This is a genomic window from Desulfovibrio fairfieldensis (genome assembly GCF_001553605.1).
GTDB classification, from domain to species: Bacteria; Desulfobacterota; Desulfovibrionia; order Desulfovibrionales; family Desulfovibrionaceae; genus Desulfovibrio; species Desulfovibrio fairfieldensis.
Genome location: NZ_CP014229.1, coordinates 2,319,634 through 2,373,157, shown reverse-complemented (window position 1 = coordinate 2,373,157; position 53,524 = coordinate 2,319,634). Strand labels below are relative to the sequence as shown.

At 61.6% G+C, this 53,524-nt stretch carries 63 protein-coding genes and 2 tRNA genes; 45 read left to right on the top strand and 20 right to left on the bottom strand.

What is annotated here, in order from left to right; translation table 11 throughout:
- Positions 1-128: 128 nt before the first annotated feature.
- Together AXF13_RS10145 and AXF13_RS10140 are read right to left on the bottom strand one after the other, a co-directional pair.
- Positions 129-204, bottom strand: a tRNA-Thr gene (locus AXF13_RS10145).
- Positions 205-229: 25 nt separating this feature from the next.
- Entirely contained in the window at positions 230-1,192 is a 963-nt protein-coding gene (locus AXF13_RS10140) for a LysR family transcriptional regulator (RefSeq protein ID WP_062253017.1), read from the bottom strand.
- 103 nt (positions 1,193-1,295) lie between these two features.
- Here AXF13_RS10140 and eamB point away from each other — a divergent pair, with 103 nt between their 5' ends.
- On the top strand, positions 1,296-1,892 hold the full coding sequence (eamB, locus tag AXF13_RS10135) for a cysteine/O-acetylserine transporter (protein WP_062254834.1): 597 nt from the start codon (positions 1,296-1,298) through the stop codon (positions 1,890-1,892).
- Between the two features lie 13 nt (positions 1,893-1,905).
- On the opposite strand, the gene yjgA is transcribed toward eamB, so the two are convergent.
- Genes yjgA through AXF13_RS16110 form a run of 3 tightly spaced genes read right to left on the bottom strand, consistent with a single transcriptional unit; the run spans position 1,906 to position 4,200 of the window.
- Positions 1,906-2,505 (bottom strand): ribosome biogenesis factor YjgA, encoded by a 600-nt coding sequence (gene yjgA, locus AXF13_RS10130; RefSeq protein ID WP_083522065.1) that lies wholly within the window; start codon positions 2,503-2,505, stop codon positions 1,906-1,908.
- A gap of 11 nt (positions 2,506-2,516) precedes the next feature.
- Entirely contained in the window at positions 2,517-3,380 is an 864-nt protein-coding gene (locus AXF13_RS10125) for a 4-hydroxybenzoate octaprenyltransferase (protein WP_062253016.1), read from the bottom strand.
- Positions 3,381-3,384: 4 nt separating this feature from the next.
- On the bottom strand, positions 3,385-4,200 hold the full coding sequence (locus AXF13_RS16110; protein WP_083522064.1) for a MogA/MoaB family molybdenum cofactor biosynthesis protein: 816 nt from the start codon (positions 4,198-4,200) through the stop codon (positions 3,385-3,387).
- Positions 4,201-4,787: 587 nt separating this feature from the next.
- Between AXF13_RS16110 and queF the strand changes: the two genes are divergently transcribed.
- The 5 genes from queF to AXF13_RS10095 are packed head-to-tail and all read left to right on the top strand — an operon-like array spanning position 4,788 to position 10,838.
- A complete protein-coding gene (gene queF, locus AXF13_RS10115; RefSeq protein WP_062253014.1) occupies positions 4,788-5,288 on the top strand; it encodes a preQ(1) synthase in 501 nt (166 codons plus the stop codon).
- 30 nt (positions 5,289-5,318) lie between these two features.
- Entirely contained in the window at positions 5,319-7,040 is a 1,722-nt protein-coding gene (locus AXF13_RS10110) for a lipid II flippase MurJ (protein WP_062253013.1), read from the top strand.
- 42 nt (positions 7,041-7,082) lie between these two features.
- Positions 7,083-8,126 carry a hypothetical protein gene (locus tag AXF13_RS10105; protein WP_062253011.1) on the top strand — a complete coding sequence of 348 codons (1,044 nt, stop codon included), beginning with the start codon at positions 7,083-7,085 and terminating at the stop codon, positions 8,124-8,126.
- A gap of 53 nt (positions 8,127-8,179) precedes the next feature.
- Positions 8,180-9,679: a signal recognition particle-docking protein FtsY gene (ftsY, locus tag AXF13_RS10100; RefSeq protein ID WP_062253010.1), complete on the top strand. Its 1,500-nt coding sequence runs from the start codon at positions 8,180-8,182 to the stop codon at positions 9,677-9,679.
- A gap of 19 nt (positions 9,680-9,698) precedes the next feature.
- Positions 9,699-10,838, top strand: a complete 1,140-nt coding sequence (locus AXF13_RS10095) for a glycosyltransferase family 2 protein (RefSeq protein WP_062253008.1) — start codon at positions 9,699-9,701, stop codon at positions 10,836-10,838.
- Here the strand turns inward: AXF13_RS10095 and AXF13_RS10090 are convergent.
- Positions 10,803-12,170: a sensor domain-containing diguanylate cyclase gene (locus tag AXF13_RS10090; RefSeq protein ID WP_223300014.1), complete on the bottom strand. Its 1,368-nt coding sequence runs from the start codon at positions 12,168-12,170 to the stop codon at positions 10,803-10,805. The two genes, AXF13_RS10095 and AXF13_RS10090, sit on opposite strands and share 36 nt — an antisense overlap.
- Positions 12,080-13,600 (bottom strand): response regulator, encoded by a 1,521-nt coding sequence (locus AXF13_RS10085; protein WP_223299902.1) that lies wholly within the window; start codon positions 13,598-13,600, stop codon positions 12,080-12,082. Before AXF13_RS10085 ends, AXF13_RS10090 begins: the two co-directional genes overlap by 91 nt.
- Before the next feature lie 876 nt (positions 13,601-14,476).
- Between AXF13_RS10085 and rpsJ the strand changes: the two genes are divergently transcribed.
- The 36 genes from rpsJ (at position 14,477) to lon (ending at position 38,309) form a co-directional block, all read left to right on the top strand.
- Positions 14,477-14,794, top strand: coding sequence for a 30S ribosomal protein S10 (rpsJ, locus tag AXF13_RS10080; protein ID WP_006008400.1), 318 nt, complete (start codon positions 14,477-14,479; stop codon positions 14,792-14,794).
- 12 nt (positions 14,795-14,806) lie between these two features.
- Positions 14,807-15,436, top strand: a complete 630-nt coding sequence (rplC, locus tag AXF13_RS10075; RefSeq protein ID WP_062253005.1) for a 50S ribosomal protein L3 — start codon at positions 14,807-14,809, stop codon at positions 15,434-15,436.
- A gap of 10 nt (positions 15,437-15,446) precedes the next feature.
- Positions 15,447-16,079 carry a 50S ribosomal protein L4 gene (gene rplD / locus AXF13_RS10070; RefSeq protein WP_062253003.1) on the top strand — a complete coding sequence of 211 codons (633 nt, stop codon included), beginning with the start codon at positions 15,447-15,449 and terminating at the stop codon, positions 16,077-16,079.
- A gap of 1 nt (position 16,080) precedes the next feature.
- The gene (rplW, locus tag AXF13_RS10065) at positions 16,081-16,371 is read left to right on the top strand and encodes a 50S ribosomal protein L23 (RefSeq protein ID WP_062253002.1); all 291 of its coding nucleotides are present in this window, start codon (positions 16,081-16,083) and stop codon (positions 16,369-16,371) included.
- A 2-nt stretch (positions 16,372-16,373) separates the two neighbouring features.
- Positions 16,374-17,222: a 50S ribosomal protein L2 gene (gene rplB / locus AXF13_RS10060; protein ID WP_062253000.1), complete on the top strand. Its 849-nt coding sequence runs from the start codon at positions 16,374-16,376 to the stop codon at positions 17,220-17,222.
- Positions 17,223-17,231: 9 nt separating this feature from the next.
- The gene (gene rpsS, locus AXF13_RS10055; RefSeq protein ID WP_008685839.1) at positions 17,232-17,516 is read left to right on the top strand and encodes a 30S ribosomal protein S19; all 285 of its coding nucleotides are present in this window, start codon (positions 17,232-17,234) and stop codon (positions 17,514-17,516) included.
- Between the two features lie 9 nt (positions 17,517-17,525).
- The gene (rplV, locus tag AXF13_RS10050; RefSeq protein WP_008685838.1) at positions 17,526-17,864 is read left to right on the top strand and encodes a 50S ribosomal protein L22; all 339 of its coding nucleotides are present in this window, start codon (positions 17,526-17,528) and stop codon (positions 17,862-17,864) included.
- 3 nt (positions 17,865-17,867) lie between these two features.
- Positions 17,868-18,509 (top strand): 30S ribosomal protein S3, encoded by a 642-nt coding sequence (rpsC, locus tag AXF13_RS10045; RefSeq protein ID WP_008685837.1) that lies wholly within the window; start codon positions 17,868-17,870, stop codon positions 18,507-18,509.
- Positions 18,509-18,922 (top strand): 50S ribosomal protein L16, encoded by a 414-nt coding sequence (rplP, locus tag AXF13_RS10040; protein ID WP_008685836.1) that lies wholly within the window; start codon positions 18,509-18,511, stop codon positions 18,920-18,922. The genes rpsC and rplP overlap by 1 nt, the downstream gene beginning before the upstream one ends.
- Positions 18,922-19,152, top strand: coding sequence for a 50S ribosomal protein L29 (gene rpmC / locus AXF13_RS10035; protein WP_062252998.1), 231 nt, complete (start codon positions 18,922-18,924; stop codon positions 19,150-19,152). Before rplP ends, rpmC begins: the two co-directional genes overlap by 1 nt.
- A gap of 2 nt (positions 19,153-19,154) precedes the next feature.
- Positions 19,155-19,418 carry a 30S ribosomal protein S17 gene (gene rpsQ / locus AXF13_RS10030; RefSeq protein WP_008685834.1) on the top strand — a complete coding sequence of 88 codons (264 nt, stop codon included), beginning with the start codon at positions 19,155-19,157 and terminating at the stop codon, positions 19,416-19,418.
- Positions 19,419-19,427: 9 nt separating this feature from the next.
- On the top strand, positions 19,428-19,796 hold the full coding sequence (gene rplN / locus AXF13_RS10025; protein WP_008685833.1) for a 50S ribosomal protein L14: 369 nt from the start codon (positions 19,428-19,430) through the stop codon (positions 19,794-19,796).
- 9 nt (positions 19,797-19,805) lie between these two features.
- Positions 19,806-20,138, top strand: coding sequence for a 50S ribosomal protein L24 (gene rplX / locus AXF13_RS10020; RefSeq protein WP_008685832.1), 333 nt, complete (start codon positions 19,806-19,808; stop codon positions 20,136-20,138).
- A gap of 9 nt (positions 20,139-20,147) precedes the next feature.
- Positions 20,148-20,687 (top strand): 50S ribosomal protein L5, encoded by a 540-nt coding sequence (gene rplE, locus AXF13_RS10015; RefSeq protein WP_008685831.1) that lies wholly within the window; start codon positions 20,148-20,150, stop codon positions 20,685-20,687.
- A gap of 11 nt (positions 20,688-20,698) precedes the next feature.
- Complete coding sequence (locus AXF13_RS10010; protein ID WP_008685830.1) at positions 20,699-20,884, top strand: type Z 30S ribosomal protein S14; 186 nt, start codon at positions 20,699-20,701, stop codon at positions 20,882-20,884.
- A gap of 109 nt (positions 20,885-20,993) precedes the next feature.
- Entirely contained in the window at positions 20,994-21,374 is a 381-nt protein-coding gene (gene rpsH, locus AXF13_RS10005; protein WP_008685829.1) for a 30S ribosomal protein S8, read from the top strand.
- A gap of 10 nt (positions 21,375-21,384) precedes the next feature.
- The gene (gene rplF / locus AXF13_RS10000) at positions 21,385-21,924 is read left to right on the top strand and encodes a 50S ribosomal protein L6 (RefSeq protein ID WP_008685828.1); all 540 of its coding nucleotides are present in this window, start codon (positions 21,385-21,387) and stop codon (positions 21,922-21,924) included.
- 10 nt (positions 21,925-21,934) lie between these two features.
- Positions 21,935-22,294, top strand: coding sequence for a 50S ribosomal protein L18 (gene rplR, locus AXF13_RS09995; RefSeq protein WP_008685827.1), 360 nt, complete (start codon positions 21,935-21,937; stop codon positions 22,292-22,294).
- Between the two features lies 1 nt (position 22,295).
- Positions 22,296-22,817, top strand: coding sequence for a 30S ribosomal protein S5 (gene rpsE, locus AXF13_RS09990; protein ID WP_008685826.1), 522 nt, complete (start codon positions 22,296-22,298; stop codon positions 22,815-22,817).
- A 2-nt stretch (positions 22,818-22,819) separates the two neighbouring features.
- Positions 22,820-22,996: a 50S ribosomal protein L30 gene (gene rpmD / locus AXF13_RS09985; protein WP_009301986.1), complete on the top strand. Its 177-nt coding sequence runs from the start codon at positions 22,820-22,822 to the stop codon at positions 22,994-22,996.
- Between the two features lie 21 nt (positions 22,997-23,017).
- Positions 23,018-23,482, top strand: coding sequence for a 50S ribosomal protein L15 (rplO, locus tag AXF13_RS09980; protein WP_008685824.1), 465 nt, complete (start codon positions 23,018-23,020; stop codon positions 23,480-23,482).
- A 120-nt stretch (positions 23,483-23,602) separates the two neighbouring features.
- On the top strand, positions 23,603-24,916 hold the full coding sequence (gene secY, locus AXF13_RS09975; RefSeq protein WP_008685823.1) for a preprotein translocase subunit SecY: 1,314 nt from the start codon (positions 23,603-23,605) through the stop codon (positions 24,914-24,916).
- Positions 24,917-24,931: 15 nt separating this feature from the next.
- Positions 24,932-25,726 (top strand): type I methionyl aminopeptidase, encoded by a 795-nt coding sequence (gene map, locus AXF13_RS09970; RefSeq protein WP_008685822.1) that lies wholly within the window; start codon positions 24,932-24,934, stop codon positions 25,724-25,726.
- A 106-nt stretch (positions 25,727-25,832) separates the two neighbouring features.
- On the top strand, positions 25,833-25,946 hold the full coding sequence (rpmJ, locus tag AXF13_RS16105; RefSeq protein WP_005027799.1) for a 50S ribosomal protein L36: 114 nt from the start codon (positions 25,833-25,835) through the stop codon (positions 25,944-25,946).
- A 15-nt stretch (positions 25,947-25,961) separates the two neighbouring features.
- On the top strand, positions 25,962-26,330 hold the full coding sequence (gene rpsM / locus AXF13_RS09965) for a 30S ribosomal protein S13 (protein WP_008685808.1): 369 nt from the start codon (positions 25,962-25,964) through the stop codon (positions 26,328-26,330).
- Positions 26,331-26,374: 44 nt separating this feature from the next.
- The gene (gene rpsK / locus AXF13_RS09960; RefSeq protein WP_008685806.1) at positions 26,375-26,764 is read left to right on the top strand and encodes a 30S ribosomal protein S11; all 390 of its coding nucleotides are present in this window, start codon (positions 26,375-26,377) and stop codon (positions 26,762-26,764) included.
- Between the two features lie 46 nt (positions 26,765-26,810).
- Positions 26,811-27,437 carry a 30S ribosomal protein S4 gene (rpsD, locus tag AXF13_RS09955; protein ID WP_008685804.1) on the top strand — a complete coding sequence of 209 codons (627 nt, stop codon included), beginning with the start codon at positions 26,811-26,813 and terminating at the stop codon, positions 27,435-27,437.
- Between the two features lie 11 nt (positions 27,438-27,448).
- A complete protein-coding gene (locus AXF13_RS09950; protein WP_008685803.1) occupies positions 27,449-28,492 on the top strand; it encodes a DNA-directed RNA polymerase subunit alpha in 1,044 nt (347 codons plus the stop codon).
- Positions 28,482-28,994, top strand: a complete 513-nt coding sequence (gene rplQ, locus AXF13_RS09945) for a 50S ribosomal protein L17 (protein WP_062252996.1) — start codon at positions 28,482-28,484, stop codon at positions 28,992-28,994. The genes AXF13_RS09950 and rplQ overlap by 11 nt, the downstream gene beginning before the upstream one ends.
- A gap of 190 nt (positions 28,995-29,184) precedes the next feature.
- Entirely contained in the window at positions 29,185-29,643 is a 459-nt protein-coding gene (gene tnpA, locus AXF13_RS09940) for an IS200/IS605 family transposase (protein ID WP_062251401.1), read from the top strand.
- Positions 29,644-29,971: 328 nt separating this feature from the next.
- Positions 29,972-31,030, top strand: coding sequence for a selenide, water dikinase SelD (selD, locus tag AXF13_RS09935; protein WP_083522063.1), 1,059 nt, complete (start codon positions 29,972-29,974; stop codon positions 31,028-31,030).
- A gap of 103 nt (positions 31,031-31,133) precedes the next feature.
- Positions 31,134-31,217: transfer RNA gene (locus AXF13_RS09930), tRNA-Leu, on the top strand.
- Positions 31,218-32,185: 968 nt separating this feature from the next.
- Positions 32,186-33,550, top strand: a complete 1,365-nt coding sequence (tig, locus tag AXF13_RS09920; RefSeq protein ID WP_062252991.1) for a trigger factor — start codon at positions 32,186-32,188, stop codon at positions 33,548-33,550.
- Positions 33,551-33,761: 211 nt separating this feature from the next.
- Positions 33,762-34,370, top strand: a complete 609-nt coding sequence (locus tag AXF13_RS09915; protein WP_008685796.1) for an ATP-dependent Clp protease proteolytic subunit — start codon at positions 33,762-33,764, stop codon at positions 34,368-34,370.
- A 3-nt stretch (positions 34,371-34,373) separates the two neighbouring features.
- The gene (clpX, locus tag AXF13_RS09910) at positions 34,374-35,663 is read left to right on the top strand and encodes an ATP-dependent Clp protease ATP-binding subunit ClpX (RefSeq protein WP_008685795.1); all 1,290 of its coding nucleotides are present in this window, start codon (positions 34,374-34,376) and stop codon (positions 35,661-35,663) included.
- 201 nt (positions 35,664-35,864) lie between these two features.
- On the top strand, positions 35,865-38,309 hold the full coding sequence (gene lon, locus AXF13_RS09905) for an endopeptidase La (protein ID WP_062252989.1): 2,445 nt from the start codon (positions 35,865-35,867) through the stop codon (positions 38,307-38,309).
- 97 nt (positions 38,310-38,406) lie between these two features.
- Here lon and AXF13_RS09900 read toward each other — a convergent pair whose 3' ends face one another.
- The 12 genes from AXF13_RS09900 to guaB all read right to left on the bottom strand — a co-directional run bounded on the left by AXF13_RS09900 (position 38,407) and on the right by guaB (position 48,632).
- Entirely contained in the window at positions 38,407-39,288 is an 882-nt protein-coding gene (locus AXF13_RS09900; protein ID WP_062252987.1) for a hypothetical protein, read from the bottom strand.
- Positions 39,289-39,451: 163 nt separating this feature from the next.
- Positions 39,452-39,661: a hypothetical protein gene (locus AXF13_RS16780; protein ID WP_150116150.1), complete on the bottom strand. Its 210-nt coding sequence runs from the start codon at positions 39,659-39,661 to the stop codon at positions 39,452-39,454.
- A gap of 32 nt (positions 39,662-39,693) precedes the next feature.
- Positions 39,694-40,032: an SMR family transporter gene (locus AXF13_RS09890; protein ID WP_009302007.1), complete on the bottom strand. Its 339-nt coding sequence runs from the start codon at positions 40,030-40,032 to the stop codon at positions 39,694-39,696.
- Positions 40,032-40,475 (bottom strand): DMT family transporter, encoded by a 444-nt coding sequence (locus AXF13_RS09885; RefSeq protein WP_062252983.1) that lies wholly within the window; start codon positions 40,473-40,475, stop codon positions 40,032-40,034. The genes AXF13_RS09890 and AXF13_RS09885 overlap by 1 nt, the downstream gene beginning before the upstream one ends.
- Positions 40,476-40,734: 259 nt before the next feature.
- Positions 40,735-41,499, bottom strand: coding sequence for a hypothetical protein (locus AXF13_RS09880; protein ID WP_062252981.1), 765 nt, complete (start codon positions 41,497-41,499; stop codon positions 40,735-40,737).
- Between the two features lie 272 nt (positions 41,500-41,771).
- A complete protein-coding gene (hisA, locus tag AXF13_RS09875; protein ID WP_009302009.1) occupies positions 41,772-42,518 on the bottom strand; it encodes a 1-(5-phosphoribosyl)-5-[(5-phosphoribosylamino)methylideneamino]imidazole-4-carboxamide isomerase in 747 nt (248 codons plus the stop codon).
- Positions 42,515-43,171, bottom strand: coding sequence for a hypothetical protein (locus AXF13_RS09870; protein WP_008685705.1), 657 nt, complete (start codon positions 43,169-43,171; stop codon positions 42,515-42,517). Before AXF13_RS09870 ends, hisA begins: the two co-directional genes overlap by 4 nt.
- Positions 43,171-43,773 carry an imidazoleglycerol-phosphate dehydratase HisB gene (gene hisB / locus AXF13_RS09865; RefSeq protein WP_062252979.1) on the bottom strand — a complete coding sequence of 201 codons (603 nt, stop codon included), beginning with the start codon at positions 43,771-43,773 and terminating at the stop codon, positions 43,171-43,173. The genes AXF13_RS09870 and hisB overlap by 1 nt, the downstream gene beginning before the upstream one ends.
- Positions 43,770-44,543 carry a twin-arginine translocase subunit TatC gene (gene tatC, locus AXF13_RS17460; RefSeq protein ID WP_008685703.1) on the bottom strand — a complete coding sequence of 258 codons (774 nt, stop codon included), beginning with the start codon at positions 44,541-44,543 and terminating at the stop codon, positions 43,770-43,772. Before tatC ends, hisB begins: the two co-directional genes overlap by 4 nt.
- A 497-nt stretch (positions 44,544-45,040) precedes the next feature.
- Complete coding sequence (tatB, locus tag AXF13_RS09855) at positions 45,041-45,598, bottom strand: Sec-independent protein translocase protein TatB (protein ID WP_062252977.1); 558 nt, start codon at positions 45,596-45,598, stop codon at positions 45,041-45,043.
- Positions 45,599-45,607: 9 nt separating this feature from the next.
- The gene (guaA, locus tag AXF13_RS09850) at positions 45,608-47,152 is read right to left on the bottom strand and encodes a glutamine-hydrolyzing GMP synthase (RefSeq protein WP_062252976.1); all 1,545 of its coding nucleotides are present in this window, start codon (positions 47,150-47,152) and stop codon (positions 45,608-45,610) included.
- A 22-nt stretch (positions 47,153-47,174) separates the two neighbouring features.
- Positions 47,175-48,632 (bottom strand): IMP dehydrogenase, encoded by a 1,458-nt coding sequence (gene guaB / locus AXF13_RS09845; RefSeq protein ID WP_008685699.1) that lies wholly within the window; start codon positions 48,630-48,632, stop codon positions 47,175-47,177.
- A 575-nt stretch (positions 48,633-49,207) separates the two neighbouring features.
- Here guaB and AXF13_RS09840 point away from each other — a divergent pair.
- On the top strand, positions 49,208-50,758 hold the full coding sequence (locus AXF13_RS09840) for an outer membrane homotrimeric porin (RefSeq protein ID WP_062252974.1): 1,551 nt from the start codon (positions 49,208-49,210) through the stop codon (positions 50,756-50,758).
- 179 nt (positions 50,759-50,937) lie between these two features.
- Here AXF13_RS09840 and AXF13_RS09835 read toward each other — a convergent pair whose 3' ends face one another.
- Positions 50,938-51,282 (bottom strand): TIGR04076 family protein, encoded by a 345-nt coding sequence (locus AXF13_RS09835; RefSeq protein WP_062252972.1) that lies wholly within the window; start codon positions 51,280-51,282, stop codon positions 50,938-50,940.
- 228 nt (positions 51,283-51,510) lie between these two features.
- Between AXF13_RS09835 and ffh the strand changes: the two genes are divergently transcribed.
- Together ffh and rpsP are read left to right on the top strand one after the other, a co-directional pair.
- A complete protein-coding gene (gene ffh / locus AXF13_RS09830) occupies positions 51,511-53,031 on the top strand; it encodes a signal recognition particle protein (RefSeq protein ID WP_062252970.1) in 1,521 nt (506 codons plus the stop codon).
- A gap of 232 nt (positions 53,032-53,263) precedes the next feature.
- Positions 53,264-53,503 carry a 30S ribosomal protein S16 gene (gene rpsP, locus AXF13_RS09825; RefSeq protein ID WP_008685694.1) on the top strand — a complete coding sequence of 80 codons (240 nt, stop codon included), beginning with the start codon at positions 53,264-53,266 and terminating at the stop codon, positions 53,501-53,503.
- The last annotated feature ends 21 nt before the right edge of the window (positions 53,504-53,524 follow it).

Genomic DNA, 53,524 nt, shown 5'->3' with positions numbered 1-53,524 from the left:
ACCGGCTTTTATGCCTCTCCGCCCGATGATTTTACCGCCCCAGGCGGCGCAAAGGCCCGGTTTCCACGAAACCGGGCCTTTGTCATCATAATCTGACGCCTATGCCATATAGACGCGGGTACTTTTTCTGGAGCCCTTGATCAGGATTGAACTGATGACCTCATCCTTACCAAGGATGCACTCTACCGACTGAGCTACAAGGGCGCTGTTAACGAAGATGGCTTCTATCCTATCGGCTGGCCGCCGTCAAGTCTTGCGGCGGAGTTTTTTGCATGCGGTCCGCCAGTCGGCTGTCAGGGCCCGCGCCGCCAGGCAAAACGCCGCCGATACATTCCTCTGCCAGTGTCGTGAAGAGACGCAGGGCCGGGCTCTGGGCCTTATTGACGTGACGGGCGCAGACGGCGTGCAGAGTGTGGGCCGGTTCGACAAAGGGCAGCTCGCGGAGCAGGCCTTCGCGCAATTCCCGCTCCACGCAGAAGCGGGGCAAATAGGAAACCCCCAGATCGGCGGCCACGCAGCTTTTGATGCTTTCAATACTCAGCAGCTCAATGGTTCCGTTCAGGCTGATGTTGCGGCGGCGCAGCGTGTTTTCAAAGAACAGCCGGAACATACACTGGGGTTCGTTGATAATCAGGCTGGTGGGCAACTTCTGGTCCGGGCGGGTGAAATCCATGTCCGCCGACTGCGGCGCGGCTACCAGAGCCAGGGGAAAATCCCCCAGAGATTCCTGCGCCAGCGAGGCGTCCGGTCCCTGGCTGTAAAACACCCCCACGTCCGCCGCGCCGTTGAGCAGCGCATCCCGGATCACGTAACAGTTGAGCGATTGCAGGTGCAGACGCGCTTCCGGGGCGCGGGCCCGGAAACGGCGCAGAACCTCGGGCAGCTTGCAGGCCAGCAGGGTTTCGCCCACAGCCACGCGCAGCAGGCCACGCGGCTCTTCCCGCCGGGCCGCCGCGTGCAGACCGTCCAGGGCTCTGGCCAGTTCGCGCACTTGAGGCATGAGGCCGTGGCCTGCCTCGGTGAGACGCATGCGGCGGCCCACTTTCTCGAACAATTGCAGACCCAGTTCCTGTTCCAGTTGGCGAATCTGGAAGGTGACCGTGGATTGCGCGCAGCAGAGGCGGCGCGCGGCTTTCTCGAAGCTGCCCTCGTCCACCACGGCGTTGAGGGCCTCCAGACGGCGCAGATCCATGCTCGCCTCCTTTTCATCGAATTCATCGAAGAGTAAAAGCAAAAATATTCACTATTCCGATGGAACTATCGACGCTATGCTGGGAAAAAGCAAGGAGAATGTCATGTCTTTCGTCGCCTTCTGTTCCTTCCTGAGCTACGCGCTGATCGCCGCCGTGACGCCGGGCCCCAATAACATTCTGGCTCTGAGCAGCGTCGCGGCGCACGGCCTGCGTCGCAGCGTTCCCCTGCTGGCGGGCATCAGCGCCGGTTTTCTGGCCGTCATGCTGCTCTGCGGGGGCGCGGCGCTCGTTCTGGCGCGCATGCTGCCGGGGCTGGCCGCTTGGCTGGTCTGGCCGGGCGCGCTCTATATTCTCTGGCTGGCTTGGCGGATGGCGGCGGGCGGCGTGGGAGAGGAGGGGGGCAGCGGCGCTACGGGCCGCCCGTTGGGATTCTGGAGCGGGCTTGCGCTGCAATTCGTCAATGTGAAGGTGCTGCTCTGCGGCCTCACGGCCCTGACCAGCTTTGTACTGCCGCATGCGCCGGACGGACCGCATGTACTGGGCTGCGCCCTCGTGTTCGCGGCGCTGGGCGTCGCCTGCAATCTGCTTTGGGCCGGGGCGGGCGGCCTGCTGCGGGAGACGTTCCGGCGGCACGGCCGCGCGCTCAACCTGCTGCTGGCCGGGTTGCTGGCGGCCAGCGTGCTGCAGATGTTTATGTAGATCGCGTCCCGCGTCAGGCTTTGTCCGGGGCTGGGGCCAGTGCGCGGGCCAGGGCCCGGAACAGGGCGCGGGAGGCATGCGGCGCGATTTTTGCCGTTGTTGTCGCCTGGGCGGCGCTGGCCTCCCGCGCTTCCCGGACACAGCGGCGCAGTTCCCCAGGCGCGGGCCGGTCCGCCGGAACGGCGTCAGCGTCCGGCATGGCCCGCAGCAGCGCCTCCAGCAGGCTTTCCACTTCCGTTTCGGGCGCGGCCAGGAAGCGCTCGCGCCATTGCTCCACCTGGTGGAAGCGCGCGGTGTCGGCCGCGGCCGCGTCCCGCCTGGCGTCCAGGGCCGCGCGCAGGGGCCCGGCAGCGGTTTCGCGCATCAGGCGGCCGATATACTGCATTTGTCGGCGGCGGCCCTCATGATCGCGGATGCGGGCATACAGGGTCAGGGCTTCCCTCAGATCCGGCGTCAGGTCAAGATGTCGCAGTTCCGCCGGGGACAGGCGGGTCAGTTCCTCGCCCAATGCCTGGAGGGCCAGGCTTTGGCGTTTTTTGGCCGAACGGCTGGGGGCTTCCGCATTGTCCGCATTGCCGCCAGCCTGCCACTGATAATTTTTTTTACGGGGCATGATGATTCCGGTCAGATGTAAATGCCCAGGATCACGCCGACCAGCACCACCGGCGAGATGATCCCGTTGAGCGTGAAAAAGGCGGTGTTCACATGGCGCAGATCCTGGGGGCGCATCAGCCTGTGTTCCACCAGAAGCAGAACGCCGATGCCCAGGCAAATGGCGTACCAAGGCCAGGAGAGATGGGCCGCCAAGCCTGTCAGCAGCAGGAAAATGGCGGTCATCACATGGGAGAAGGCCGCCAGGGCCAGGGCCGTGTCCGGCCCGTAGACCGAGGGCACGGAACGCAGATCGAAGGCCAGGTCGAAATCCAGGTCCTGAAAGGCGTAATAAATGTCAAAGGCGCCCACCCAGAAGGTCACGGCCAGGAAGAGCAGCACGGGCGAAAGATCCATGCCCGCGGGGTTCACGCTGATCCATCCGGCCAGCGGGGCCAGGCCCAGGGTGGCTCCCAGCCAGAAGTGGCAGAGGGCGGTGAAACGCTTGAGCAGGCTGTAGGCGGCCGCGAACAGCAGGGCCGGTACGGCCAGCCAGAAACAGAGGCTGTTCAGGCAGGCGCAGGCAATGATGAAAATCAGGGCCGTGGCCCCGCAAAAGGCCCAGGTCTGGGCGACGCTGATGTCGCCGGTGACCAGGGGGCGATCCATGGTGCGCGGATTGTCGCGGTCAAAGGGCAGATCCACCAGGCGGTTGAAGGCCATGGCAAAGGAGCGCACGGCCACCATGCCGATGGTCAGAAAAATCAGGCTGCGCAACGGCGGCAGGCCCCGCGCGGCCAGAACGGCCCCGGCCCAGGCATAGGGCAGCGCGAAGACGGAGTGCTCGATCTTGATCATCCGGCAGATGTCGGCAAACTGGCCGAAAGGCGTGCGCATGCTGTTATCCTCCACAGTCGGCGGGGTCGCCGTGCAGTTTGTCAAAGGCATGGGGGAGGGCGGGCAGCACGGCGGCCAGGTTTTCCTGCACGCCCTTGCGGCTGCCCGGCAGATTGATGATGATGCTCTGGCCCAGTACCCCGGCCACGGCGCGGGAAATGGCGGCGTGCGGCGTTTTGTCCAGGCTCGCGGCCAGCATGGCCTGGCTGAAGCCGGGCAGGGGCAGGTCCAACAGGGCCGCCGTGACCTGGGGCGTGATGTCGCGCGGGGAAAGCCCCGTGCCGCCGGTGGTACAGATCAGGTCATAGCCCTGGTTCAGGGCCAGATCCGTAAGCAGGGCACGCAATTGCGAGGCTTCATCCGGCAGCAGGAAACCCTGGCTGTGGCAGAGGGGCAGGTGCGCCGCCGCCAGATCCGCGATGGCCGGGCCGCTCAAGTCCTCGCGCATGCCCTGGGAACCCTTGTCCGAAAGTGTGACCCAGGCCAGGGAACGGCCTTCCTTGCGCACTTCCAGGCGTACGGCGTCGTCCAGATTGGGGAGCGGCGCGATATCCGTGAGGGCGGTAAGTATGGGACAATTGTAGGCGTGCGCATGGCGCAGCCCGGGCGGCGTGGTCAGCCAGATGCGCCCGGTGACGCAGAACAGCGCCGTCCCGTCCTCTGTATACAGGCGGGTTCCTACCCGCATCCGGGTCATGGGCCGGGGAGCGGCTTTCGTCAGGCAGTGGGCGGGCCAGACGTCCGCACCGGGCAGGGGGGCGGGAAAAAGCGGCAGCCCGTCGCCGGTCCGGCAGGGCTGTAATCGCAGGCTGAGATGCATGGGTACTCCGAAAGGGATTGCTTGCCCGGCGCTGTTGCTGAAAAAATTTCTTCGGCGGCCAAGACAGACGCATTTTTTTGCTCCGGCCGCATGCCTCGCGGACGTATGTCCTTCACAAAAAGCGTTTTTTGGGCAGGAAGGACAAAATTTTTTTCAGAGCAAATTAATTTCAGCGTCAACCTGCTCCGGAGGCAGCGCCCCGGGCAGCGCTCGAATAGAATATTGTAGCCGTAAGCGCAATGGGTTACAAGTCCGTTACGCGCCGGAGGCTTCCCGTGTTTTTTCCGGCGGGTTGCCGGAATGATGTGAGTTAGAGCCATTTCACTTTGAAATTGCTTTAACGCCGCACACGGCGCGGCGCGCCGCGAAACGGCGTGGATTCTGGCGAAAAGCACGTTTTTCGCCAGAATGTCAACTTTGAAATTTGTAAAATTTCAAAGTTAATCTGCTCTAGACGGTTGACGCATGAAATGCCTCGACTGCTCTGTAAAAATTTGCGGACAAATCCTTGCCGCGAAATGGGAGCAGGCGGCCTTTGCCGCCGTAACCGCGCATTTCATGTGTTATAATGTTCCAAGGAGTAGCGCATGCCCACCCGCAGTCAGGACCAGACCCAGAATCTGCATATCCTCGGCACGGGCCGTCTTCCGGCCTTTGAGGACGGCCCCGGCGTCGGTCTGCTGGAGTCCTTTCCCAATTGTTACCCGCAGCGGCCCTATGTGATCAGCATCAGTTTCCCCGAATTCACCTCGCTCTGCCCGGTGACCGGCCAGCCGGACTGCGGGACCATCAGTGTGGAATACGTGCCGGACAAGCTCTGCGTGGAATCCAAGAGCTTTAAACTCTATATGTTCGCCTTCCGCAATCACCAGTCCTTCATGGAGACGATCACCAACACCGTGCTGGAAGACCTGCGCGAGCTGCTCGCGCCCTGCTGGTGCCGGGTCAAAGGCCTGTTCGTGCCGCGCGGCGGCACGCGCATCCATGTTTTCGCCGAGGAGTTCAAGGAAATGCCCGAGGAGCAGGACCGGCGCGTGCGCGAGGCCGTGCGGGCCTGGCGGTCGGAGATTGATCCGCACCGGTCCTGAGGGCTCGGCGTCGGAGAAACGGATCTGAGCATGCCGGATCGCGCCTGTCCTCAACCCGCGCGGGCCGCTTCGGGCGGGATGCTGCGCACGGCGGCCCTGTTGGGCGGCTTTACCCTCGGTTCGCGTCTGCTGGGCCTGGCCAGGGATATGGGCATGGCCTGGCTGCTGGGCGGCGGGGCGGCGGCGGACGCCCTGGTGGCGGCCATGCGTCTGCCCCATGTGCTGCGCCGCCTGCTGGGTGAAGGCTCCTTGTCCATGACCCTTACCGCCGGTCTGGTGCGCCGTTCCCACGGCCCGGCGGGCGATGCGGCGGAGGAGCGGGGGCGGGCGCATGCCTTGCGTCCCCTGGCGTCGGCTCTGGCCGTGCGCCTGGGCCTGGTGCTGGTCGTGTTGACCCTGGCTGGCCTGCTGTCGGCGCCCTGGCTGGCCTCGGCGCTGGCTCCCGGCTTTTCCGGCCCGGAAGCGGCGCGGGTGACGGATCTGCTGCGGATCTGCCTGCCCTACCTGCTTACGGCGGGTATGGCCGCCTTGGGCATGGCTCTGCTGCACAGCATGGGGATTTTCTGGCTGCCCGCCCTGTCGCCCGCGCTGTTCAACCTGACCATGTTGCTGTTTACGGCCGCCGCAGCCCTTGGCGGCTGGCCGCCCGCGTCCACCCTGGCTCTGGGCATGTTCTGCGGCGGGCTGGTCCAATGGCTGGCGCAGTGGCTGGCCCTGCGCCGCCTGCTGCCGGACAAGGCGTTGCCGGAGCCGGTGCGCCCAGATCGGCCTGATCGTCCTGATTGGCCTGGCCGTCCGGATTACGACATCCGGGCGCAAGCGACGCGTGAAAATCCGGGCCGGGTTGCCTGGCGCTGCCTGGCGCAGCTGCCCGCCGGCCTGCTGGGGGCCGCCGCGCCGCAGTTGGCCATGCTGGCGGCCATGAGCCTGGCGTCGGGCCTGGGCCAGGGGCAGGTGGCGGCGCTGTATTACGCCGAGCGCCTGCTGGAACTGCCGCTGGGCCTGGTGGGCGTCTGTCTGGGCATGGCCAGCCTGCCCACCTTGAGCCGCCTTGCGGCGGAACGGAATTTTTCGGCCTTTGCCGGGCAACTGGGCACGGCCCTGCGCTGGACCCTGCTGTTCAGCCTGCCCGCCGCCGCCGGTCTCTGGGCCGTGGGTCCGGACCTGGTGGACGCCCTGCTGCGGCACGGAGCTTTTGACGACCGGGCCGCGTATGAAACCGGGCTGGCGCTCTGGGCCTATCTGCCGGGCCTGCCCGCTTTTGCGCTCAACCGCAGTTTGCTGGCGGGCTGCAACGCTCTGGCCGAAACGCGGCGCACCGCCGTCAGCGCGGGCTGGGCCGTGGCGGCGACACTTGCGGCCGGGACCGTGCTGGGCCATAGTCTTCCCGCGCTTTGGTCGTCCATGGCCCCGGCCTTGGCCGTGAGCTTGGGACTCTGGCTCCAGACCTGCCTGCTCTGGCGCGGGCTGCGCCTGGCCTTGCGACGTTGCGGGCAGGCCGCTCCGGCAGTGCCTCGGCGGGTGCTGGCGCAGCAGGCGGCGGCGGCTCTGGCCGCCGGAACTGCCGCTGCCCTGGCCGTTTGGGCGGCATCGGCCGCGCGGACGGCCGGTTGCTGGTGGGGCGGGCAGTGGAGCGCACTGGCCCTGGCTATTGCCGCCGGGCTGGCGGGATGGCTGCTCTGTCTGGCCGTCTTGGGCAATGAGGATCTGGCCGCTCTGGCGGGCCGCCTGCGCGAGCTGCGCGCAAAATGAGAAGGAGGGCGTAAGGCCGCCGGCTTTGCGCACACGAAATATATGCCCTACATTACACACGGCACGCGCCGCTGGCTGGCTTTGGCCGCCTGGGCGGCGGGACTTCTGCTTTTTCTGCTGCTCGGCCTCTGGAATCTGAACAGCAGCCGCCGGGATGCGGAAAACCGGCTCATCAGCGAGGCCGGGCGCACGGCCGCGCAACTGGCGGCCTTGCTTTCTTTGCCCGCCTGGGAGCTGGACGAGCTGACGGCCCGCACCATCGTCATGGCCGCCATGGAGGACGACAGCATTTACGCGGTCAAGGTCCAGACCAAGCGGGGCATGCTGGAAGGCCAGCGTCGCAATTATCAGTGGGAGCCCGTGCCCTGGGACGATGAAATCGCGGAAAACACCGTACAGGGCATGAATCCGCTCAAGATGGAAGGCCGGACCGTCGGCTCGGTGGAAGTATATCTCTCGCCGCGTTTGAGCGCGGAGGAGCAGGCCCTGACGGCCCGGCGCGAAGTCTGGCGGTTTGCCCTGGCGGCCCTGTTCTGGACCGGAGTGCTGCTTTTGCTGCTCTGGCACTGGGGGGATCTGGCCCGCCTGCGCCGCCTGCTGGCCCGGAAAACGGATGCGGCCCTGCCCGGACCTGATGCGTCCGCGCCGGAAAAAATCGTGCTGGGTCTGAGCGTTTCCACGGCCGAGGGCGATAACGCTCCGGACGGGCGGGAGGGCCGGACTCCACAGGCCCACGGCGCGCCCGTGTCTTGTTTTGCGCCGGTCAATCCGGCGCTGGGCCGGAGTTTCCAGCGCAAGCATGCCGACGCCTGGCAGATTACCGCCGGGCTGTTCCGCCAGTGTTTTGCCCGCGCGCCCGAACTCCTGAGCCGCCTGTACGCGGACGGCGAAACGGCGGGGCTCTGTCATCTGGGGCGCATGCTCGAACTGGCGGCCCCCTGTCTGGGCGCGACCCGCCTGGCCGAGGCGGCACGGGCCATGCAGGCGGCCCTCAATGACCCGCAGTGTGAAACCGCCGCGCTGGCCGTGGAAGAGTGCATGCGCGCCCTGGAGGATGTGCTGGCGGCGTTGGGTGGAGAGAAATAAGGGAAGCGCTGGGTAACTTTTTGCGCGGGGCTTCCACAAGCAAGGAGTGTGTCATGGGCTTTTTTTCAGCCGTCAAAAAAATCTTCGGCGGATCGCGCCAGGATGAAAATGCGCCGCAGCCTTCCGATGCCGCGGACGAGTCGCAATCTTCCGAAATTGGGGCTGAAGCGCGGCATGAGCCCGAAACAGCGCCCGCGCGTGAGCCTGGGGGCGGGGCCGCACTGCCCCAGGAAGCTGCGGCGCCTGTGAGCCCGGCCCCGGAAGTTGTTCCGGAACCCGCCCCCACTCCGTTTGAGGAAAAGGGGGTTGCGGGGGCGCCCGCTCCGGCTTCCGGCATCTCCGGGGAAGACGAGGCCCTGACCCTGCGCCTGCGCGAGGCCGAACCCCGGCTTTCAATCTGGCTGGGCATCATCCTGGAGGATGTGGACGGCGTCGGCGACCTGCTCTGGCAGCGCCTGGCATTTCTGCTGCGCTCCCTGGACGCGCCGCAGGATGAGGTTCAGGCCTTTGTGCACGATTTTCAGGACTGGCTTGAGCGCATGGAATACCGCTATGTGGAGGAATTCCGCTCGGAACTGCAATACCGCCTGGCCCTGGCCCTGGACCTGGAGGATGAGGAAGATGAGCGCAGCCGTCTTTTTCTGAAGATCAGCGAAGGGCTCTCGCGCACCCGCGAACAGTTCGCGCGTCGCCTGGACACGCTTTTCGCCGGCCACGGCGAACTGGACGAGCAGTTCTGGGAAGAGCTGGAAGAGCTCTTCATCATGGCCGACCTGGGTTACGAGCCTTCGCTGGAACTGGTGGAGCGTCTCAAGGAGCGCGCCCGGAGGGAAAAAGCCACCCGCGCCGAACAGGCCCGTGAACTGCTGCTGGCCGAACTGGAGGAGATCTTCCACGCGCCGCGCCGCATTTCGGCCGTGAATCCGCCCGAAGTGGTGCTGATGATCGGGGTCAACGGCGTGGGCAAGACCACCACCATCGCCAAGCTGGCCCATCGCGCGCGCATGCAGGGCAAGAAGGTGATGATCGCGGCCGGGGACACGTTCCGCGCGGCGGCCATTGAGCAGTTGCAGGTCTGGGCCGAGCGGGTGGGCGCTCTGTTCCATGCCCGTCCGGCGGGCTCGGACCCGGCCTCCGTGGCCTTTGAGGCTGTGGAGCGGGCCGTGCGGGAAGGTGTGGACGTGCTCTTTGTGGATACCGCCGGGCGCTTGCAGACCAAGGTCAACCTGATGGAAGAGCTGACCAAGATCCGCCAGGTGCTGGGCAAGAAGCATCCCGGCGCGCCGCACCGCAGCATTCTGGTGCTGGACGCCACCACCGGCCAGAATGCCCTTTCCCAGACCAAGCTTTTTAAGGAGGCCGCCGGTGTGGACGAGCTGATCCTGACCAAACTGGACGGCACGGCCAAGGGCGGCGTGGCTATTGCCGTGGCCATGCAGCATCATCTGCCCATCACCTTTGTGGGTCTGGGTGAAAAAATGGAGGATCTGCGCCCCTTCAACGGCGCGGATTACGCCCGCGCCCTGCTGGGTGAGCCCGCCGCCGGAAATTAACCGAACCGGAGGGCCGTCTGTGTACTACGCCTGCGTCTGCGCCATCGCCAAGGATGAGACGCCCCATCTGCGCGAGTGGGCGCTGCACCATTTTGCCGTGGGCTTCGAGCATATTGTGCTCTACGACAACGGCAGCGCCGTGCCCGCGGCGCGGACGCTGGCGGATCTGGCCGACGCCGGTCTGCTGACGGTCGTTGACTTTCCCCGGCGCGAGGCCCCGCAGTTGTCGGCCTACTACCATTGTCTGCGCCAGTGGAAAACACGCAGCCGTTGGCTGGCTTTTATTGATATTGATGAATTCGTGCTGCCTCTGGGCCGCCGCGACGTGCGGGATCTGCTGGAAGACTATGAGGCCTGGGCCGGTCTGGCGGCGCACTGGATGGTCTTCGGCTCCGGCGGCCATTTGCGCAGGCCGTCGGCGGGCGTGACGCGCAGCTACACCGACGGCCTTTGCCTGCATCATCACATAAAAAGCCTGGTGCAGCCCCAATGGGCGCTCAAGCCCCTGTCGCCGCATCACTTCGCCTATGCGGAGGGACGCTTCTGCGTCAACGAGGACCGCGTGCCCGTACTGGGAGCCTCTTCCTATCCCGTGGCGGAAAAAATCCGCATCAATCATTATTTTTATAAATCACAGCAGGATTTTGAGGAAAAAATCCAACGCGGCCTGGCTACCGCCGTACGCGGGAGCGACGGCTGGACCCTGGAGGATTTTTACCGTCAGAGCAGTCGGACCGGTACGCCTGATATGGCCATTGCGCCTTTTCTGCCCGTGCAGAAGGCGTTCGGCCGCATGCCGCCTGAAGAACTCGCTGCCGTGGTCACGCGGGATTGCGGGGCTAGCCCTGAGGAGGAGATCGCGGCCATTGCGACCCTGGGGCAATCCGGCGACATGGAGCGGGCCTTCCGGCGCTACGCGCGGTTGCGCCGCTATCAGGCCACGCCACTGACCCTGATGCTGGGAGCCAATCTGCATTTTCTGCGGGATGAGACGGAAAAAGGACTGGAATTGCTGGGCGCGGCCCTGTTCGCGGCCCGGGAGGACGCGGCGCTCCGGACCTGGATTTATGAGGAAATCGGCCGCTGTTATACCCGGCTGCGCAAAACGGAGACGGCGGAGGCGTTAAAGCGCTTTCTGCATGATGCCGGCCGGCGCTGACCGGCAGACGCGGACGGGCTGACCGGTCCGGTTGCGGTCGCAGTAATGACGGCGCTTGTCCGCGTACATGCGTTTGTCCGCAAGGCGGGCCATCTCGGAAGGGCTGGTCCCGTTTTTTTTCCAGACGCTGCCCAGAGCCAGGGCCGCCGGGTACAGATTCTCGGCCTCGGCGCGCATGGCCTGGAGTCTCTTCTTGAAGAGAGACGCGGGAATGCCCCGGCAGATGATGACGAATTCGTCGCCGCCGATGCGGAAAACCTCGTCTTTTCTGAAGTGCCGGGTGAACACCTCACCCATGCATTTAAGGAAGGCGTCCCCGGCCATGTGCCCCTCGCTGTCGTTGAGGGCTTTCAGGCCGTTGAGATCCACAAAAGCCACGCCGAGTTCGGCGTTGTCCGGAGTGTCCAGTTCGTGCAGCAGGCGCATGTAGCTGTGCCGGTTGCCCAGTCCGGTAAGATCGTCGTGCCAGCTCAGGTACAGAATATCGCTTTCCATCCGCCGTTTTTTCTGCTCCATGGCTACAAAGTAGGCCAGGGACCAGAGCAGGGAAAGGTCATCCCCCATGTGCCGGGGATTGTCCACGCCGATAAAACCGGTGGCCATGCCGTCCACCATAAGCAGCGAAGCCATCAGACTGGTGATCTGCTGCGGCTTCAGAAAATCATATGGCTCCGGATGGTTTTCCCTGATATCTTCCAAATCCCGGATGACGATGCTTTGCTCGGAGCCGAACAGCCTGCGCCAGCTCTCAAGAATATCCACAGGCAGATTCTGCAGTTTGTCCATCTGAGGCTCGACGCCGGCGGCGCACCACTCATAGGTGTTGCTGACCAGGGTTTGTCCCAGATCGTTGGTGAAGTATTCGAAGACATAGGCCCGGTCGGCCTGATGCATCTGCCCCAGTTTGCACAGAATGGCGTTGATGGCTCCGTCGAAGGTTGTGCCCGCATAAAAGATGCGCAGACATTCCACCAGGGCGTGCTGCATTTCCAGCTTGTCCTTGACGGAGCGGCCGGTGTCCTCTTTTATCGTGATATCCACGGCTATTTCCAGACGCGCTTGGCGCCCCTTCCATGCAATGAGTTTGTCTTTGAGCAGATAGCTTCGGCCGATGAGCTCGTTAAAATGCTCCCAGATGTAAAATTTTTCGCTGCTGAGCAGATGGTTGGTGCAAAATTCACAAGGTGTTTCCCTGCCATGAAAGAGGCGGTAGCACTTGTGCCCCCTGACGTCACGCAGGTTCAGCAGCCTTTTGCCGAAGTTATTGACATAGAGCACATCATGCGTCTGAGGATCGCTGATGTAAATGAACGAATCCGTCTCATTGACGATGATGGATTCGGCCAGGCTCTCGTCGCCCAGGGTGTCGTCGCGGTGTTCTGAAGACATGGCGCGTCTCTATTACCCCCCGCCCGTTTCAGGCCGTCCTGGGCGGCCGGGAAATCGGGGCGCAGCTGCAGGGCCAGTTTGAAGAACTGGGACGCCCGCTCGCGGTCCTTGGACTGAAGGAAGACCGCCCCGAAATTATAGGCGATGTTGGGGCTGGCGCCGGGGATGTCCGGATTGAGGTCCACGGCTTTCAGCAAATTGGCCTTGGCCTGCAAAAAGTCGCCGCCTTCAGCGAAGGCCATGCCGACATTATAATAGAGATTTTCATCTTCGGGCGCGATCTTGATGGCCCGTTTGTATTCGGTGATGGCGTCCTTCCAGCGGCCCTGCTTGCGCAGGCTGATGCCCAACTGGTTGAAGAGCATGATGTCGCCCTTGGAGAGATATTTGCCCTTGACCTCCAGGCTGTTGCGCAGAAATTTTTCGGCCTTGGCCGGGTCGCGGTCGGCATAGATGGAGGCGATGCGGCCTGAAAGGGCGCTGATGCCGTCCATGGCCTCCTTGGTGATCTGGGCCATGGCCTTGTCGAAGAGCTCCTCGGCCTTTTCCGGCTCGCCCATGGCCAGGTGGATTTCCCCAAGGCTCACCTTGCGGTTGACGTTGAGCGGCGAGATGGCGTCGAGCTTTTGCAGACAGCGCAACTGGGATTGCTGGTCGCCCAGTTCCTCATACATTTCGGCCATCCGTTGCAGCGGCGCAAGGTAGAGGTCGGCGGATTTGGCCGCCGTTTCATAGGCCACGCGCGCTTTTTCATAATCCTTCATGGCGCGCTGGGTATCACCGATAACCAGGTAGGCCGCGGCGCTGCCGGGCTTGAGCGTCAGGATCTTCTGGCAGGCGGCCAGAGCCTCGGCGTATTTCTGGTGGGCCAGAAAAGACTTGGCCAGATCAATGGCCTGGCCGAGTTTGCTTTGCGGCTTGAGGGTGAAGGCCATTTTTTCGATCAGCGTATTCACGGACACCGGTTTGGCGATGAAGTTGTCCGCGCCCACTTCGTGCAAAAGCATGAGCCGGTCGCGTTGCACGTCTGTGGTCAGGATGATGATCCGCAGCTTGCTGTAGGCCTGCTTGATCTGGTTGACCAGAAAACTGAGATCCTGGCCGCCCATGATCCGCTCCAGAAACAGCATCGGGGCCGGGTGCTTGGGGGTCACTTCGCGCAGCACGCGCAGCAACTGATGCGGATCGGACAGGGCCGTGAGCATGTTGGGGGAGGAGAGTCCCAGCTCCTTGGCCAGTGTCAGGCGCAGTTGGGTGGAGAAAGCCTGGTCGTCGCTGAGTACGATGACGTGGCCGTCTTCCTTGTTCATATAGTGGATGACAGTATCTTCATATAGATTTTGTTTGGCCTTGAGGGCCGGATCAATAGGCATGGATGGCTCCTGCTGTCGCGGACAAAACGACCGCTGGTTGTCTGAAAAGGCATGCCGAACAGGCCGGAAAGTATAACTTTTCGCTCCGGCCTGGCGCTGCGTAACACGTCTGAGCTACCGCATTTCGTAGGTAGGATGAAGGCCGGGCGCGGAAAAGGCGCGGGGACGCAAGCACACGGCATAGTTTATCGAGAGCATGTAGGCCCGGGCGACCCGCTTTGTCAAGCAGATGGCCCGGCCCGCGCGGCGCGCCGGAGCAGGGGCGGCGGCCTTGCGGCCGATTGAATTTTTTTATGGAAAAGCCTTGACGTCAGGCCGGGTTTTGGCTAAACAAGACGTCGCTTCAACGGGTTTTCCTGTGGAAGCATTCCCTGGACGGCAGGGAAGGGCAGGTTGAGCCTGTCCTGCTGCGCCCGGAAGCGGTTCGGATGCCATCATGGTTCCATCGCCGCCACGGGCTTTGACATTCGCAGGCGTTACCAAATGCCGGACAATGTCGAGCCGTTCCAGCCCGAGGACGGACCCCACCGAGGCCGAGAGGCCGGAGTGACCCGGGGCTGTAAGGTATTGGGGGTAAACCCCATTTGGTGACCCTGCGGGACCGCCGCGCCGCCGTTTTCATCGGCGGCCAGGCCTGGGCTGCGCCGGGGAGCATCACACGGATGATGCCGGAGCGCCCAGGCGTCCATCATCTTCCGAACTCCTGATTTCAGGTGTGATGCGCGCGACTCGCGCAGCCCCTTACGTAGCCTTGTTCCGTCCGTCGCCAGGGTGTGGTGGCCTTCGGGCCGTGCTTCATGGCCCGCGTATGCTGTGAAGGAGCCCGCCGGGGCCGTGTCGGCCGCGCGGGATGTTTTTGCAAACGGAGTAGGCACAATGACAACTGTTAGCAGCGATCGCATTCGGATCAAGCTCAAAGCCTACGATTACCGCATTCTGGATAAAGCCGTTGCGGAAATCGTGGATACGGCGCGCAATACCGGTGCCGGTGTGGCGGGGCCCATTCCCCTGCCCACCAACATCCATAAGTACACCATTCAGCGCTCCGTGCACGTGGACAAGAAGTCCCGTGAGCAGTTTGAAATGCGCATTCACAAGCGGCTTATGGATATTCTGGAACCCACGCAGCAGACCGTCGACGCGCTGGGCAAGCTCTCCTTGCCCGCCGGTGTGGACGTGGAAATCAAGCTCTAGCGAGAGGCAGTCATGGCTGAGAAAATGGGAATTTTGGGTCGCAAACTTGGCATGACCCGCATCTTCGCCGGTGACGGCGCCGCCGTGGCCGTGACGGTCATTGAGGCCGGGCCCTGCCCCGTCACCCAGGTCAAAACCGTGGAAAAGGACGGCTACAACGCCCTGCAGATCGCGCTGACCGAAGCCAAGGAAAAGCATGTGGACAAAGCTATGCGCGGCCACTTCGCCAAGGCCGGCACCGGGCTTTTCCGCCACACGCGTGAAATCCGGCTTTCGGGCGCGCCCGAGCAGCAGCCCGGCCAGCAGCTCACCGTGGACATCTTCGCCGCCGGCGATGTGGTCAAGGTGACCGGCAAGAGCATGGGCAAGGGCTACCAGGGCCGTATGCGCCGCTGGAACTTCGCCGGCTCCAAGGATACGCACGGCTGCGAAAAGGTGCACCGCAACAATGGTTCGGTAGGTAACAACACCTTCCCCGGCCACGTCTTCAAAGGACGTAAGATGGCGGGCCATTGGGGCAATGAAACCGTGACGGAAATGGGCCTTCTGATCGTCGGCGTGCGTCCCGAGGACAACGTCATTCTGGTCAAAGGTTCCGTGCCCGGCCCCAAGAACGGGCTGGTGCTGATCCGCAAGCAGTAGGGGAAGCAACATGGCTACCGTGAAAGTATACGACCAGAACAAGCAGGAAAGCGGCGAAATGACGCTGGCTTCCGACGTGTTCGAAATCGAGGTTAGGCCTGAAATCCTCAACCTCGTGGTGCGCGCCCAGATGGCGGCCAAACGCGCCGGCACGCACAATGCCAAGACCCGCGCGTTCGTCTCCGGCGGCGGCGCCAAGCCTTGGAAGCAGAAGGGCACCGGCCGGGCTCGCTCCGGCTCCAACCGTTCGCCTATCTGGCGCGGCGGCGCCATCATCTTCGGACCCAGCCCGCGCGACTACGGCTTCAAGGTCAACAGCAAAGTGCGCGCCCTGGCTCTCAAGATGGCTTTGTCGAGCCGTCTGGCCGGTGAAAGCCTGCTGGTGGTCAAGGGCATTGAACTGCCCGAAGCCAAGACCAAGCATTTTGCCAAGGTGGCCGGTGCTCTCGGCCTCGGAAAGGCGCTCATCGTGACGCCCGAGGACAATGAGGCTCTGAGCCGCTCGGCCCGCAACATCCCCGGCCTGACCCTGACCACGCCCGATCGCTTGAGCGTGCTGGACGTGCTCAAGCACAAGCAGCTTGTGCTTCTGGAAGGGGCCGTGGAGTCTGTGCAGGCGCGTTTTGCCAAGAAGGGGGCTTAAGATGGAAACGACGTACGTTCTGCTCAAGCCCCTGTTGACGGAAAAGACGACGCTGCTCAAGGATGAGGCGCAACAGGTGGCTTTTTATGTCCATCCCAAGGCCAACAAACTTGAGATCAGGCAGGCTGTGGAAAAGGCTTTTGATGTGAAAGTGGAAGCGGTCAACGTAGTGCGCCGCGCGCCTTCCGTGAGGGAGCGCCAGGGCCGCGTTGTGGGCCGCAAGCCCGGCTGGAAGAAAGCGTATGTGACGCTGCGCCAGGGCGATAAAATCGAGTTCTTCGAGGGAGTGTAATCATGGCTGTCCGCAAGCTGAAACCGACCTCCGCGGGGCGTCGCTTCCAGACGGTTTCCGACTTTGAGGAAATCACCCGGACGCGCCCTGAGAAGTCGCTCACCGAAGGTCTGCCCAAGAAGGCCGGCCGCAACAACCGTGGCCGCGTCACCAGTCGCCGTCGCGGCGGCGGCGTCAAACGCCTGTACCGCCTCATCGACTTCAAGCGGGACAAGACCGGCATTGAAGCCACTGTGGCGCAGATTGAATACGATCCCAACCGCACCGCCCGCATTGCGCTGCTGCACTATGCGGACGGCGAAAAGCGCTATATCCTCGCGCCCGTGGGCCTGAACCAGGGCGACGTGGTCATGAGCGGCGTCAGCACCCGCAGCGGCGCAACGGCCGATATCAAGCCCGGCAACGCGCTGGAAATGGCCCGTATTCCCGTGGGTACCGTGATCCATAATGTGGAGCTCTACCCCGGCAAGGGCGGCCAGCTCTGCCGTGCCGCAGGCACCTACGCCCAGCTTGTGGCCAAGGAAGGCAAATACGCCCTGCTGCGCCTGCCCTCGGGCGAAGTGCGCAAGGTACTGGCCTCCTGCGTGGCCACCGTGGGGCAGGTGGGCAACATCCACCACGAAAACATCTCGCTGGGCAAAGCCGGCCGTAACCGCTGGCTGGGCCGTCGGCCCCAGGTGCGCGGCGTGGCCATGAACCCCATCGACCACCCGTTGGGCGGCGGTGAAGGCAGAAGCTCCGGCGGCCGCCATCCTGTGTCGCCGTGGGGCATGCCCGCCAAGGGTTACAAGACCCGTGACAAGAAGAAGGCCTCTTCCCGGCTGATCATCAAACGCCGCGGCCAGAAGTAGGAGTAGCTCATGCCGAGATCATTGAAAAAAGGGCCGTTCGTGGACGGCCATTTGATGAACAAGGTCGACAGCGCGGTGGCCAACAGCGACCGTCGCGTGCTCAAGACCTGGTCGCGCCGCTCGACCATCCTGCCGGAAATGGTGGGACTGACCTTCGCGGTGCACAATGGCAAGAAGTTCGTGCCGGTGTTTGTCACCGAAAACATGGTGGGCCACAAGTTGGGCGAATTTTCGCCCACCCGTACCTTCCACGGGCACGCTGCCGATAAAAAGGCCAAGGCCGGCAAGAAGTAGGGTAGAACTATGGAATCGAAAGCTATTGCGAAATTCCAGCGCGTTTCGCCGCGCAAGACCCGGCTTGTGGCTAAAAACGTGCAGGGCCTTGGGGTTGAGGAAGCCATGAATCTTCTGCGCTTCACCCCCAACAAGCCCGCGGGCGTGCTCTTCGGCGTGCTCAAAAGCGCGTTGGCCAATGCCTCGCAGCTGGGCGGCGTGGATGTGGATGCCATGGTGGTGAAGGAAATCGTGGTCAACGAAGGCCCTTCGTGGAAGCGCTTCATGCCCCGCGCTCAGGGCCGGGCCAGCAAGATTCACAAGCGCACCAGCCACATCACCGTCATACTCGCAGAAGGGCAGGAATAGGCTATGGGTCAGAAAGTACATCCGTTCGGCTTCCGGCTTGGGTATAACAAGAACTGGCAGTCCCGCTGGTTCAGCAAGAAGGAATATCCTGCCTTTGTCTACGAAGACAGCAAGATCCGCGCGTTCGTCAAAAAGCTCCTCTATCATGCGGGGTTGTCCAAGATCGAGATCGAACGCGCTGGCGGCAAAGTGCGCCTGATTCTTTCCACGGCCCGCCCCGGCATCGTCATCGGGCGCAAGGGCGTGGAAATTGAAAAGCTGCGTGGAGACCTGCGCCAGAAGTTCGGGCGCGAATTCTCCCTGGAAGTGAATGAAATCCGCCGTCCCGAAGTGGACGCCCAGCTCGTGGCCGAGAATATCGCCCAGCAGCTGGAGCGCCGCGTGGCCTTCCGGCGCGCCATGAAGCGTACCGTGTCCATGGCCCGCAAGTTCGGCGGCGAAGGCATCAAGGTGACGTGCGCCGGTCGTCTGGCCGGAGCTGAAATCGCCCGTACCGAATGGTATCGCGACGGTCGCGTGCCCTTGCAGACCCTGCGCGCCGACATTGACTTCGGCTTTGCCGAAGCGCGTACCACCTATGGCATCATTGGTGTCAAGGTGTGGATCTACAAGGGTGAAATCCTTGACAAAGAGGTTGAACAATAATGCTTGCGCCCAAAAAAGTTAAATTCCGCAAGTGGCAGAAAGGCCGTTTGCGCGGGCTGGCTACGCGCGGCGCCTCCATTGCCTTCGGCGACATCGGCCTGAAGGCCGTGCAGCACGGACATCTGTCCAGCCAGCAGATTGAGGCCGCCCGTATCGCCATGATGCGTCACATCAAGCGCGGCGGCAAAGTCTGGATTCGCGTTTTTCCGGACCGTCCGGTCACCTCCAAGCCTCTGGAAACCCGTCAGGGTTCCGGTAAGGGCGCGCCGGTGGGCTGGTGCGCGCCGGTCAAACCCGGCCGCGTGCTGTATGAAATCAAGGGCGTCAGCCTGGAACTGGCCCGCGAAGCCTTGACCCGCGCGGCGCACAAGCTGCCTGTCAAGACTGTCATCGTGGTGAGGGAGGGCTTCTAATGGCTGCCAAGAAAAAAAGTGACAAGGCTGTCCGGGATGCCGCCGACAAGCTGCGCGATATGAGCGCGGAAGAACTGCGCGGCAAGCTGACCGAGCAGCGGCAGGAACTGATGAACGCCCGCTTCAAGCACGCCGCGGCGCAGCTTGAAAAGACTTCCGAGCTGAAAGCCATGCGGAAGCAGGTGGCGCGCATTGAGACCGTGTTGAACGAAAAGGAACAGAGGGCCTGAAAATGCAAGCTCTGGAAGAACGCAAGGGCAGAACGCTGACCGGCATTGTGGTGAGCGACAAGAACGACAAAACCATTGTCGTGCGCGTTGAGACCCTGGTCAAGCACCCTCTGCTCAAAAAGTATGTGAGGCGCCGCAAGAAGTTCACGGCTCATGATCCCATGAACGAATGCGGTATGGGCGACAAGGTCAAAATCGTGGAGTTCCGTCCCATGTCGCGCAACAAGCGCTGGCATCTGGTCTCCATCATTGAAAAAGCCGTGTAGGGTAGTGCCATGATCCAGGTAGAATCAACGCTTCAGGTGGCCGACAATTCCGGCGCCAAAAAGGTGGCCTGCATCAAGGTGCTGGGCGGTTCGCACCGCCGTTACGCCTCGGTGGGCGACATCATCATGGTTTCCGTCAAGGAAGCCATGCCCCACAGCAAGGTGAAGAAGGGCGACGTGATGAAGGCCGTTATCGTGCGCACCGCCAAGGAAGTGCGGCGCATGGACGGCAGCTACATCAAGTTCGACGGCAACGCCGCCGTGCTGCTCTCCAACCAGGGCGAGCCGGTGGGCACGCGTATCTTCGGCCCCGTGGCCCGTGAGCTGCGCGCCCAGAACTTCATGAAAATTATTTCCCTTGCCCCGGAAGTGCTCTAGGAGATCGTCATGAAAACGTATCGCATCCGCAAGGACGACAAGGTGATGGTGATCACCGGCAAGGACGCGGGCAAGATCGGCAAGGTGCTCAAGATCCTGCGCAAAAAGGATCGCGTGTTGGTGGAAAAGACCAATATGGCCAAACGCCACATGCGCCCCAATCCCTATGCCCAGCAGCCCGGCGGCATCGTGGAAAAGGAAATGCCCATCCATGTCTCCAACGTCATGGTGGTCTGCTCGGCGTGCGGCAAAGCCACCAAGGTGGGCTACAAGTACATCGAGTCCGAAGGCAAGCAAAAGAAAGTGCGCTTCTGCAAAAAGTGCAACGAAGTCATGGAATAAGGTGATACGATGACACGCCTTGAAAAGATATATAGAGAGAAAGTGGTTCCGGTGTTGCAGAAGGAGTTCAATTATACCTCCTCTATGCAGCTGCCCGGGATTGAAAAAATCTCTCTGAACATCGGCCTTGGCGCCGCCACCCAGAACAACAAGATCATGGAGGAGGCCGTGGCGGAACTGACCGCCATTGCCGGCCAGAAAGCTGTGGTGACCCGCGCCAAGAAATCCATTGCCGCTTTCAAGCTGCGCGAAGGCATGCCCATCGGCGCTCGCGTCACCCTGCGCAAGGACCGCATGTGGGACTTCCTGGACAAGCTCATGAACTTTGCCCTGCCCCGGGTGCGCGACTTCCGCGGCATTCCGGATCGCGGCTTTGACGGGCGCGGCAACTTCACCTTGGGCATCAAGGAACACACCATCTTTCCCGAGCTGGAAATCGACCGTGTGGAAAATCCCAAGGGCATGAACATCACCATTGTTACTTCGGCGGCCACGGACAAGGAAGGCAAGTTCCTTCTGGACCAGTTGGGCATGCCGTTCCGTAAATAGGAGTCTGCCGTATGTCCCGTACTTCGCTGGAAGTGAAGGCCAAACGTAAGCCCAAGTTCAGTGCGCGCGCCTACAATCGTTGCCCGCTGTGCGGTCGTTCCCGCGCCTTTTTGCGCCAGTTCGGCATCTGCCGTATCTGCTTCCGCAACATGGCCCTGCGCGGCGAGTTGCCCGGCGTGCGCAAGTCGAGCTGGTAAAAGCATTGCCGGACGCGGGAGCGTCCGGGCGGCGCGGAGAACACCGCGCCTGTGGGAAGTGGCGGCATCGGGCCGTTAACCCCGCGCTCAAAACTCTCAGGAGCTTTCGATGTTGACAGATCCCATTGCGGATATGCTGACCCGTATCCGCAACGCACATTTGGCCCTGCACAAGGAAGTGAATGTGCCGCGCTCGAAGATGAAGGAATCGTTAGCCGCCATCCTCAAGCAGGAAGGTTACGTCGAAGACGTGGCCGTGGCCGACAGTACCATCACCATCACTCTCAAGTACCTGAAGGGCAAGCCCGTCATTTCGGGCCTGAAGCGCGTGAGCACTCCGGGCCGCCGGGTGTACGTGAATTCGCGTCAGATCCCCAAGGTGCAGAACGGCCTCGGCATTTGCATTCTGTCCACGTCCAGCGGCGTGCTGGACGGCATGACCGCCCACGAGAAGAAGGTGGGCGGCGAACTTCTGTGTGAAATCTGGTAGGCGGTGCGTTATGTCTCGCATAGGTAAACTGCCCATTCCCGTTCCCAATGGCGTCGAAGTCAAGATCGGAACGGATGTTGTGGAAGTGAAAGGCCCCAAGGGCTCGCTGAGCACGCCTCTCTGCTCTCTGCTCAAGTATGAGCTGGCCGACGGGCATGTGACATTGACCCGCCTCGAAGAAACCCGTGAAAGCCGTTCGCAGCACGGCCTGCGCCGCACGCTGCTGGCCAACTGCATCGACGGCGTGACCAAGGGCTTTTCCAAGGCCCTGGAAGTCATCGGCGTGGGCTATCGCGTGGCCGTGAAAGGCAACATCATTGAACTGGCCGTGGGCTTTTCCCACCCCGTGGTGCTGGAACTGCCCGCCGGTATCAAGGCCGCCGTGGAAGGCCAGGTGTTGACCATCAGCGGCGTGGACAAGGAACTGGTGGGCGAAATGGCCGCCAGGATCCGCCGTATCCGCAAGCCCGAGCCGTACAAGGGCAAGGGCATCAAGTACGTGACCGAGACCATCCGCCGCAAGGTGGGCAAGTCCGGCGGCAAGAAGTAGGGGCTGCGTCATGAATTATAGCAAGAATGAATCCCGTCAGCGCCGCAAGATCCGCATCCGCAAAAAGGTCAACGGCACGGCTGAACGTCCGCGTCTCGTGGTCTACAGGTCCAACCTGCATATTTACGCCCAGATCGTGAACGATCTGGAAGGCGCGACTCTGGTGTCCGCCTCCACCCTTAGCCTTTCCAAAACCGAATCCGGCCTGCACTGCAACAAGAGCGGCGCCGAACGCGTGGGCAAGGAAATTGCCCGCTTGGCCAAGGAAAAGAATATCAGCAAGGTGGTATTCGATCGCAACGGGTATATTTATCACGGTCGCGTCAAGGCTGTAGCCGACGGCGCCCGCGAAGGCGGTCTGGAGTTCTAATATGCGTCAGGATAACTCGAACAATAGCGAAACCCAGCAGAACGAGCTGGGCGAAATCGAAAAGATCGTCTCCCTCAACCGTGTGGCCAAAGTGGTCAAGGGCGGTCGCCGTTTCAGCTTCAGCGCCCTTGTGGTGGTGGGCGACGGCAAGGGCGGCGTGGGCTTTGGTCTGGGCAAGGCCCAGGAAGTGCCTGAGGCTCTGCGCAAGGCTACGGAGCGCGCGCGCAAAAACCGCGTGCATGTGCCCTTGGTCGAAGGGACCCTGCCCTATGAGGTGCTGGGCCGCTTCGGCGCGGGCCGCGTCATGCTCAAACCCGCCTCCGAGGGTACCGGCATCATCGCCGGCGGCGCCGTGCGCGCCGTGATGGAGGCCGTGGGAGTGCGCGACGTGCTGGCCAAGGCCATCGGCACCAATAATCCGCATAACGTGCTTCGCGCCACCATACAGGGTCTTGTTTCCCTGCGTAGCGCCGAGGATGTGTCGGTCCTGCGCGGCAAGAAGCTGGAAGCTCCGAGGAAGTAGCCATGACGGAAATCAAGGTCAAACTCGTGCGCTCGCGCATCGGCACCACGCCGGCCCAGCGCAAAATGCTGGACTCCCTTGGCCTCAAGCGTCGCGAGACGGTCAAGACGTTCAAGGACACCCCGGCCATTCGGGGCATCATTGCCAAAGTTTCGCACCTTGTGGCCGTCGTGGACTAACGGCCGCGCGAGGAGTATAGTATGCAACTGCACAATCTCTTTCCCTTTCCGGAAGAGCGCAAGACCCGCCGCCGGGTGGGCCGGGGCGGTGGTTCCGGCTTGGGCGGCACGTCGGGCAAGGGTCACAAAGGCCAGAATGCCCGTGCCGGCGGCGGCGTGCGCCCCGGCTTTGAAGGCGGCCAGATGCCTCTGCAGCGTCGTCTGCCTAAACACGGCTTCAAGAACGCGCCCTTCAAAGTGACGTACGACGTGATCAACCTGGATGTGCTGACCCAGGCCTTTGAGGGCAAGGGCAGCATTACCTTGGATGACATTTACGCCCGGGGTCTCGCCCGGTTGGGCGCGCCGGTGAAAATTCTTTCGCGCGGTGAAGTGAAATCCGCCCTCAAGGTGGAAGCCCACAAGTTCAGCCAGGCCGCGGCGGAGAAGATCCGCCAGGCCGGTGGTGAAGTCAGCGAGCTGGAAGCAGTTCCCGCAGCCGAATAATCCCCGGCCGCTCGAGCGGCCGGAACGGAATATTGCGGCGTCATAGCCCGCCGCGCGCGGCGGGCTATGACGCTTACGCGCATACGGCGCCCTCGGGCGCGCAAACGCAACGAGTCTTTCATGGCAGTAGGATCGGCAAACAATATGGCGGGCCAGCCCGCCCTGGCCAAACGCCTGGGCTGGACCTTCCTGATTTTGTGCTGCTACCGGATCGGCGTGCATGTGCCGGTGCCCGGCGTGGACGCCGCGGCCCTGGCTTCTTTCTTTGAAAGCATGTCCGGCACCCTGTTCAGCCTCTTCGACATGTTCTCGGGCGGTGGCCTGCGTAACGTTTCCGTCTTTGCGCTGGGCGTCATGCCGTATATTTCGGCGTCCATCATCATGCAGCTTTTGCAGGTGGTCAGCCCGGACATCAAGCGCATGGCAAAGGAAGAAGGGCAGGCGGGCCGTCGCAAAATCACCCAGTATACCCGTTACCTCACGGTGCTGATCACACTGGTGCAGGGCTTGGGCATCGCCGTGGGCCTGGAAAATATGACCAGTCCCGCCGGTTCGCCCATTGTGCTCAATCCGGGCTGGCATTTCCGGCTGGTGACAATGATGACCTTTACCGCGGGTTCGGTGCTGGTCATGTGGCTGGGTGAGCAGATCACCGAGCGGGGCATCGGCAACGGCATTTCGCTGATCATCTTCTGCGGCATCGTCGTGGGTATTCCGCGCGGCATCATTCAGTCCGTGGCCCTGATTCAGGCCGGTGACATGAGCATCTTCATGGCCGTGGTCATTGTGGTGTTCATGGCCGCCGTGACGGTCTGCATCGTCTTTGTGGAGCGGGCTCAGCGGCGAATCCCCATCAGTTACGCCAAGCGTCAGGTGGGCCGGAAGATGTTCGGCGGGCAGAATTCGCATCTGCCTCTGCGCCTGAACACGGCGGGCGTCATTCCGCCCATTTTCGCCTCCTCGTTGTTGCTCTTCCCGGCCACCATCGGCCAGTTTTCGACCAACGAGTATGTGAAGCGGGCGGCGGAGCTCTTTTCGCCCCACGGCATTCTGTACAATATCATTTACGTGGCCCTGATGTTCTTCTTCTGCTATTTCTACACGGCCATCATCTTTGATCCCAAGGATATGTCCGAAAATCTGAAGAAGGCCGGCGGCTTCATTCCGGGCATCCGTCCGGGCGAAAAGACGCAGGAATACATTGATACCGTGCTTTCGCGGCTGACGCTTTCGGGCGCGGTGTATATTTCCCTCGTTTGCCTGCTGCCCATGTTGCTGATCAGCAACTTCAACGTGCCGTTCTACTTCGGCGGCACCAGCCTGCTGATTCTGGTGGGCGTGGCCATGGACTTCATGAATCAGGTTGAATCGCACATGATTTCAAGCCAGTACCAAGGCTTGATGCAGAAAGCGCGCAAGGGCGGAAAAGCATAGCGCGGGGCGTGGAGCATGAAAAAATATCACGGCGCATTCATTAAAAATGAGCGGGAAGTGGGTTGTCTGCGTGAAGCCAACCGCATGGTCGCCAATATTCTTGACGCCGTGGGCGATATGGTGGCGCCCGGCCTTCCCACCATGCGCCTGGAAGAACTGGCGCGCGACATGTGCGCCGACTACAAGGTGAAACCGGCTTTTCTCGGTTACTGCGGCTATCCCTTTGCCGTCTGCTGCTCGGTCAACGAGCAGGTGGTGCACGGCTTTCCCTCCGCGCGGCTGCTACAGGAGGGGGACATCGTCAGCATCGACATGGGAGTGGTCTTCGAAGGTTTCGTGGGCGACGCCGCCCGTACCTACCCGGTGGGGCAGGTGAGCGACGAGGCCCGCAGGCTGATGCGGGTGACCGAGGAAAGTCTCTATGTGGGCATTGAGAAAGCGCGGGCAGGCAATGACGTCTATGATATCGGCGCCGCCGTGCAGGACTATGTGGAAGCCGCCGGTTTCAATGTGGTGCGTCGCTTCGTGGGCCACGGCGTGGGCGCGAAGATGCACGAAAAGCCGGAGGTGCCCAACTTCAGGCCCGGCATGCATGGGCTGACCCTGCAGAACGGCATGGTCATTGCCATTGAGCCCATGGTCACTGCCGGTACCTATGAAGTGGACATCCTGGATGACAAATGGACCGCTGTGACCCGTGACGGCCAATGGGCCGCTCATTTTGAGCACAGCGTGGCGATCACCCCGGAAGGGCCGAGAATCCTGAGTATTTCGGATCGCGGTCTGAACCGGCACACAATTGATGGTTGACAGAATAGGCAAAGATAGATAAAGATGCCTGTTCCTGCCCCGAAATAGCCGGGGCCGTCAGGACGGGCCGTCACAACGGCCAAACGGCTATCAGTGGAGATATGCGATGAAAGTCAGACCTTCCGTCAAGAAAATATGCCCCAAGTGCAAAGTGATCCGGCGCAAGGGAGTGCTTCGAGTTATCTGCGAAAACCCCCGGCACAAGCAGCGCCAGGGCTAGGGCAGGAGACATATTGTGGCGAGAATAGCAGGTGTTGATTTGCCGCGCGGCAAACGGGTGGACATTGCGCTTACCTACATTTACGGCATCGGTCGCACGACGGCCCTGAAGATCCTTGACTCCACCGGCGTCAACTGGGAGCGTAGCATTGACGATCTCTCAGCTGACGAAGTGAACGAGATCCGCAAGGAACTCGAACAGAACTTCAAGGTGGAAGGCGATCTGCGCCGTGAAGTTTCGAGCAATATCAAGCGGCTTATGGATATCGGCTGCTACCGGGGGCTGCGTCATCGTCGCGGTCTGCCCGTGCACGGCCAGCGCACCCACACCAACGCGCGCACCCGTAAGGGGCCGCGCCGCGGCGCTGTGGGCAAGAAAAAGTAGGCGCGCTCATTTACTCGTTTTTTTAGCCAGATTGAGGGATAGTCATGGCCAGACCCAAGAAAGCGGTCAAGAAAAAGGAAAAGAAGAACGTGCCTGTGGGCATTGCCCATATCCAGGCTTCGTTCAATAATACCATCATCACCTTTACGGATACGCGCGGCAATGCTGTCTCTTGGGCCTCTTCGGGCCAGAGCGGCTTCAAGGGCTCGCGCAAGTCCACGCCCTTCGCCGCCCAGGTGGCCGCTGAAACCGCCGCCCGCAAGGCGCAGGACAACGGCATGCGTACCGTGGGCGTCTATGTGAAGGGTCCCGGCTCCGGTCGTGAGGCCGCCATGCGCGCCATTGCCGCCGTGGGCTTCCGGGTGGCTTTCATCCGTGACGTGACGCCCATCCCGCACAACGGCTGCCGGCCGCCCAAGCGCCGCCGCGTCTAGTTTCGCGCTGCCGGGGCAGCGCCGTACAAACGAAGAGGACTCATTCATGGCCAAATATACTGAAGCCAAATGCCGGATCTGCCGCCGCGAGGGCTGCAAGCTGTTCCTGAAAGGTGATCGTTGCTTTACCGACAAGTGCGCTTATGATCGCCGCCCCTACGCCCCCGGCCAGCACGGCCGCGCGCGGAAGAAGGTCAGCGAATACGCGGTGCAGCTGCGGGAGAAGCAGAAGACCCGCCGCGCTTACGGCGTGCTGGAGCGCCAGTTCCACGGCTACTTTGAAAAAGCCGAAATGCAGAAGGGCGTCACCGGCACGAATCTGCTGGTCATCCTGGAACGCCGTCTGGACAACGTGGTGTACCGTCTGGGGTTTGCCAACTCCCGCAACCAGGCCCGCCAGCTGGTGCGTCACGGCATCTTTACCCTGAACGGCCACAAGGTCACCATTCCCTCCCTGCAGGTGAAGGTGGGAGACTCTGTGGAAGTGCCCGAAAAGAATCGTAAAATTCCTGTTCTGGCCGAAGCCCAGGAAGTGATCGCCCGTCGCGGCTGCCCTGGTTGGCTTGAAGCCGACGGTGCCGCTTTCAAGGGCACCGTGAAAGCCTTGCCGCAGCGCGATGATATTCAGTTCCCCGTCAACGAGCAGTTGATTGTCGAACTTTACTCGAAATAAGCGGGGGGCGCATGCTTATTAAACAAGGCGAACGCCTTATCAATGCGCGCAACTGGTCGGAGCTCGTGAAGCCCGACCAGATTTTGCGTGAGGAAGAGACGGCCAGCGGCACGCACGGCAAGTTTATTTGCGAGCCTTTGGAGCGGGGCTACGGCACCACCATCGGCAACGCCATGCGGCGCGTCCTTCTGGCCTCCCTGCAAGGGGCGGCCTTTGTCTCGGTGAAAATCACCGGCGTGCAGCATGAGTTTACCACCATCCACGGCGTGCTGGAGGACGTTACCGACGTCATCCTGAATCTCAAGCAGGTCCGTCTGCGCCTGGACACGGACGAGCCCCAGCGCCTGATCCTGCGCGTGGACCGGAAAGGTCCGGTGACGGCCGCCCAGATCCAGACTAACCAGCATGTGGAGGTGCTCAACCCTGAGTTGCACATCGCCACCCTCACCGAGGATGTCGTGCTGGAAATGGAGCTGGAAGCGCGTATGGGCAAGGGCTATGTGCCCGCCGACATGCACGAAGGTCTGTCCGAGGAAATCGGTCTGATCAAGCTGGATTCCAGTTTTTCCCCGGTGCGCAAGGTGGCGTATACGGTCGAACAGGCCCGCGTGGGCCAGATGACCAACTATGACCGCCTGCTGCTGGAAGTCTGGACCGACGGCTCGCTCACGCCAGAGGATGCCATTGCCTACAGCGCCAAGATCATCAAGGACCAGATTTCGGTCTTTATCAATTTTGATGAGCGCGTTTCCGGCGATATGCGTCTGGGCAGCAGTGACGGCGGCGAGGTGAACGAGCATCTGTTCAAGAGCATTGACGATCTTGAGCTCTCCGTGCGCGCCACCAACTGCCTGCGTAGTGCCAATATCGCTCTGGTGGGCGAACTGGTGCAGCGCTCCGAAGGCGAGATGCTCAAAACCAAGAATTTCGGACGCAAGTCGCTGGACGAAATCAAAAGTGTTCTTCTGGACATGGGCCTTGACTTTGGTATGAAGGTCGACGGCTTCGACAAGAAATATCAGGAATGGAAAAGGAAGCAGCAAAATGAGGCATAGCAATTCCGGCAGGAAACTCTCGCGCACGCCCGCGCACCGTAAGGCCCTGTTGCACAATCTCGCTAAGGCGCTTCTGATCCACGGCAAAATCCGCACCACGGAGATGAAGGCCAAGGAATTGCGCCGGGTGGTGGAACCCCTGATCACGCTGGCCAAGCGCAACGATCTGCACTCTCGCCGTCTGGCCTACCGGGTGCTCAACGACCACGCCTTGGTCAAGCGTCTTTTTGATGAAATCGGCCCGCTGTTTGCCGGCGTGCCGGGCGGCTACACCCGCGTGCTCAAACTGGCCATGCCGCGTAAGGGCGATAATGCCCCCATGGCTATTATCGAGTTGTCCCGTGCGGCCGAGCCGGTTGCGGACGCCAAGGCGGGCAAGGACAAGAAGGCGGCCAAAGCCGCTGACGCCGCTCCGGCCGGTGAAGCGGCCGCCAAACCCAAGCGTACCCGCAAGCCCAAGGCTGAAGAAGGGGCCGCGCAGGAAGCAGGCGCCGCCGAATAGGGCGCAAGCAAAGCAGCTTTTGCAAAAGGGGAGTCTTCGGGCTCCCCTTTTTTGTATGGAGAAAACCCCCCGCTAGGCGGGGGGTTCTAAAAAGCTTACAGCTTTGCCCATGTCAGTAAAACTCCTTTTGATTTGTTAAAAAGTCTCGCGGTCTGGCAACTGCGAGTCAACAAATCAAAAGGAGGTCACGATGGGTGACGCCAAAAGTTTAGCCCACACAAGGTGGAACTGCAAATATCACATTGTTTTTGCGCCTAAATATCGCCGCCAGGTGTTCTATGGTGAAAAGAAGCGCGCCATTGGCGAAATTCTGCGCAAGTTGTGCGAATGGAAGGATGTAAAAATAGTGGAGGCAGAATGTTGCCCAGACCACATCCACATGCTGCTTGAGATTCCCCCCAAAATGAGTGTGTCGAGTTTTATGGGCTATCTGAAGGGTAAGAGTAGTCTCATGATCTATGAACAATTTGGGGATTTGAAGTTCAAATACCGCAATCGAGAATTTTGGTGCCGTGGGTATTACGTCGATACAGTGGGCAAGAATAAGGCCAAGATTCAGGATTACATCAAGCATCAGCTGGAGTCGGATAAACTTGGCGATCAGTTGAGCCTACCCTACCCAAGGAGCCCGTTTACGGGCCGCAAGTAACAGAAATGCAAATGTCAGATCGCAAGAGCGCCTGCTAGGGCGCAGCTGGTAAGAAAGCCTTACAGGCGCATATGAAGAACCCCCGGCTATGCCGGGGGGTTCCTTTTATGCTCTTTCAGAGCAGGGCTTTTTGCCTGTTTTCCATGGGTTGGACTGTAGTCGCGCGGCGTGCGGGTGCCGTTCAGGAGGAAAGCTTGCGGACCGGGAAAGCAGCACTGCAGCCTCCTTCTTGGCAGCGTGCAAAATTTCCCGTAGTTTGAACAAGTCGCATCGTTGGAGTGAACGTGCCTGATTGTTCATTGTGAAATGTTCTAACGGAAATTTGAAGATGAAGCTGTTGGAAAAAGCCCGCGCCGCGGGCTGAGCGGCCAAGTTGGCTCCAGGGGCCCTGGAGCGGCTTTTGCGCGGTCTTGCGCCCGAAACTCCGCCCGAATTGGAGGTCAGGGTGCTGGCTGGCCGCGCCCGTAACGAGGACGCCGTGGTGCTCTCCGTGCCGCCGGGCAAGGCCCTGGTGCAGACCGTGGACATCCTCGCGCCCATCGTCAATGACGCGTTCGCCTTTGGCCGCATCGCGGCGGCCAATGCTTTGTCCGATGTCTACGCTCTTGGGGGCGAACCCTGGTGCGCCATGAACGTGGCCTGTTTTCCCCAAGGGTTGGCGGAAGATGATCCCGAGCAAGCTCTGACCAACATTTTGCGCGGCGGCCAGGACGCCCTGCTGGAGGCCGGGGCCGTGCTGGCCGGCGGCCATACCGTGCAGGACGACGAATTGAAATATGGTCTGGCCGTGACGGGCATTATCGATCCGGCGCATATTGCGGTGAACGACGGACTCAGGCCGGGACAGCGCCTCCTGCTGACCAAGGCGCTGGGCACCGGCATTCTTGCCACGGCGGTCAAGGCCCGCTGGGAGGGCGCGGCGGAAAGCGAGGCCGAACTGATCCGCTGCTGCGGACGACTGAACAAGGTGGGCGGCGCGGTCATCCGTGCGTTCCATCTGCCCGCCGCCACGGATATCACCGGTTTCGGCCTGGGCGGCCATGCCCTGGAAATGGCCCTGGCCTCAAATGCCTGCGTGGCTCTGGATACGGCGGCTCTGCCCCTTTTGCCCCGTGTGCTGGAATACGCGCGTGACGGACTGATTCCGGCGGGCAGCCATCTGAACCGCAAGCACTGGGCCTGTTCCACCCTGGTGGAGCCGGGCGTGGATGAGGCTCTTGAGAGCGTGACTTTTGACGCCCAGACTTCGGGCGGTTTACTGCTGGCCGTGCCGCCGGACTTGCTGGGGCCGGTGCGGGGCATGCTGGAGAGCGGCGGAGACCTGGCCCGCGAGGTGGGCGAAGTGCTTCCACCGAGGACTGATGGCAAGGCCTTGCTGTTGCGTTGAGGGAATTGGGGCGGGACGCACCCATGACGTACAGGCTTTGCTTTCCACGAGGCAGATGGCGCGGCTTGCGGCCCGCCCGCAAATAAGCTATTAATATACCTTTGCGAGAGTGGCGGAACTGGTAGACGCACTGGACTTAGAATCCAGCACCCTAGGTATGGGGGTTCAAATCCCCCCTCTCGCACCAGAAGCCATAACCGCTTGTACACAAGCAGTTCATAAAACCCCTCATGCTCCTGTTTCCTTGGTTGCATGAGGGGCTCTTGTTTTTCGGGTTGCTGTCTGTTCGCTGCCGGGCGCGGCTCTCCTGGACGGGTTCCACAGTGAAGCCTGTATTGTGACGTTCCCTCGGGGCTTGTGCGGTGGCCGGAGGTGCGGAATTCAGGTTTCCGGGTACAGTCCCATGTGCGGAGGGCTTGTGCCGTATTGGGTAAATCGGAGGGGGTAATGTGGGCATTGCCGCCCTATTTTTTGTCTTTTTGTATCACCACGATCACCAATCGTATCACCGTTGCCACGCCAGGGCCTGAGAGCCCTTGCATGCGTATCCTTTTTCCGGAACAGGGCGGACGTGTGCTTGTCCGGATTTTTCGCTGGTCCGGCAGCAGGGCACATGTCTCCGGTGGCGGGGCTTTCCCGAGGCGGCCGCGCGCAGGATGTCCTGGGCGGATTCCAGCAGGCATTTGGAGGATGGGTTCTTCATCTGTCCACACTGCGGGCAAGACAGCCAGAAGCACTCCGTCGGCAGGCCCGGCGCAAAATTTTTCAGAGTTTGCGGATGTCTCCCGCTCCTTCCGCAGATTCTAGACGGAGGATCTTTGAAATTGTGTCCACTTTCAAAGTGGACGCCGCGCGGGCGTCGGCTCCCGCTGTCAGAGCAAACGCCCCACGGCTGAACTTCTCTTGACGATATGGCTGCGGATGCTTATCGAAGTCTTGAATCTTGGTGTAAGTTACGGTATCAAGAGCGATTGCCGCCGGTTGCGGGTTGCGGTTTCGGGACGCGCGAGGCGCTTCTGTTTCCGGGCTTGCGGCTGGTGATGAAGAATTACAGTATGTTATTTAATAATGGCGGTTTGGATCCGGTGCCGAAAGCCTGTGGGTTCAAGCCTCGATTTCTGCGCCAACATCCCCATTACCAGAAAGGAGCCCCACGTGGAATACAGCGCTGAAGATCTTTCGCCGGTTAAGAAAAAGATCGTGATCACCACGGAACCGCAGGAAGTGGAAGCGGCCATCATGGGCGCCGTGGCCTTGTATAAAACTTCCGTGCAGCTGGACGGTTTCCGCAAGGGCAAGGTGCCCGCTTCGGTCATTGAACAGCGCTTCCGCGACAAGATTTACGAAGAAGCCCGCCAGGATCTGATCAACGTGCATATCAACGAGGTCATGCAGAACCTGGACGTGCAGCCCCTGTCCGGCATCAATGTGGACGGCGCGGAGGCTCTGGAGCGGGGCAAGGGCTATATTTACAGCATTGAATTTGAAGTGCTGCCCACGTTTGATCTGCCCCCCTACGAAGGCATGGAAGTGGAGCAGGAAAAGGTAGAGGTCAAGGAGCAGGAAGTGGCGGATGTCATTGAGCGCATCCGGCGCGACCGCGCCCAGCTTGTGCCGGTGGACGGCGCGGGTCCGGCCGTGGACGGCCAGGTCGCCAGCATTGACTTCGCCGCTTACGAGAACGGCCAGCCCCTGGAGGGCGTCAAGGCCGAGAATTTTGACCTGGCACTGGGCGAGCATCAGGCCCTTGAGGATTTCGAGGCTCTGGTCAAAACCATTCCCTACGGCCAGGAAGGCGAGGGCGAAATCCGTTTTCCCGACGACTTCATCGCCAAGGACCTGGCCGGCAAGACCGTGACCATGAAGGTCAAGGTGCACGCGGTCAAGGAACGCAAGCTGCCCGAGCTCAATGACGACCTGGCCAAAAGCCTGGGCCTGGACAATGTGGACAAGCTCAAGGAAACCATCACCCGCAGTTATACCCAGAGCCGCGAAAATCTGAACAAGAGCGCGGCCCAGAAAACCATGCTGGACCGGCTGCTGAAGATGGTGGATTTTCCCCTGCCCGAAAGCCTGCTGGACATCCAGATGCGCACCCTGCTGACGGACCTCAAGGCCCGCCTGGAACGTCAGGGCAAGGGCCTGGAATCTCTGGGCAAGAGCCCCGAGGAGCTGCGCAAGGAAATGCTGCCGCAGGCCGAGGAGCTGGCGCGCATCCAGGTGCTGTTGCTCTCCATCGCCAAGAAAGAGGGCCTGGAGGTTTCCGACCAGGAAGTCAATACGCATATTTATCAGGAAAGCCTGCGCAGCGGCGAGGACTTCAAGGCTCTGCGCGAGAGCTATGAGCGTTCCGGCCTGATCTTTGTGCTGCGTGACCGCCTGTTGGCCGACAAGGCCATGGACCGGATCTACGCCAAGGCCAAGGTGACGGAAGTGGAACCCAGGGAGCCCCGGACCGGAGACGGCGATGCCGAGACTCCGGCGGAGGCCCCCGCCGAATCCAAGGAAGAAACGAAGTAAGGAAAAGGCGGCCTGAGGGCCGCCTTCCGCGTGATGACAAACACCGCGCGGCGGGCGTGCGCCGCCGTGCGGAGAGGCACGAAAATCGGTCGCTGCGACGCGGCGAAGCCGCGACCTGCTCCTGATTTTCGGGGCTGTTGGCCATGTCAACAGCCTTTTACAGTTTTCACGGCCCGCGCTTGCGGCGGGCCGGAAACCGTGAGGCGGATATATGTCTTTAGTTCCCATGGTCATTGAAACCACAGGCCGTTCCGAGCGGGCCTATGATATTTATTCCCGGTTGCTCAAGGACCGTATTGTGCTTCTGGGCTCGGAGGTCAACGACGCAGTGGCTTCGCTGATCTGCGCCCAGCTTCTTTTCCTGGAGTCCCAGGACCCGGAAAAAGAAATCAACCTGTACATCAATTCCCCCGGCGGATCGGTGACGGCCGGTCTGGCCATCTACGACACCATGCGCTACATCACCTCGCCGGTCACCACGGTCTGCATGGGCCGGGCGGCGAGCATGGGGGCTTTTCTGCTGGCCGCCGGTGAGCCGGGCATGCGTTTTGCCCTCCCCAACAGTCAGATCATGATCCACCAGCCTTCGGGCGGTTTTCAGGGCCAGGCCACGGATATCGAAATCCACGCCCGCGAGGTTCTCCGCCTCAAGGAGCGGCTCAACCGCATGCTGGCGGAGAACACCAAGCGGCCCTATGAGGACGTGGTCAAGGCCACGGAGCGCGATAATTTTTTGACCCCTGAAGAAGCCAAGGAACTCGGCATCATCGACCGCGTGCTGGCCTCACGCCGAGAGATGGCGCAGGAAAAGAGCGAATAAGCCATGGGCAATACCACAAAAAACACGGTTAACGAGCCGTTGCGCTGCTCTTTCTGCGGTCGTAGCGAGCTGGAGGTGCGCAACCTCATCGTGCAGGACGGCGCAAGCATCTGCGACAACTGCGTCAAGGCTTGCAACGAGATTATCGCCCGCGACCAGATGGAAAGCCCGGACAGCGGCGAACGCCTGCTTTCGCCCCAGGAAATCAAGGACAGGCTGGACGAATACGTCATCGGGCAGCACGAGGCCAAGAAAATTCTTTCCGTGGCCGTGCACAACCACTACAAGCGCGTGTTCTATGCCGACGCCCTGGGCCACGACGTGGAACTGGAAAAAAGCAACATCCTGCTGGTGGGACCCTCGGGCAGCGGCAAAACCCTGCTGGCCAAGACCCTTGCCAAGGTGCTGCGCGTGCCTTTCGCCATTGCCGACGCCACCACCCTGACCGAGGCCGGCTATGTGGGCGAGGATGTGGAAAACATCCTGGTCCAGCTGCTCCAGAATGCGGATTACGACCTGGAGGCCGCCGGTAAGGGCATCATTTACATTGACGAAATCGACAAGATTTCACGCAAGGGCGACGGCCCCTCCATTACCCGCGACGTGTCCGGCGAAGGCGTGCAGCAGGCCCTGCTGAAGATCATTGAAGGCACCGAGGCCAACATTCCGCCCAAGGGCGGGCGCAAGCACCCGCAGCAGGAATTCATCCGCATGAACACGGGCAATATCCTGTTCATCGTGGGCGGCGCTTTTGTGGGCCTGGACAAGATTGTGGAATCGCGCATGAGCGGCGGTTCCATGGGCTTCGGCGCCAAAGTGCGCAGCAGCAAGGAGACGCCCCTGGCCGAACTGCTGGAAAAAATTCATCCGCAGGATCTGGTCCAGTTCGGCCTGATTCCTGAATTCGTGGGCCGCATTCCCATCATCACCCACGTGGATGAACTGGACGAGCCGGATCTGGTGCGCATTCTCACCGAGCCCAAGAACGCCTTGGTACGCCAGTACCAGAAGCTCTTCGAGCTGGATCATGTGACCCTGCGCTTCACGCCCAATGCCCTCAAGGCCATTGCGGCCAGGGCCATTGAGCGCAAAACCGGCGCGCGCGGCCTGCGCAACGTCATGGAAAAGATCATGCTGGACATCATGTTCAAGCTGCCGTCCATGCCCAACGTCAAGGAATGCCTGATCAACCGGGCTGTGATCGAAAAGGGCAAGGAGCCGGTCCTGCTCTATGGGGATGGCGGCGAGGCCGTGAGTGAAGAAGAGCGTTTGTCCGCGGACAAGGCATCTTAGGACATCTTTAACACTTGAAATGCTCGTTTACGGCGGGCAAAGCCTACCTACGCGCATTTCGTGGCAAGGATTTGCAGACAAATCTTTGCGGAGCGGTTCAACGTTGAAATGCTGTACATTTCAAACGGATATGTCGAAACTGGCTTTTGTGGGCCGCGGCCAAGAGGCCCGGCCCGCTGACGCCTTTCGGGGAGAGAAATTATGTCTGACGCAGTGCGTGGGGAAGCCTTCCAGGAACTGCCGGTCATGCCCTTGCGGGAAGTGGTCATGTTCCCCCGCTCGATCATGCCGCTTTTCGTGGGGCGCGAAGCCTCCATCAAAGCCATAGAGGCGGCCCAGGCCTCGTACAGCAAACAGATTTTCCTGGTGGCCCAGCGCGAGCCGGAACTGGAAAAGCCCGAGGCTGACGATTTGTGCGCCGTGGGCGTGGTCAGCAAGGTTTTGCAGATGCTGCGCCTGCCGGACGGCACCATCAAGGTGCTCTTTGAGGGGCTGTACCGCGCGGTCTGGCAGGATTTGCGCGAGGCCGACCAGTGCTTGCTGGCCGGGGTGCGCCGTCTGGAGGAAAGCCAGAGCCGCCCGGAAGAAAAAGAGGCTCTGGTCCGCGCGGCCCACGAGTCCCTGGAAGAGTACGGCAAAAACAACAAGAAAATTTCACAGGAAGCCGTGCTTTCCATCCTGGCCCTGCATGAGCCCGGCCCGCTGGCCGACGCGATTTTGCCCCATCTCAAGGTGGAGTACCGCAAAAAGCAGGAAGCGCTGGAACTTTCCGACGTGACCGAGCGCCTGGAGCGCACCTATGAGCTGTTGCAGGGCGAAGTAGCCCTGTCCTCGGTGGAAAAGCGGATCAAGAACCGGGTCAAGGTCCAGATGGAGCGCAACCAGCGCGAGTACTACCTCAACGAGCAGATCAAGGCCATTAACAAGGAAATGGGGCGCGACGACGATCCCCAGGCCGAGGTGGACGAGCTGGAGCAGAAGCTCAAGGGCCGCGACATGCCCGAAGAGGCCCGGCAGAAGGCGCTCGCCGAAGTGAAGAAGCTGCGCGCCATGCCGCCCTCGGCCGCCGAATACACGGTGGTGCGCAATTATGTGGACTGGATTCTGGACCTGCCCTGGAATGATCTGAAAAGCATCGACATCGACATTGAAAAGGCCCGCGCCATTCTGGACGGCGACCACTACGGCCTGGAAAAGCCCAAGGAGCGCATCCTGGAATACTTGGCCGTGCAGAAGCTTTCGCACGGTCTGAAAGGCCCCATTCTCTGTTTTGTGGGTCCTCCCGGCGTGGGCAAGACCTCGCTGGCCAAATCCGTGGCCCGGGCCACGGGCCGCGATTTCATCCGCCTTTCCTTGGGCGGGGTGCGCGACGAGGCCGAAATCCGGGGCCACCGCCGCACCTATGTGGGCGCACTGCCGGGCAAGATCATTCAGTCCCTGAAGCGGGTCAAATACAACAATCCCCTGTTCTGCCTGGATGAAGTGGACAAGATGACTTCGGATTACCGGGGCGATCCGGCCTCGGCCCTGTTGGAGGTGCTGGACCCGGAGCAGAACAATACCTTCATGGACCACTATCTGGATCTGGAATACGACCTGTCCAAGGTCTTTTTCATCACCACGGCCAATTCCCTGCACACCATTCCGGTCCCCCTGCTGGACCGCATGGAAATTATCGAGCTGTCCAGCTATCTGGAGACGGAAAAACGGCACATCGCCCGGAGCTTCCTGCTGCCCCGCCAGGTTGAGGAGCACGGCCTCAAGGAAGGCAACATCCGCATATCGGAAAATGCCTTGCTGGAGATTATCCGTGGCTACACGCGCGAGGCCGGGGTGCGCAACCTGGAGCGTGAAATTGCGGCCCTCTGCCGCAAAACAGCCATCCGTCTGGTGGAGGACGACGATCTGGACAAGTGCGTGTCCATATCCCGACAGAGCCTGCAGGGTTTTCTGGGCGTCAAGAAATACCGCCATGAGGAACGCGAGGACGAGCCCCAGGTGGGCGTCTGCGCCGGGCTGGCCTATAATCAGCGCGGCGGCGAAATCCTGCTGGTGGAAACCAGCCTGATGAGCGGCGCGGGCCATGTGGTGACCACCGGCCAGTTGGGCGAGGTCATGACCGAGTCGGCCAAGGCGGCCCTGTCCTATGTGCGTTCGCGCGCGGAAGTGCTGGGTCTGGACCCGCGCTTTCACCGCAAGGTGGATATCCACGTGCATGTGCCAGCCGGAGCCACGCCCAAGGACGGTCCCTCGGCGGGCATTACCCTGGCGACCTCCATCACCTCGGCCCTGTTGGGCATTCCGGTGCGCAACGACGTGGCCATGACCGGCGAAATCTCCCTGCGCGGGCGGGTGCTGCCCATCGGCGGCCTGCGCGAAAAACTGCTGGCCGCGCGGCGCAGCGGCATCAAAAAGGTCATTATGCCGCGCGACAATGAAAAGGACCTCAAGGAAGTGCCGGACGAGGTGCTCCGGGATCTGGAACTGGTCTTTGTGGAGCATGTGGACGAAGTGCTGCCACAGGCCCTGGCCGCCGCGCCGGAGGAAATCTTCTCGGGCCGGGCCACGGCCAAACCCATCTACAATTCCCTGCGCGCGCACGGCGAGGGCAAGAGCGGCACCGGCGAAAGCCGACCGGCGCAGTAGCGCCGCAAGGCAAGAGAAAAAATACGAAGCGCCCCTGATCCTCAGTGATCAGGGGCGCTTTTTCGTGAAACTACCGGAGCATGGCGCTCATGACGGGTCATGGCCGGGCGCAATAATCCGGCCCAAATCGCGCTGTATCCGTGTACAATTCCTTTCTGTCATGAACCTTTCGTTGTTCCTCGTCCGTAAGAGCGGGCAGGCGTGTTGTCAGCTCCTCCTCCCACTCCGGCGTCGGGGCCCCTCTGAGCAGTTCCTCCAGAGCTGAAGCGGCCAGCACTTCCTTGTAGCGTTGCAGCCAGGCTGTTACTTCGGGCGTGCTCAGGGCCGCTGTGTCTCTATCTCTGCGCAGCATACAGAATGTTTCCGCACCCATGCTCTCCATTTCGAAAAAAGCCAGACGCGCAGGCGTGAGATAGGCATCTCTTTTCCGGCGCAGAATATTTTGCAAAATTTCCGTGCGCAGGGGAGAGGGGCGGGTATTTTGCAAGAGGTTGAACGGATGCGCCAGATCTGAATATTTGTGTTTCCAGTCGTGCTCCAGCAGGAGAGCAAGCGCGGCTTTGTCTCCCCGGGCCACGAGATTGTCGTATTCTTGCAGCGACACTCTTGTGATCATTGAATTCTGTTCAAGGATGGCGGCAAGGAGACGTTGGCGCAAGGGCGACGGTGGCAGGCTGAAAAAACGGTGCACATGCCCCCCATGAAAGGAAGTGGCAAATTCCGGCAGCAAAAGAAGCAGTATTTCCAGACGCAGGGGCGTCAGTTCCCGGTCTTCGGCCACAATTTCATGAAAAGCGGCATAGGTATCCGGCATAAAAGCCCTGACGCTGTAGTCCCCCTTGTAGTCCGGGTGCCGCCTGATGGCGGCACGCAGGGCAACACATTGGCGCAGTTGTTTCATATCGTTGGCGATAACGGCATTGTAACAGGCATTTGCCAGGGGGACATGTCCGGCGGCATAGATGCCTGCCCCCCACACGAAACAGCCTGGGGCCGAAAGCAGGAGAAGCGTTTTCCCTCACAAGGGCAGGCTGTCGCCGGGAGGAATTTTGCTTTCTCGCGCCCAGGCTCTGCCGAAGGCCCATACGCTCAAAAAGAAAATTGCCGTGAAGCAAGCCGCTCTGCCCAGGCTTGTCTCAAAGTCAAAAAGAATAACGCCGCCGCCAACAATGCCCAAAAGAAGCACAAGCAGAATAAATCCGCAGACGCCGAAAAAAGTCAGCAAAAGCGTTTTTCGCCGCCGGCTCAGACAAAGTCAGGGCAAAGCCGAGACACCAGATCGCAAAGCCGTGTCTGGGCTCATATTCCCCGAAGGTCATCATCAGGCCCATATGCTCCGGCATGCTGAGCATGGTCCCTCCTTGTCTGAAGTTCTGCGGGCTGTTTACCCCAGATGCAGGAGCAGCATGCCCGCGATAAGCAGGCCCATACCAGCGAAGGCGCAGGGCTTGAGGCGCTGTTTGAAGAAGAGCCAGCCGCCAAGCGAGGTGCCCAGAATGCCAAAGCTGCCCCACATGGCGTAGGCCACGGCCAGATCCATGTTCTTGACCGCCAGGGAGAGGCAGTAGAAAGCCAGGCCCACCAGAGCCAGGGCCGTGAAGCCTATCCAGCGGCGGTGGAATCCCTGGGAGCGCGCCAACAGCAGGTTGGCCAGAATGTCCAGAACAGCGGCCAGGATGACCAGCAGCACGGAAAAATTGAAAAAGGCGGCAGGGGCGTGCATCACGGCCTCCCTGCGCCCGGCGCGGCGTCCGTGCTTTCAGCGTCGGGGGAAGAACTGCGCCCGGCGTCATGCGGGCGCGGCTTCCGGCTTTCGCCGTGGCCCGTGCCGTGGTGCACCAGCAGGGCCCCGGCCAGCACGCAGATCAGGCCCAGAACGCGTTTGAAGGTCAGCGCCTCGTTCAGGATCAGCACGCTGGAAAGAGTGATCAGGGTCAGGCCCAGGCCTTCCCAGAAGGCAAAGGCCACGCCCACGGGCAGGCCGGTGGTGGAAAGCGCCAGCAGGTAATAGGAAAGGCCGATGGCCAGCCACATGAGAAGCAGGCCCAGCAGAGCGGCATGGGCGAAGGTCCAGCCCTGGGCCAGCTTCATGACGGTGGTGCCGCCCACTTCCAGAGCAATGGCTCCCAGCAGGCAATACCAGTGAAACGGTTTGGTGGTCAGCATATAAAATTCCCCGCAAAAAAAACGGATGTGACAGGGGCCGCGTGACCGCGGCCTTTTCAGCCGGAGAATGGAAGGTGCGGGTTTAGAGCAGGGAGCGCCAGTAGCGCTCTTCAGGAAAGCCGCAGAACAGGCGGCGGATGGGAAGGTTGATGGCACACATATACAGATCATAAGCGTGGGCCGGGACTTTGGCAAGACGGCGGCCCTTGGCCGGTCAGGCCGTCTGCATGATCCTCCGGCCAGTGGATTTTACCGACGCTCAAGCCGCTACGGCGGGCATGCGTCCCAGCAGGCGGACCAGCAAGGCGCGCCTGCTTTTATCCGAAGGAGGTGTATTGGAGTGCAGATATTGCATTTCCATGCAGAAAAACAAAAAGAGGCAGCTCAAGCCCGCGAAGGGGGCGAGCAAAGGCATCAGAAGGGCAAGAGCCAGAGTGATCAGAGCGGTGACGGCAAAGGTTTTCAGAGCCGGACGGTAAACGCCGTCGGCAGCCAGGCGTTGCGCGGCTTTCTGATTGGCCCGGAACAGGAACACAAGCGGCAGCACGCAGGCCAGAGTGAGCGGCGCGGCGCCCGGCGGGTCCGTCAACAGACAGAGCAGAACCAGAAGGCCCCAGAGGCCGTCGAGGAGCAGGCCTCCCCAGCGCAGGGTGAGGGTCATGTTCGGACGCGTCGGCACCAGTGCCAGCATAAGGCAGTTGCAGGCGAAATAGCCGATCAGAAACGGCGGGAAATCCCAGCGCAGGCCGAGCCAGATCAGGCCGAGATTAAGGGCGACGCCGAACCAGCGCGTCCAGCGCAGCATACGGTAGCCCGAGAGCAGCAGAAAAATGAACATGGCCGCCGCCAGCGCGACAAAGGGGCCGCTGAACAGCACGCCTCCATCGGCCAGCAGGCATAAAAGAATCAGGGCATGAGACGTCGCGCCGCCGATGTGCAGGGCGAATTCGTTGAGCAGGGAGGCGACGGCCGCTCCCAGCGTCATCAGAATAAATGCCTGTAGAAGCAGAAAGAAGATACGCATAACTGGCTCAGAGCAGATTACCTTTGAAAGGCTTTGCGTTTCAAAGGGTTCATTCCGTCAAAGGGCGCGCTTATCGCTGCTGTCGACCCCCGTATAACGGGGACAGCCCTTCGGGCTGCCTTCGGTCGCTTTTCCGGAATCCACGCCGCGTCGCTCTCAATGCCTGTACGCCCTTTGGGCTACAGGCACGGCCCTACGGGCCGCCCGTCGGGTCGGCCTTCGCGGCGTGCCTCACCGTGTTCGGCATTAAAGCATTTCAACGTTGAAATGCTCTAGGTTGCCGTCGCCTCCTGGGCGTCGATCCAGGCGTTGGCTTCTTCCAGGTGCAACGTGCCCGCGTATAGGGCGCGGCCGCTGACGGCACCGGCCAGACGGCTGTCGCGGCTCAGAGGATAGAGTTTCCGCACGTCTTCCAGCGTGGCGACGCCGCCCGCGGCGATGACCGGCACGCGGGCGGTATGGGCCAAATGGCTCAGGGCGGCCAGATTGACGCCGCTCTGCATGCCGTCGCGCTCAATGTCCGTATAGATGATGAAGGCCGCGCCGTCGTCCTGAAGCCGGGGCAGCACGTCGTCCACAGTCAGGCCGGTGTCCGCCACCCAGCCCCGGCTTTTAAGGCGTCCGGCCTCGGCGTCCAGCGAGACGCCGATTCGGCCGGGAAAGGCGCGGCAGAGGCGGGCGAACAGTTCGGGCTGCTCCAAGGCCAAGGTGCCGATGATCAGGCGGGTCACCCCGGCCTCCAGATAGGCGCTGGCCGTGGCCTCGTCGCGGATGCCGCCGCCCAGTTGGACGGGAATGCTGAGCTCCCGGCAGATGCGCTGCACAATGGCCCGGCTCTGCGCCGCGCCGTCAAACGCGCCGTCCAGGTCCACCACATGCAGCCAGCGCGCGCCGCGCGCCTGCCAGGTGCGGGCCGCCTCCACCGGATCCTCGGCGAAAACCGTGGAGTCCTGGGCGCGGCCCTGCTTGAGGCGCACGGCCTTGCCGTTCTGAATATCCACCGCCGGGAAAATGATCATAAGCCCAGATCCTTGACCGCTTTGCGCATGCCGTCCACGGTGAGGTCTTCGGCCGTGACCCAGGTGCCGCGGCGCTTGAAGAAAGAACCCACAGTGAGCAGGTTTTCCGTCAGGCCCACTTGTTTTTCCTCAAAGATGGAGCGGTTCATCAGCGAGCCGTCGTCCACCTTGAGTAAAAAGAACTCCACGCGCACGTGGGCCGACTCGGTGACGCCCGCCTTGGAGCCTTCGCGCTGGTGCCAGTCCAGCACCTGGGGGATCAGCAGCAACTGCGCGCCCTGCTTTTTGCCGTAGGCCACCCAGAGGGGCAGGGCCTGGGGCTGCTCGGAACTGTGGAAGGTGGTCAGATCCGGCGGCAGATTCTGGCGGGCAATGAAGGTATACTGGCGTTTGGTGCCGCTGATCAGCACTTCGCGCAGTTTCATGTCCAGAGCCGACAGCATATCGGCGGGAATGCGGCCCTGATCTTCAGGGATGCGGCCCACAATGAGCTGGCTGGCGTTGGTGGGCTGGGTAAAGGGCGCCACGGAGATTTTGTAGGTGGAGGAAATGGAGCGCGGCACCTCGGCCGTGCTGCGCGGCCGCCTGGCACAGGAAACGGCCAGGACCAGGCAAAGCAGAATCAACAACGATATATGCAGGCGAGTACGCATTAATCAAGGCCTCCCTTGGTGCTTCTGATGGTTGTTGTGCCCTGGCGCTGCACGGCCTGGCGCAGGGCCAGGCCCAAGCCTTTGGCGGCCGATTCCAGCAGATGGTGGCCGTTTTTGCCGTATAAAAAGGCAATGTGCAGATTGCAGCGGGCGCTGCTTGCCAGAGCTTTGTAAAATTCACGCCAGAGGTCTTTTTCCTCTCCGGCCATGACCGGCGGCAGCAGCTCGTCGCCGCGCCATTCCAGCCAGGGACGGCCGGAAAGATCCACTGTAACTTCGCTGAGCGCCTCGTCCATGGGCACGCGGCCGTAGCCCACGCGGGCGATGCCCGCCCTGTCGCCCAGGGCTTCCAGCAGGGCGCGGCCCAAGGTCAGGCCTACGTCTTCCACGCTGTGGTGGGCGTCCACATCCAGGTCTCCCTGGCAGGAGAGCTGCAAGTCCATGCCCGCCCAGAACATGCTCAGGGTCAGCATGTGGTCCAGCAGGCCGAAACCGGTTTGGATCCGGGTCTTGCCCTCGCCGTCCAGATTCAGGCTCAGGCTGATGCGGGTTTCCGCGCTGTGCCGCTCTTGCGCGGCTTCACGCGGGGCGTGCGCGCTCATGCTTCCTCCGCGTTTTTTTCATCGCTTTCAGCCTGGTTTTCGGCGTTTTCCTCGGACTCGGGTTTTGTCTTTTTGCGTCCGAACGTGGCTGCCACCAGAATACTCAGTTCATAGAGCACCAGCATGGGGCAGGCCATCAGGAGTTGCGAAACCACGTCCGGCGGGGTCAGGATGGCGGCCACCACGAAGATGGCCAGGATGGCGTAACGCCGGGCCTTGCGCATCATGGTCGCGGTGATCAGGCCCATGCGCGCGAGGAAAAAGGCGAACAGCGGCATTTCAAAGATCAGGCCGAAGGCCAGAATCAGTTTGAGCACAAAGCCCAGGTAATCGCTGACCTTGGGCATGGCCACGATGCTTTCCGTGGCGAAGCTTACAAAAAAGCTGAAGGCATAGGGAAAGACCACGAAATAACAGAACGCGCCGCCGGCCATGAAAAACAGGGCCGAAAGCACGGCCACCGGGATGATGTAGCGTTTTTCCTCTTCATACAGGCCGGGCGCGATAAAAGACCAGACCTGATAGAAAATGACCGGGCTGGCCACAAAGACACCGGCCACGAAGGCGATGTACATGCGGGTGAAAAAGCCTTCGGGCAGGGTGGTGTAGATGGCGTGTGAACCCTTGGGCAGAACGGCCAGCAGCGGGTCCACCAAGGCGTTGAAAATGGGGTCCACCACGGCCCAGCAGGCCAGAAAGCCCAGGCCCACGGCAATGCAGCAACGCACCAGGCGCACGCGCAATTCGCCCAGATGATCCATGAGGCTCATGGGTTTGCCCGCGGCTTCCTCGCCCTCTCCGCCTTCCGCCGGGGCCGGGCTGCCGTCCGGCCTGGGCGCGGGCGGTTCAGCAGGGGATCCGGCGGGCGTGTCCGTGGGTGGGGAGGGCGGCAGCGGCGGCGCGCCGTTCATGCCGTCGGCAGCGGCGGCGGCATTGGGCTCCGCCGTACGGGCCAGCTCGGCGGCCAGTTGGGCGGCCACGTCCGGAGACGGCGCGTCAGCGCCGCCCGTATGATTGGTTTCGGTGGCGGGCGCGTCGGGTTGCCATTCGGGCCCGGAAAACGTGGAACTTTCAAAATCCGCGAAATCCGCGGTGCCCGTTTCGTTCTCCGGGCCGGATTTTTCCGCGTATTCAGCAGGGCTTACGGCCGCCGTGCCGCTTTCAGACCCCAAGGGACTGTCAGTCGTGGCGGCAGCGTCCGCAGGAACAGCGGGGGCGTCGCTTTCCGCTACGGCTTCCGGAGCGCGCAGCTTGTCTTCCGGGCCGCTCATGCCTTGCCGCCGTTGTCAGGGGCCGGAACGGCATTGTCGGCTTTGGGCGCGGCGGCTCCGCTCTCGGCTTCGGCTTTGGTCCTGGCCAGGGCTTCGGCCAGAGGGCTGCCCGCCGGTGGCTCCGGCGGCGCGGGCGTCACGTCGATGGTGGGGCCGGTTTCAGATGCGTCCGGAGCCGGGGCTGCCGTGGCCGCGGAGGGAGCCTCTGTTTCAGCCTGAGCCGTCGCGGCTTCCGTGCCGGAGGTTTCCGGAGCAGTCGCTTCTTCCGTCGGCGTTCCTTCGCCGGACGCAGCGCGCTCCTGCCTGGCGGCCTTGGCCGCTTCAGCCTCGGCCGCTGTTTTGGCGGCTTTTTCCGCCGCCTTCTTGCGGCGCTCTTCGTCCTCTTCCTGCGCTACCTCGGCATTGAGCGTGCGCTGAAAGTCCGTGGAAACGCGCCGGAATTCTCCCATGGCCTTGCCCAGGGTGCGCGAGATGCTGGCGAGGCTTTTGGGCCCCAGCACAATCAGCGCCACCACCAGGATGACCAGAAGTTCCGTGCTGCCTATGCCGAACATAGAGCCTCCTTATTCCCACTCAATAGTGCTGGGCGGCTTGGAGGAAACATCATAAACCACGCGGTTGACGCCCTTGACCTCATTGATGATCCGGCCGGACATGCGCGCGATGAGATCCGCGGGCAGGCGGGCCCAGTCAGCGGTCATGGCGTCCACGCTGTCCACCACGCGCAGGGCGATGACGTGCTCGTAGGTGCGGCCGTCGCCCATGACGCCCACGGTCTTGAGCGGCAGCAGCACCGCGAAGCCCTGCCAGACCTTGCGGTACCAGCCGGATTCGCGCAGTTCCTCCTGCACGATCCTGTCGGCCAGGCGCAGGATGCCCAGGCGTTCCTCGGTGATTTCGCCCAGCACCCGGATTGCCAGCCCCGGACCGGGGAAGGGGTGCCGCCAGACAATGGAGTCGGGCATGCCCAGCTCCGCCGCCACTTTGCGCACTTCATCCTTGAAGAGTTCGCGCAGCGGTTCGATGAGCTTGAGCTTCATGGTATCGGGCAGGCCGCCCACATTGTGGTGGCTTTTGATCACCGCGCTGGGGCCCTTGTGCGAGACGGATTCAATGACGTCGGGGTACAGCGTGCCCTGGGCCAGAAAGTCCACCTGGGGCAGTTTTTTGGCTTCCTCATCGAAGATTTCAATAAAGGTGTGGCCGATGATCTTGCGCTTTTTCTCCGGGTCTTCCACGCCCTTGAGGCGGGAGAGGAAGAGCTCCTGAGCCTGCACGAAATCGAGATTGAGATCAAAGTGCTCACGCAGGTAATTGACCACTTCCTCGCCTTCGTTCAGGCGCAACAGGCCGTTGTCCACAAAAATGCAATGCAGGCGCTTGCCGATGGCCCGGTGCAGCAGAACCGCCACCACCGTGGAGTCGATGCCGCCGGACAGGGCGCAGACCACATGCCTGTCGCCCACCTGTTCGGCCATTTCCTTGACCACGCGCTCCACAAAGGAGGACATGGTCCAGTCCGGCGTGATATGCGCCACCTTGAACAGGAAATTTTGCAGAACGCGCTCGCCGTCCACGCTGTGGTGCACTTCGGGATGGAACTGCACGGCGTAGATTCCGCGTTTTTCGTCGGCCATGGCCGCCACGTCCAGGGTGGGCGTGCGTCCCGTCACCGCGAAGCCCGGCGGCGGGGCCAGCACCTTGTCGCCGTGGCTCATCCAGACCCTGGAGGGGCTCCGGGCGTCCAGGCCGTCCCAGAGCGCGCAGGGCGCGCTGAAGGTCAGTTCCGCCGGGCCGTATTCCCGCGTCAGGGACTGGGCCAGTTGCCCGCCCATGTTCTGAGCCAGAAGCTGCATGCCGTAGCAGATGCCCAGCACCGGCACGCCCAGTTCCAGAAAGCCGGGGTCCAGGGCCGGGGCGTCGGCTTCGCCCACGCTGGCCGGTCCGCCGGAAAGAATCAGGGCCGAGGGATGCATTTCCGCCACCTGCGCGGCGGTGGTCACACAGGAATGGATTTCGGAATAGACCCCGGCCTCGCGCACGCGGCGGGCAATGAGCTGGGTGACCTGGGAGCCGTAGTCGATGATAATGACTTTGCTGTGCGGCATGTTCCATCCTCGCCCTTGCGGGCTAGTTCTCGATGCGGTAGTTGGGCGCTTCCTTGGTGATGACCACGTCGTGCACATGGCTTTCGCGCAGACCGGCGGCGGAAATCTCGCAGAAGGTGGTATTCTGGAAAAGGTCGTCCAGAGTCTTGGCTCCCACATAGCCCATGCCCGAACGCAGGCCGCCCATGAGCTGGTACACGGCATCCATGACCGGGCCCCGGTAGGGCACGCGGCCCACAATGCCTTCGGGCACCAGCTTTTTGGTCTTTTCCTGGAAGTAACGGTCCGAGCTGCCTTCCTTCATGGCGTCGATGGAGCCCATGCCGCGATAAATTTTGTAGGTACGGCCCTGGTAGAGAATGGTTTCGCCCGGGCTTTCCTCGGTACCGGCGAAGAGGGAGCCGATCATCACCGAGTGCGCGCCCACCACCAGGGCCTTGACGATGTCGCCGGAGAACTTGATGCCGCCGTCGGCCACGCAGCAGCGGTCCATTTCGCGCGCGGCGCGGCTGCCGTCCGTGACCGCCGTGACCTGGGGCACGCCCACGCCCGCCACGATGCGGGTGGTGCAGATGGAGCCGGGCCCGATGCCCACTTTCACGCTGTCGGCCCCGGCTTCCAGAATGGCGCGCGCGCCTTCATAGGTGGCCACGTTGCCCGCGATGAGCTGGCAGTTGGGGAAGCTCGACTTGACCTGGCGGATGGCGTTGAGCACGTTGACCGAATGGCCGTGGGCCGAGTCCAGCACCAGCACGTCGGCCCCGGCTTCCAGCAGCTGTTCCGCCCTGGCTTCGGAATCCTTGCCGATGCCGATGGCCGCGCCCACGCGCAGGCGGCCGTTGGCGTCCTTGCAGGCGTTGGGATATTTCTGGACCTTGTCGATGTCCTTCATGGTGATGAGGCCGCGCAGGCGTTTGTTTTCATCCACCACCAGCAGTTTTTCGATGCGGTGCTCGTGCAGATGGCGCTTGGCCTCGGCCAGGGAGGTGCCCATGGGCACGGTGATCAGCTTGTCGCTGGTCATCACGTCGGCCACGCGCACGGCCTGGGCGTCTTCCACAAAGCGCACGTCGCGGTTGGTCAGGATGCCCACCAGGCGTTCGCCATCCACCACCGGCAGGCCCGAAACGCGGAAGTCGGACATCAGATCCAGGGCTTCCTGCACGGAATTGCGCGGTGAAATGGTCACCGGGTCCAGGATCATGCCGCTTTCACTCTTTTTCACCCGTTCCACTTCCAGGCGCTGGCGATCCACGGGCATATTCTTGTGGATGATGCCGATGCCGCCCATGCGGGCCATGGAAATTGCCATGGCCGATTCCGTCACGGTGTCCATGGCGGCGGAGAGCAGGGGGATGCGCAGGGGGATGGAGGGCGTGAGCCAGGTAGTGATGTCAACGGCGTCGGGGGTTACTTCGGAATAGCCGGGAATCAGCAGAATGTCGTCAAAGGTCAGCGCCTTGCCGCGATTGGTGAACATGACTTCCTCGTAATGGGCTAAAATAATTGCATAAACTTTAGCAAATTATCTTATCCGCTTGCGGGACCTCTGTCAATGAGGGCCGCGCTTCAGCCTTGAGCGGTCGGGGTGCCCCGCGCCCGTGCGTCCAACCGGCGGGCTGAATTTTTTCTTGCCTTTTGTCGAGGTCTGGTATAAAAATTTTTACAGAAAAATGGATACAATCATGAATATAGCTATGTGGCAGCTTTTTTTCTCCCGCGGCATCTGCCTGCACGTCGTGCCCGGCGTCTTGAGCCGTGCCGCTTTTGCGTCTGAAGCTGTCCGTTCTTTCGTCTGTTCGGCTGCTCTCTCTCTCTCTCTCTCTCTCTCTCTCTCTCTAAATTAGCATTAAGTTCCAGCCGTTGCGGCGGCCGGCACGATATTTGGCCCGAAAACGCGTCCTGTGCGGCGCGTTTTCGGGCTTTTTGCGTTTTTCGGCGGTGTACCGGCGCGCCGGAAGGCAAGGCAAAATTTTTCTCCCGCGCGTGGGGCGCGGAGAATCTCCGGGCTGGCCCGGTAACTGTAGGTAATTGTAACAGGAAGGAAGGCGGAAGATGAAAAAGGTTCTGACATTGCTGTTGACGGCGGGCATGCTGCTGGGCGCGGCCGCGGGCGCGTCGGCCATCGACTTCAAGGCCAAGGGGCAGTGGCTGATGGGCTTCGGCGTGGGCGACAACAACCTCATCAGCCATACGCGGAATTTGGCTGGAAAAACGAAAGTCAACAACAATGATACGTTCGGCGCGCGTCAGCGTATCCGCTTGCAATTGGATGCGGTGGCCTCTGAAGCCCTGTCCGGTACGGTCCAGTTCCAGATCGGCAATCAGAAATGGGGCAACGCAGAAACCGGTGGGGCTCTCGGGGCGGACAGTCCTAATCAGATCGGGGTCCGTCAGGCCTATATTGACTGGATGGTGCCCCAGACCGATCTCAAGGTGCGCATGGGCCTGCATGAGGTCATTCTGCCCAACAAGGCCGGCGGTACCGCAGTTATGGATGCTCCGGTGGCGGGCGTGGTGGCCTCCTACCAGTTCAATGAGACTGTTGGCCTGACCGCGCTCTGGATGCGCCCCTTCAACGACAATTACGTGGGCGTCACCAATCACGGCGATGACAAGAGCAACTACCTTGACAACATGGACCTTTTTGGCCTGATGGCCCCGGTGACGCTGGACGGTTTTGAAATCACCCCCTGGGCCATGTTCGGCATGAAGGGTAAGAATACCACAAAATTCGCAGACTATTCGAAAGGCTTTGCCGACGGCAATCCTTATTACACCCTGTCGCCCTATCCGGGCCTCAATGGTTATCCGGGCAGCCTCGGCGACACCAGCAAGGCCTATGGTTCCATGTTCTGGGCCGGCCTGCCTTTTGCTATCACCGCCTGGGATCCGCTGAACATCGAAGTGGACATCAATTATGGCTATGTGGAAGGCATGGGCCGTTACGACGCATGGAAGGGCGGTTATGGCGGCGTGCCCATGACCAGCAAACGCGGCAGCACCGAGCGCCAGGGCTGGCTGGCCAAGGCTCTGGTGGAATACAAGATGGACTGGGGCGTGCCCGGCATCTTCGGCTGGTATGGTTCGGGCGACGACGGCAACCCCAAAAACGGTTCCGAGCGCATGCCGTCCATTGCCCCCTACGGCAACTTCACCTCCATGTTGGGCGACGGCGGCCCTTATTCCTGGGGTGGAGCTTCCGCCTTTAACGACCTCGGCGCGCTGAGCTATGCGGGTACCTGGGGCTTGGGTCTGCAGATCCGGGACATGAGCTTTGTGGACGACCTCAAGCACACTTTCCGCGTAGCCTACTGGGGCGGCACCAACAGCACCTCCGCAGTCAAATACATGAGCAATGCCTATTCCTGGAATCGTGGTTCCGGAAAGTATGACGGCCCGTATCTGACCACCAACGACGGTCTGCTGGAATTCAACCTAGTCAACGAATACAAGATGTACGAAAACTTCAATGTTTACCTTGATCTGGGCTACGTTGCCAACTTCATGGACAACGACACCTGGAAGAAGGCCGGCCGGCGCGACACCAGCTTTGAAAAGCAGGATATGTGGAAGGCGCAACTGGTCTTCGGCTACAGCTTCTAAGCCTCGTTTCGTCCGGCAACGGACAACAAATTCGGGGAGGGGCGTGTGGCCCCTCCCCGGCAGCCGGCATCCCATCAGAGGGGTGGTCCCTTTGAGCCGGCGGCCCCGCCCGCGCCCGTCTGGTTCCTTCCTCTTGGACGCGCGCGGGGTTTTTACCGCTTCAGCGCTGTTGGCGAGCCTTACCGCACCGGCGTGTACTCAATGGTCGAAACCTCGTCCGTGGCTTCCAGCTTGAAGATGACGGGGCGCAGGCCGTCGTTGCAGCTACAGATGGCCACGCCCGGCGTTTTGATCCAGTCGCCGTAATAAAAGACGCCCTTGCCCGCGCCGTGGGCCAAAGCGAAGGCATACTGATAGACGGCTTTCCAGGCTTCGTCGCAGAAGCCTTCCGGCTTGGCGTAGTCGGCGTAAAAGACCTGTCCTTCCCTGTGCATGGGACAGGCGTCCAGGCCTTCCGCCCCGTATTGGGCGGCAAGCTCCGCGTCAAAGGTGGTTTTCAGAACCGTGATTTTTACCTTGTTCATATTGTCTCCAGGCACCGAACGGGTGCAAGCGTTGGGGGGCGGAACTGCATATGGATTTGCCTGAAACCTAAGACGCCGCCCCGGAGGCTGTCAACGTTACGCCCCCTGACTTGACGACGCGTCGCAAACAGCCTATGAATCTCCACTTCGCCCGCGTGTCGCGGCGCGAAAACAGACGCTTTGTGGCTGCCGGCCTCTACAGGGCACGGCGGCGGATGCGGGGTCTTCATGTTCGAGAGCCTTTCCGACAGACTTTCCGGCGTATTCCGCTCTTTCGGCGGGCGCGGCCAGCTCACCGAGGAAAACATGCAGGCCGGTCTGCGCGAAGTGCGGCTGGCGCTCCTGGAAGCGGACGTCAACTTCAAGGTCGTCAAAGACTTTGTGGAAAGCGTGCGCGAAAAGTGCCTGGGGCAGGAAACGCTCAAAGGCGTGAGCCCGGCCCAGCAGGTGGTTAAAATCGTCAATGACGAACTGGTTTCTCTGCTGGGCGGCGAAACCACGGGGCTCAACCTGCAGGGCCGCGAACCGGCGGTGATCATGCTGGTGGGCCTTCAGGGCTCGGGCAAGACCACCTCGGCGGGCAAGATAGCCAATCTGCTGCGCAGGCAGAAAATGCGGCCCTATCTGGTCCCCGCGGACGTCTACCGCCCGGCGGCCATCGACCAGCTCACGGTGCTGGCCAAGCAGCTCGACATGCCCTGCTTTCCCTCCACCACGGAGATGAAGCCCGTGGACATCGCCACGGCGGCCCTGGTTCAGGCCCGTGAGGAGCAGGCCACTGTGCTGCTGCTGGACACGGCCGGCCGCCTCCATGTGGACGAACCCCTGATGGAAGAGCTTTCGGCCATCAAGGCGGCTGTGCAGCCGCAGGAAATCTTGTTCGTGGCCGACGCCATGACCGGCCAGGACGCCGTGACCGTGGCCGAGGCTTTCAATGAGCGCCTGGGTCTGACCGGCGTTGTGCTGACCAAGATGGACGGCGACGCGCGCGGCGGCGCGGCCCTGTCCATCCGTTCGGTGACCGGCGCGCCCGTGAAATTCGTGGGCGTGGGCGAAAAACTGTCGGAGATGGAGGTCTTCCACCCCGACCGCATCGCCGGGCGCATTCTGGGCATGGGCGACGTGCTCACCCTGGTGGAAAAGGCCCAGTCCACTATTGACGCCGAAGAGGCCGAGGCCCTGGCCCGCAAGATGCAGAAGGCCAGCTTCGACCTGGAAGATTTCCGTACCCAGATGCGCCGCCTAAAAAAATTGGGTTCGCTGGACAGCATTCTGAAAATGATTCCGGGCTTGGGCGGCCTGCGCGAAAAGCTGGCTGAGGCCAACGGCGCGGTGCCGGAAAAGGAGATGGCGCGCACCGAGGCCATCATCAATTCCATGACCATGCGGGAACGCCGCAATCCGGATATCCTCAACGGCAGTCGCCGGGCGCGCATCGCCAAGGGCGCGGGCGTGACCGTGGCCCAGGTCAATCAGATGGTGCGCCAGTTTGAGCAGATGCGCCAGATGATGAAAGGCATGATGGGCGGCAAGGGCGCTAAGGGAGGCCGTCCGGCCATGCCGAAAATGCCGCGCGGCATGCCGCCGGGCATGATGCCCCCCGGCATGGGCATGCCCGGTATGGGCGGATTTCCGGGCATGGGTGGAATGGACGGCATGGCTCTGCCGGGCGGACGGCCCGGAGGGGCGAAATCCGCCGCTGCCAAGAAGCGGAAAAAGAAAGAGCGCCAGAAGCGCAAAAAGAAATAGGGAAACGTTGCTTAATGGGCTTTTTGCCTTTTGCCTGCGTCAGGCTCACCCCGCGCGAAGCTTATGTTGTCTTGGTACACTGCGTTCCGCCCGGCATCGGCCTTCCTCGGTAAAAAATAAAAATCCTCATTAAACAACGCTTCGCAGGGCCTTATGCGGCCTTGGAAATCGCGTTTCCCTCTTGCCCTTTTACGGGCGCGACGCTAACATAAAACCAAAGGGAGTTGGACTCATGGCTGTGAAGTTGAAATTGACCCGTCTCGGCAGCAAAAAGCACCCCTTCTACCGGGTGGTGGCCGCCAATGACGAGACCCGTCGTGACGGGCGTCCGCTGCAATTGCTGGGTTACTACAACCCGATGACCAATCCGGCGGAAGTGAAACTTGACGCGGATAAAATTAAGGAATGGCTCGCGCGCGGCGCCGAACCCACGGACACCGTGCGGGCGCTGATCAAAGCGCATCTGTCCTAAATCTTACGCTTGCGATGCTTG

What these genes read in the sequence shown, in the direction of transcription:
- AXF13_RS10140 (WP_062253017.1), bottom strand. Translation starts at nt 1,192, where the DNA reads ATGGATCTGCGCCGTCTGGAGGCCCTCAACGCCGTGGTGGACGAGGGC.
- eamB (WP_062254834.1), top strand. Translation starts at nt 1,296, where the DNA reads ATGTCTTTCGTCGCCTTCTGTTCCTTCCTGAGCTACGCGCTGATCGCC.
- yjgA (WP_083522065.1), bottom strand. Translation starts at nt 2,505, where the DNA reads ATGCCCCGTAAAAAAAATTATCAGTGGCAGGCTGGCGGCAATGCGGAC.
- AXF13_RS10125 (WP_062253016.1), bottom strand. Translation starts at nt 3,380, where the DNA reads ATGCGCACGCCTTTCGGCCAGTTTGCCGACATCTGCCGGATGATCAAG.
- AXF13_RS16110 (WP_083522064.1), bottom strand. Translation starts at nt 4,200, where the DNA reads ATGCATCTCAGCCTGCGATTACAGCCCTGCCGGACCGGCGACGGGCTG.
- queF (WP_062253014.1), top strand. Translation starts at nt 4,788, where the DNA reads ATGCCCACCCGCAGTCAGGACCAGACCCAGAATCTGCATATCCTCGGC.
- AXF13_RS10110 (WP_062253013.1), top strand. Translation starts at nt 5,319, where the DNA reads ATGCCGGATCGCGCCTGTCCTCAACCCGCGCGGGCCGCTTCGGGCGGG.
- AXF13_RS10105 (WP_062253011.1), top strand. Translation starts at nt 7,083, where the DNA reads ATGCCCTACATTACACACGGCACGCGCCGCTGGCTGGCTTTGGCCGCC.
- ftsY (WP_062253010.1), top strand. Translation starts at nt 8,180, where the DNA reads ATGGGCTTTTTTTCAGCCGTCAAAAAAATCTTCGGCGGATCGCGCCAG.
- AXF13_RS10085 (WP_223299902.1), bottom strand. Translation starts at nt 13,600, where the DNA reads ATGCCTATTGATCCGGCCCTCAAGGCCAAACAAAATCTATATGAAGAT.
- rpsJ (WP_006008400.1), top strand. Translation starts at nt 14,477, where the DNA reads ATGACAACTGTTAGCAGCGATCGCATTCGGATCAAGCTCAAAGCCTAC.
- rplC (WP_062253005.1), top strand. Translation starts at nt 14,807, where the DNA reads ATGGCTGAGAAAATGGGAATTTTGGGTCGCAAACTTGGCATGACCCGC.
- rplD (WP_062253003.1), top strand. Translation starts at nt 15,447, where the DNA reads ATGGCTACCGTGAAAGTATACGACCAGAACAAGCAGGAAAGCGGCGAA.
- rplW (WP_062253002.1), top strand. Translation starts at nt 16,081, where the DNA reads ATGGAAACGACGTACGTTCTGCTCAAGCCCCTGTTGACGGAAAAGACG.
- rplB (WP_062253000.1), top strand. Translation starts at nt 16,374, where the DNA reads ATGGCTGTCCGCAAGCTGAAACCGACCTCCGCGGGGCGTCGCTTCCAG.
- rpsS (WP_008685839.1), top strand. Translation starts at nt 17,232, where the DNA reads ATGCCGAGATCATTGAAAAAAGGGCCGTTCGTGGACGGCCATTTGATG.
- rplV (WP_008685838.1), top strand. Translation starts at nt 17,526, where the DNA reads ATGGAATCGAAAGCTATTGCGAAATTCCAGCGCGTTTCGCCGCGCAAG.
- rpsC (WP_008685837.1), top strand. Translation starts at nt 17,868, where the DNA reads ATGGGTCAGAAAGTACATCCGTTCGGCTTCCGGCTTGGGTATAACAAG.
- rplP (WP_008685836.1), top strand. Translation starts at nt 18,509, where the DNA reads ATGCTTGCGCCCAAAAAAGTTAAATTCCGCAAGTGGCAGAAAGGCCGT.
- rpmC (WP_062252998.1), top strand. Translation starts at nt 18,922, where the DNA reads ATGGCTGCCAAGAAAAAAAGTGACAAGGCTGTCCGGGATGCCGCCGAC.
- rpsQ (WP_008685834.1), top strand. Translation starts at nt 19,155, where the DNA reads ATGCAAGCTCTGGAAGAACGCAAGGGCAGAACGCTGACCGGCATTGTG.
- rplN (WP_008685833.1), top strand. Translation starts at nt 19,428, where the DNA reads ATGATCCAGGTAGAATCAACGCTTCAGGTGGCCGACAATTCCGGCGCC.
- rplX (WP_008685832.1), top strand. Translation starts at nt 19,806, where the DNA reads ATGAAAACGTATCGCATCCGCAAGGACGACAAGGTGATGGTGATCACC.
- rplE (WP_008685831.1), top strand. Translation starts at nt 20,148, where the DNA reads ATGACACGCCTTGAAAAGATATATAGAGAGAAAGTGGTTCCGGTGTTG.
- AXF13_RS10010 (WP_008685830.1), top strand. Translation starts at nt 20,699, where the DNA reads ATGTCCCGTACTTCGCTGGAAGTGAAGGCCAAACGTAAGCCCAAGTTC.
- rpsH (WP_008685829.1), top strand. Translation starts at nt 20,994, where the DNA reads ATGTTGACAGATCCCATTGCGGATATGCTGACCCGTATCCGCAACGCA.
- rplF (WP_008685828.1), top strand. Translation starts at nt 21,385, where the DNA reads ATGTCTCGCATAGGTAAACTGCCCATTCCCGTTCCCAATGGCGTCGAA.
- rplR (WP_008685827.1), top strand. Translation starts at nt 21,935, where the DNA reads ATGAATTATAGCAAGAATGAATCCCGTCAGCGCCGCAAGATCCGCATC.
- rpsE (WP_008685826.1), top strand. Translation starts at nt 22,296, where the DNA reads ATGCGTCAGGATAACTCGAACAATAGCGAAACCCAGCAGAACGAGCTG.
- rpmD (WP_009301986.1), top strand. Translation starts at nt 22,820, where the DNA reads ATGACGGAAATCAAGGTCAAACTCGTGCGCTCGCGCATCGGCACCACG.
- rplO (WP_008685824.1), top strand. Translation starts at nt 23,018, where the DNA reads ATGCAACTGCACAATCTCTTTCCCTTTCCGGAAGAGCGCAAGACCCGC.
- secY (WP_008685823.1), top strand. Translation starts at nt 23,603, where the DNA reads ATGGCAGTAGGATCGGCAAACAATATGGCGGGCCAGCCCGCCCTGGCC.
- map (WP_008685822.1), top strand. Translation starts at nt 24,932, where the DNA reads ATGAAAAAATATCACGGCGCATTCATTAAAAATGAGCGGGAAGTGGGT.
- rpmJ (WP_005027799.1), top strand. Translation starts at nt 25,833, where the DNA reads ATGAAAGTCAGACCTTCCGTCAAGAAAATATGCCCCAAGTGCAAAGTG.
- rpsK (WP_008685806.1), top strand. Translation starts at nt 26,375, where the DNA reads ATGGCCAGACCCAAGAAAGCGGTCAAGAAAAAGGAAAAGAAGAACGTG.
- rpsD (WP_008685804.1), top strand. Translation starts at nt 26,811, where the DNA reads ATGGCCAAATATACTGAAGCCAAATGCCGGATCTGCCGCCGCGAGGGC.
- AXF13_RS09950 (WP_008685803.1), top strand. Translation starts at nt 27,449, where the DNA reads ATGCTTATTAAACAAGGCGAACGCCTTATCAATGCGCGCAACTGGTCG.
- rplQ (WP_062252996.1), top strand. Translation starts at nt 28,482, where the DNA reads ATGAGGCATAGCAATTCCGGCAGGAAACTCTCGCGCACGCCCGCGCAC.
- tnpA (WP_062251401.1), top strand. Translation starts at nt 29,185, where the DNA reads ATGGGTGACGCCAAAAGTTTAGCCCACACAAGGTGGAACTGCAAATAT.
- AXF13_RS09915 (WP_008685796.1), top strand. Translation starts at nt 33,762, where the DNA reads ATGTCTTTAGTTCCCATGGTCATTGAAACCACAGGCCGTTCCGAGCGG.
- clpX (WP_008685795.1), top strand. Translation starts at nt 34,374, where the DNA reads ATGGGCAATACCACAAAAAACACGGTTAACGAGCCGTTGCGCTGCTCT.
- lon (WP_062252989.1), top strand. Translation starts at nt 35,865, where the DNA reads ATGTCTGACGCAGTGCGTGGGGAAGCCTTCCAGGAACTGCCGGTCATG.
- AXF13_RS16780 (WP_150116150.1), bottom strand. Translation starts at nt 39,661, where the DNA reads ATGCTCAGCATGCCGGAGCATATGGGCCTGATGATGACCTTCGGGGAA.
- AXF13_RS09890 (WP_009302007.1), bottom strand. Translation starts at nt 40,032, where the DNA reads ATGCACGCCCCTGCCGCCTTTTTCAATTTTTCCGTGCTGCTGGTCATC.
- AXF13_RS09885 (WP_062252983.1), bottom strand. Translation starts at nt 40,475, where the DNA reads ATGCTGACCACCAAACCGTTTCACTGGTATTGCCTGCTGGGAGCCATT.
- AXF13_RS09880 (WP_062252981.1), bottom strand. Translation starts at nt 41,499, where the DNA reads ATGCGTATCTTCTTTCTGCTTCTACAGGCATTTATTCTGATGACGCTG.
- hisA (WP_009302009.1), bottom strand. Translation starts at nt 42,518, where the DNA reads ATGATCATTTTCCCGGCGGTGGATATTCAGAACGGCAAGGCCGTGCGC.
- AXF13_RS09870 (WP_008685705.1), bottom strand. Translation starts at nt 43,171, where the DNA reads ATGCGTACTCGCCTGCATATATCGTTGTTGATTCTGCTTTGCCTGGTC.
- hisB (WP_062252979.1), bottom strand. Translation starts at nt 43,773, where the DNA reads ATGAGCGCGCACGCCCCGCGTGAAGCCGCGCAAGAGCGGCACAGCGCG.
- tatC (WP_008685703.1), bottom strand. Translation starts at nt 44,543, where the DNA reads ATGAGCCTCATGGATCATCTGGGCGAATTGCGCGTGCGCCTGGTGCGT.
- tatB (WP_062252977.1), bottom strand. Translation starts at nt 45,598, where the DNA reads ATGTTCGGCATAGGCAGCACGGAACTTCTGGTCATCCTGGTGGTGGCG.
- guaA (WP_062252976.1), bottom strand. Translation starts at nt 47,152, where the DNA reads ATGCCGCACAGCAAAGTCATTATCATCGACTACGGCTCCCAGGTCACC.
- guaB (WP_008685699.1), bottom strand. Translation starts at nt 48,632, where the DNA reads ATGTTCACCAATCGCGGCAAGGCGCTGACCTTTGACGACATTCTGCTG.
- AXF13_RS09840 (WP_062252974.1), top strand. Translation starts at nt 49,208, where the DNA reads ATGAAAAAGGTTCTGACATTGCTGTTGACGGCGGGCATGCTGCTGGGC.
- AXF13_RS09835 (WP_062252972.1), bottom strand. Translation starts at nt 51,282, where the DNA reads ATGAACAAGGTAAAAATCACGGTTCTGAAAACCACCTTTGACGCGGAG.
- ffh (WP_062252970.1), top strand. Translation starts at nt 51,511, where the DNA reads ATGTTCGAGAGCCTTTCCGACAGACTTTCCGGCGTATTCCGCTCTTTC.
- rpsP (WP_008685694.1), top strand. Translation starts at nt 53,264, where the DNA reads ATGGCTGTGAAGTTGAAATTGACCCGTCTCGGCAGCAAAAAGCACCCC.